A 57671-nucleotide genomic window follows, 5' to 3' on the forward strand; every position below is an offset into this window, starting at 1 on the left:
TCCAAACTTTTCAGCAGGGCGTTGGCGGCGTTCAGGTTCATCGATTCGGCAGGCTCGACCAGCACCACTTTGCGCCCGCCCATCTGCGCGGTCTGAACCACAAAGCCCACTAGCTCTCGCACCTGGTCGACCTTGATGGCTTTGTCAGCCTCTTCGGGCTCAAGCACAAAATTGTCTGGGTGTGTGCCGGCGGCCAGCAGCATGCAGGACTTGCACTGCCCGCACGCCTTGAGGTCTTGCGGCGACCGGAACAACAGCGCGGCCATGAGGTTTTCGGCCATGGCGCGTTTGCCGATACCGGCCGGGCCATGCAGCAGATACGCGTGGGCGTGTTGCGCGCGGCCGGCCAGGGTTTGCCAGAGCGCCGCTTGCCAGGGATAGACTTCAGCCACGAGCACGCTCCAGCAGTCCGGCAACAGACCGTCCAACTGCACTGCACCTCGGCCAGCGACTGCGCGGATCACCACGCGATAACGCTGCGGATTGGCATCGGCCCGTTGCAGGTACGCATGGCCACCGCATCAAAGAAGGCCCTGCCCTCTTGCTCGAAACGGTCAAGACGGGCCACGGGCGCTGGCCCGGGCCAAGCCGACTTCTACGGGCAAATCGAAGATCAGCGTCAGATCAGGGCGCAGTTCACCCTGGACAAAGCTTTCCAGCGTGGCGATGCGCTCCTGCGACAGGCCACGACCACCGCCCTGATAGGCGTAGGTCGCGTCGGTAAAGCGATCACAGAGCACCACGGCGCCACGCGCAAGGGCTGGGCGAATAACTTGCGCCAGGTGTTGAGCACGGGCGGCAAAAACCAGCAGCAGTTCGGTGTCGGCGGCCATTGGCTCGTCGCTAGGCGCCAACAGCAATTCGCGGATGCGTTCGGCCAGCGGCGTGCCGCCGGGCTCGCGACTTAACACCACGTCCAGACCCTTAGCACGCAGATGCTCGGCCAGGTATTCGCGGTTGGTGCTTTTGCCGGCGCCTTCCGGGCCTTCGAGGGTAATAAACAGGCAGTCACAGGCGTTCCCTTAATGCTTATTGCACAGCCGGCACAGGGGCCGGACTGGAGCGGTAATCGGCGCGTCGCTTGAGTTGGAACTCGCGAACGGCTTGGTTGTGGGCGTCGAGGTCGTCGGAGAATACATGGCTGCCATCACCACGGGCGACAAAATACAGGCTCTTGCCGTCAACCGGGTGCACAGCGGCGTGGATGGCTTCGCGGCCGACCATAGCGATCGGCGTTGGCGGCATACCGGGGATCACATAGGTGTTATAGGGCGTGGCTTCGCGCAAGTGTGCGCGAGTGAGTTTGCCGGTGTACCGTTCGCCGAGGCCGTAGATGACGGTGGGATCGGTCTGCAATTGCATGCCCTGTTGCAGACGCCGCACGAACACGCCGGCAATCTGCCCGCGCTCCTGCGGCACGCCGGTTTCCTTCTCGATCATCGACGCCATGATCAGCGCGTCATAGGCGTCCTTGTACTGCAGGTCGGCATCGCGTTTCTGCCACTCTTCATCCAGCACGGCTGCCAGACGGGCGAAGGCTTGCTTGAGCAGATCGATATCGCTCATGCCGCGCACGTAGCGGTAGGTGTCGGGGAAGAAACGTCCTTCAGGGAAAACGCCGGGCTGGCCGATGCGCTCCATGATCTGGGCATCGGTGAGATCGTTAATGGTTTGTTCGAGTTTGACTTGCTTGGCCAGCGCGGCGCGCACTTGGCGGAAATTCCAGCCTTCCACCAGCGTGAGGCTGTATTGCACCACGTCGCCGCGCTGCCAGAGGGTCAGCATGTCTTGCGCAGTGGCGCCGGGGTTGAGTTGGTATTCACCGCTGTGCAGCGCCTGGCCGGACAGGTTGAAGCGCCAATACAGGCGCAGCCAGAACGCGTCGTGCAGCACCCCTTCGCTTTCCAATCGATTGAGCACGCCGCCCGGAGTGGCGCCGGCCGGCACTTCCATCACATAACCGGCGGGCACATTCAACGGCTGCTTGAGCGCGCTGTTTTGCTGCCAAACGAAGAATGCCAGCAGCAGGCCGGCCAGCAGCACTCCGCCTTCCAATAGCAGCAGTAATTTACGAATCACGAATTAGCAGTCCAGTAGGTCGCGGGCAATGCTTTGCAGTTTACGGGTGAGCGGCCCAACCGGCCAGCGATGGCCTTGCAGCGCGGTGACTGGCCATACGCCATAGAGGCTGTTGCAGACGAAGACTTCGTCGGCGGCAAGCAGTTGCTCCAGGCTGAGCGCCTGAATTGACACGGCGATGGCGAGCGTTTCGGCCTGAGCCAAGAGCTCGGCACGCATCACGCCAGCGACACCAGAGCGACTAAGGTCGGGCGTGATCAGTTGGCCGTCGCGGACGATAAACAGATTGCTGAAAACGCCCTCGATAACGCGGCCGGAGACGTCCAGCATCAGGCCTTCGGCGTGTTCGCTGTCTTGCCATTCGGAACGGGCAAACACCTGCTCCAGACGATTAAGGTGTTTAAGCCCTGCCAGCAGCGGTTGTTCCGCTAGCCGGGTGGCGCAGGGAAAAAGACGCACGCCCTGCTCCGCGTTAACGGCGGCATAAGCGGGAAATGGCGAGGCCAACAGAATACGGCGAGGGGTTGCCGAGGTCGGCGCTGCATATCCACGCAGGCCGTCGCCACGGGTGAGGAGCAGCTTGGCCACGCCCTCTCCGACTTCGGTCGCGAACGCCAACAGCTCGGCGCGAACCAAGGCCAGATCGGCAGGAATGGCTAAGCGCTGACAACCCTCGGCAAGACGCGCGAGGTGACGTTCAAGCAACTGCGGTTGGCCGCCCTTGATGCCGATGGTTTCAAACAACCCATCGCCATACGCCAGGCCGCGGTCCGCGAGGGATGCGGCCTGCGCCGGGCGACCATCCACCCAGCTCTGCATTACTCGGCGAACCGGCGGAACACCAGGGAGCCGTTGGTACCGCCGAAACCGAACGAGTTGGAGACCACGATATCGATCGGCATGTTGCGCGCTTCGTTGGCCACGAAGTCGAGGTCGCAGCCTTCGTCGGGCTCTTCGAGGTTGATGGTCGGCGGCGCCACTTGGTCACGGATGGCCAGCACACTAAAAATCGCCTCAACCGCGCCGGCCGCACCGAGCAGGTGACCGGTCATGGATTTGGTCGAACTCACGGCCAGTTTGTAGGCGTGATCGCCGAACACCGACTTCACCGCCTGGGCTTCAGCCAGGTCGCCGGTCGGCGTCGAGGTGCCGTGGGCGTTGATGTATTGCACTTGGTCGGGGTTTACATTGGCATCGCGCAGGGCATTTTTGATGCAACGTGCGGCGCCGGCACCGTCTTCGGGTGGCGAAGTCATGTGGTATGCGTCGCCGCTCATGCCAAAACCGATCAGCTCGGCGTAGATGCGCGCGCCACGGGCTTTGGCGTGTTCCAACTCTTCCAGCACCAGGGCGCCGGAACCGTCGGCCAGCACGAAGCCGTCGCGGCCTTTGTCCCAGGGACGGCTGGCGCGGGTCGGGTCGTCGTTACGCGTAGACATCGCACGGGCGGCAGCGAAACCGCCGATGCCCAGACCGCAGGCGGCCATTTCGGCGCCGCCGGCAATCATCACGTCCGCTTCGCCGTAGGCGATATTGCGCGCGGCCATGCCGATGCAGTGCGTACCGGTGGTGCAGGCGGTGGCGATGGCATAGTTGGGGCCCTGCAGACCCAGGTGGATCGACAGAAAACCGGAAATCATATTGATGATCGAGCCAGGCACAAAGAACGGCGAAATGCGCCGCGGGCCTTGGTCGAACAGAGCTTTGCAGTTGTTTTCGATATTGGTCAGGCCGCCAATGCCCGAACCCATGGCTACGCCAATGCGCTCACGGTTGGCGTCGGTGACTTCCAGCCCGGCGTCACGCACAGCCTGAAAGCTGGCGGCGAGCCCGTACTGAATGAACAGGTCGATTTTGCGAGCATCTTTGGCCGAGAGGTAATCCTCGACGTTGAAGCCTTTCACCGAACCACCGATACGGGTGGTGAAGGCGGAAAGGTCCGTGTGCTCGATCAGGCCAATACCACTTTGGCCGGCCAAAATACCCTGCCAGCTGCTTGGAACATCGGTACCCAGGGGCGACAACATGCCCATACCGGTGACCACGACGCGTCTACGCGACACAGCAATCTCCTCTTATGCGTTTTATTCAGCGCCCGACAGGCGCTTAAAGAAAAACCGCACGCCTTGTGGGCAGTGCGGCTTTTCCAGGTCGGGAGTCGACGATTACGGGTTATTACGCGTGAGCGGTAACGTAATCGATAGCTTCCTGAACGGTGGTGATTTTTTCGGCTTGCTCGTCCGGGATTTCGGTTTCGAATTCCTCTTCCAGAGCCATCACCAGTTCAACGGTGTCAAGGGAGTCGGCACCCAGGTCTTCAACGAAGGAAGCGCTGTTGGTCACTTCTTCTTCTTTGACGCCCAGTTGCTCGGCAACGATTTTCTTGACGCGTTCTTCGATGGTGCTCATACCTTGTTTTCACTCCTAATGAACAAATCCAGGCAGCTGGTCTGTGTCAGTGTATAGAAAGGGTTTTGCGCATTTCAAGCTGAATGCCGTAGCCCCTCTGGATCACTCCAACGATATGTCTATAAACCAATTGCAGCTTTATAACGGATTTTAGACAGCTCGTATGACAGTTTTCCGCAGGGCCACGTCACATTCAACTCATATACATTCCGCCATTCACGGGAATAGTAGCCCCGGTAACGTAGGCTGCGCCATCGGAAGCCAGGAAAGACACCACATTGGCGATCTCTTCGGCCTGGCCCAGACGGCCAGCGAATCTGTGCCTGAAGCGCTTCACGCTGCGCTTCGGGCAGCTCGCGTGTCATATCGGTATCGATAAAACCCGGCGCTACCGAGTTAACGGTGATTGCCCGCGAACCTACTTCACGCGCCAGGGCACGGCTGAAACCTTCCAGCCCGGCCTTGGCTGCCGCGTAGTTTACCTGTCCGGCGTTGCCCATGGCGCCCACAACCGAACCGATATTGATAATTCTGCCCCAGCGCGCCTTGGTCATGCCGCGCAAAACGGCCTTGGTGACCCGGTATAGGCTGCTCAGGTTGGTGTTGATAACGTCGTGCCACTCTTCATCTTTCATGCGCAACATCAGGTTATCGCGAGTGATGCCAGCGTTGTTTACCACGACCAGCGGCGCACCGAACTGCTTCGAAATAGCGTCCAACACACTGGTTACCGACTCATCGCTGCCCACATCCAGCACAAAACCTGCGCCTTCGATGTTATTGGCTTTGAAGTACTGAGTAATGTTTTCCGCGCCGGAGGCGGAAGTGGCAGTGCCCACGACTGTGGCGCCCTGACGGCCCAATTCAAGAGCAATTGCCTGACCAATACCACGACTGGCGCCGGTGACCAGCGCGACCTTTCCTTGCAGACTCATGGAAGCTTCTCCTAATCAGGCCAGCGCCGCGCGGGTGGCGGCATAGGCGTCTGGGGTGTCGAGATTGTAGGTATTGATGCCTTTAACGCAGCGCTTGTTCAGACCGGACAACACTTTGCCTGGGCCACACTCCACCAGACTGGTCACACCCGATTCCGACAAACGCACAATGGACTCAACCCAACGAACCGGGTTGTAGAGCTGGGCGAGCAGGTCGCGCTTGAGCACCTCGAGATCGTCGACCACAGCGGCGCTGACGTTCTGTACCAGAGCGATCTGGGGCGCCTGCCAGTCAATGACGGTCACGTATTCAGCGAATTGTTCGGCCGCCGGGCGCATCAACGCGCAATGCGACGGCACGCTCACTGGCAACGGCATGGCACGTTTGGCACCACGAGCCTTGCAGGCTTCGATAGCACGCTCAACGGCTGCAGCGGAGCCGGCGATTACGACCTGGCCCGGCGCGTTGAAGTTCACCGCGCTGACCACATCGCCTTGAGCGGCTTCAGCACAAGCGGCCAATACATCGGCATCTTCCAGCCCGAGAATGGCGGCCATACCGCCCTGCCGGCCGGCACGGCTTTCTGCATCAGTTGACCACGACGCTCAACGAGCTTTACCGCATCGGCAAAGCCCAGGCTGCCCGCCGCCACAAGCGCCGAGTACTCACCCAGGCTGTGACCGGCAACAAACGCCGGGCGCGCGCCAGACTCGGCCAGCCACACACGCCACAGCGCGATGGAGGCGGCAAGAATGGCCGGCTGGGTTTTATCGGTTTGATTCAGGGATTCTTCGGGACCTGCCTGGGTCAGCGCCCAGAGGTCATAACCCAAAGCGTCAGACGCTTCAGCAAGGTATCAAGCACCAGCTTCTGCTGTGCGCCGTGCTCGGCAAGCATTCCCAGGGACTGAGAGCCTTGGCCTGGGAAAACGAATGCGAGAGATGCAGACATGTGGACGGTCCCTAATGGTCTTATCGTCGGGAGAATCACGTTCGAGCTAGTCGAGCGCAACAAACTGACAGTTGGATGACAGGCCACCGAGTGCAGTCACATCGGCGGCACCCGCATTACAGCAACAGATGTTCGAGACGACCATGCAAACGTTGCGGCAGGTCTTCGCGCACATCCATGACCGCTCGACGGATAGCGCTCTGAAAACCTTCTGCGCCCGCCGCACCATGACTTTTCACCACAATGGCCTGCAAGCCAAGAAAACTGGCGCCGTTATGCCGCGCTGGCGCCAACTCGCCCTGCAACCGCTTCAATACCGGCATGGCGAGCGAGCCAATCAAGCGCGAGCCGAGATTCTGCTTGAACAGTGCTTCCAGGCGCGCCGAAATCATCGACGCCAGGCCTTCGCTGGATTTGAGCAGGATGTTGCCCACAAACCCATCGCACACCACCACATCGGCTTCGCCACGATACAGCCCATCGCCCTCGATGAAACCGATGTAATTCAATTCACTGACCGGCTGCAGCAGGCTGGCGGCCAGCTTCACTTGCTGATTGCCCTTCACATCTTCAGTGCCGACGTTCAGCAACGCGATACGCGGACGCGCCACCCCCAGCGCTTCAGCGGCGACCGAGCCCATGACGGCGAACTGATACAGATGCTCAGCACTGCAATCGACGTTGGCGCCCAGATCCAGCAGTTGGCAATGACCACGCTGGGTGGGAATGGCCGTCATCATCGCCGGGCGGTCGATACCTGGCAGGGTTTTCAGCAAATAGCGCGATAGCGCCATCAGCGCCCCGGTATTGCCCGAGCTGACACAAGCCTGAGCGCGGCCGTCGCGCACCAGTTCCAGCGCTACACGCATCGAGGAATCGGGCTTGCTGCGCAATGCCTGAGCCGGACGGTCGTCCATGGCGATGACTTCGCTGGCCTGCTCAACGTGCAGACGCGCGCGATCGACACCGGAATGGCGTGCAATCAGTTCATTAAGTAGGGAGGTTTGGCCGACTAGGACCAGGTGCAACGAAGGGAATTCAGCCACGCAAGCAATGCAGGCTGGAACAATGCTGTGGGGACCGAAGTCCCCACCCATTGCGTCAATCGCGATGATCGGTGCGGACAAGAGTTACTCGTCAGCGCCCTTGTCGATCACTTTACGGCCACGGTATACGCCTTCTGGCGAAACGTGGTGACGCAGGTGAACTTCACCGGTGCTCTTCTCAACCGACAGAGTTGCAGCCTCGAGTGCGTCGTGCGAACGGCGCATGTCGCGAGCGGAGCGGGATTTTTTGTTCTGCTGAACAGCCATAATTAATTAACTCCTAAACGTTTGGGTCACGCTTTAACTGTGCCAATACACTGAACGGGTTGGACCGCGATACCTCGTCCTCGCTCGGTTCAGGCTCTTCAAGGCCCGCCGGTTGCTGGCAATCTTCTGGATCATGCAGAGGGACGATGGGCAAGGCGAGCAACAGCTCCTCCTCGATCAACGCCGGCAGATCCAATGGATCCTCACCCAATTCCAGCACGTCGTAGCCTTGCGGCACAGACTGGGTATTCCCACCTTCTTTCACCACAGCGTAACTACACTCGCTGTGGATAGGCAGGGCGACCAGCTCCAGACAACGCTGACAAACCATCTTGACCTCAACGTCGATCGTGCTGTGCATCACTGGCGATCTGCGTTCATCGCGTTCGAAAACAAACTTCGCACGGACGACACCGACATTGTCGGCAAGCGGGTCGCAGAGACGCTGCAAATCGGCTAGGGGCAGCTCACCTTCAAGGGTGGCACCACGATCAGCCAACTTGCGCGGATCAACATGAGGAGGAATCGGGCCATTCAACATAGGCGCAGCATTCTAGGGATGCACCCTGCCTCTGTCAAAGGGAAATTCTGCCTGGGCGCCAAGCAGCACGCTGGTTAGAATCGCCAGCGACTATAAAGGAATCAATATGTTGCCTCTACTCCTGGCTTCCAGCTCCGCCTACCGCCGCGAACTGCTGGCACGCCTGCGCTTGCCCTTCTCCTGCGCCAGCCCGGATATCGACGAAAGCCGCCTGCCCGGCGAAACAGCCGAAGCCCTCGTGCGTCGCCTGGCCGAGCAGAAAACCCGCGCCCTCGCCGAGGCTCACCCACAGCATCTGATCATCGGTTCTGACCAAGTGGCTGTGCTCGGAGAGCAAATTCTCGGCAAACCTCATGACTTCGAACGCGCCCATCGCCAGCTAAGCAACGCCAGCGGCACCAGCGTGACGTTTCTGACCGGCCTCGCCCTTCTCAACACGACGAGCGGCCACTGCCAGGTCGACTGCGTGCCGTTTACGGTGCATTTCCGCGAACTCAGCAGCGAGCGCATCACCCGCTACCTGCACGCAGAACAACCTTATGACTGCGCCGGCAGCTTCAAAGCTGAAGGCCTGGGCGTCAGCCTGTTTCGCGCCACGGAAGGCAGCGACGCTACCAGCCTGGTCGGCCTGCCGCTGATTCGCCTGGTGGATATGCTGCTGCGTGAAGGTGTGGAGATTCCGTAAATCCCCTCCTTTATATAAGCCCACAAAAAAGCCCGGCATCAGCCGGGCTTTTGACTCACGCAACACCAATCAGCGCAGGGTCGGCCCAGAAAAGCCCATCCACATCGCAGCTTGCTCAGCCACGCTGGCGCCGATCTTTTTAGCGAAGCGATCGAACGGCGACTCCTGCACGGTGTAATCCACCAGTTCTTTCTCGCCGATCACATCCCGCGCCACCGAACTGGTATTACCCAGGCCGTCGATCAAGCCCAACTGCAGCGCTTGCTCGCCGGTCCAGATCAGGCCGGAAAACAGCTCAGGGTGCTCGGCATCTTTCAGACGGTCACCACGACCTTGCTTAACCGCCGCAATAAACTGCTTGTGCGTGGTATTCAGCACGCTCTGCCAGAACTCGGTTTCTTCCGCTTTCTGCGGCTGGAACGGATCGAGGAATGCCTTGTGCTCACCCGAGGTGTACACACGGCGATCCACACCCAATTTCTCCATGGTGCCGACAAAGCCGAACGTCGCCGCCGTCACACCAATGGAACCCACCAAGCTGGCCTTGTCGGCATAGATCGCGTCGGCCGCGCTGGCGATGTAGTAAGCGCCAGAAGCACCGAGATCGGAGATCACGGCATACACCTTGATATCCGCATGCTCTCCACGCAGACGACGGATTTCGTCGTAGATATAGCCCGACTGCACCGGACTGCCGCCCGGACTGTTAATGCGCAGCACAATGCCTTTGGTATTTTTGTCTTCGAACGCCGCACGCAAGCTGCCTACCACGTTGTCGGCGTTAGCCGCTTCCTGGTCGGCGATCATGCCTTTGATTTCAATCACAGCAGTGTGCGCAGCGCCTTTCGAGGCATTCTTGGAGAAGTTGAGCACCGGCGAAAACACCGCAATGGCGCCAAACAGATAAATAAAGGTCAGCGCCTTGAAGAAAATACCCCAGCGCCGGGCCCGACGCTGTTCCTGCACGCTCGCGAGCAGGGTCTTTTCCAGCAACTTCCAGCTTTTGTCGTCATTCGACTCGTTCGACATATTCACTTGTCCCTAGCGTTGGTTGAGCCGCGCGCGATTCCAGCCAGGCGCGCAACTCGGAAAAATGTTCGACCATCAAGCGCGGGCCGCACGCTTGCAACGTCTCCAGCGATTGCGCGCCGTACCCTACCGCCACGGAATCCATGCCGGCGTTGCGCGCCATCTGCAAATCGAAGACCGAATCGCCCACCATCAAGGCACGCTCCGCAGGCACGCCGCAGAACGCGAGAATCTGCTCCAGCATCAGCGGCTCGGGCTTGCTGGCGGTTTCATCGGCGCAGCGGGTGATATCGAAGAACTCGCTCCAACCCTGATCTGCCAGTACCCGATTCAAGCCGTGACGCCCCTTGCCGGTCGCTACCGCCAACTGATAGCCCGCGGCACGAAAGGCCGCCATCGATTCGGCAACGCCAGGGAATAGCTGGGAAGGTGTGCCTTCGAGCAACAGATACTGCTCGCTGTAAGCGCGGCAATAGCGATGCGCCAGCGCGGCATCGTCCAGATCGGGATACAGCGCCACCACCACTTCCGGCAAACCCAGGCCGATAATGGCTTTGAGCTCGGTGTCGCTACGGGGCGGCAGATCGCACTCGCGCGCAGCCATGTGCAGCGCGGCGACGATACGACCAATGGAATTCACCAGCGTGCCGTCCCAGTCAAAAATCAACAGATCGTAATCAGCCCGCACTCAAACGCTCCACCGTCTTGCGCCACATATCATCCACGGGCGCTTCCACTTTCAGCACGCCACCTTCAGGCAGCGGCACATGCAGCTCGTAGGCATGCAGGAACAAACGCTTGCCGCCCAGGCCACGGATTTCAGCGGAGAAATCATCGTCGCCGTACTTGGGGTCACCGGCGATACAGTGGCCAGCGTGTTTGGCGTGCACACGAATCTGATGGGTACGACCGGTCACCGGCTTGGCTTCGACCAGCGTGGCGAATTCGCCGAAACGGCGCAGCACGCGGAACAAGGTAAGGGCTTCTTTGCCCTCTTCATTGATCTCGACCATCCGCTCGCCGGAGCGCAGATTGCTTTTCAGCAGCGGTGCGTTGACTTGCTTCTTCGCCGTCGCCCAATGGCCGCGCACCAACGCCATATAGCGCTTGTCCACACCATCCTTGCGCAATGCTTCATGCAGATGACGAAGCATGCTGCGCTTTTTCGCGATCATCAGCAGGCCGGACGTATCGCGATCCAGGCGATGCACCAATTCCAAATCTTTGCAATCCGGGCGCAGTTGGCGAAACGCTTCGATCACGCCGTAATTCAAACCGCTGCCGCCATGCACAGCGATACCCGCCGGCTTATTAATGACGATCAGAGCTTTGTCTTCGAAAACGATCGAGGCTTCCAGGCGTTCGAGCAGGCCTTGGGCCAACGGAACTTCTTCATTCGGCTCGGACAGGCGCAACGGCGGCACGCGCACGATATCGCCCGCCTGCAACTTGTACTCGGGCTTGATCCGCCCCTTGTTCACGCGAACTTCGCCTTTACGCAAAATTCGGTAAATCAAGGTCTTGGGCACACCTTTGAGACGAGTGCGGAGAAAATTGTCGATTCGTTGGCCGGCAAGTTCCGGTTCAACCTCGAGCAGCTGGACGCCGGAGGTCGGAGGAGTGGGTTCTGTCATGGCCGCGATGATAACAATTTTTATTGATTTGAAGCACTTAATCATTGCTGCTATAGTCCCGAACGCCGCCAAAAGTGGCCCGGTTGCGGATGTTTGCCCACATTGCAAGCCCCTTCCGTGTGCAACGTGATTCAGGACGTAAGGCCGTCCGACGGGATCGTTCAAAGATAGATGGCTGAAAAGGGCCACGAACATCCCGGAAATAACGCCTTGAGCCATGACGCGCTGGCTGCCCTCGGGGGAGTCAGCGGTAAATGCCAACCCGCTGCAGATTCTGCGAGCGGCACCCGACTTTCAGCGATACGTGTAGGGTGGAGATGCACAACCACGGCAGGCGTAGCTTTAGAAGACGTGTTATCTCGTCCGCTACCGCTGGTTGATTCCTCCTCCTGACCAAGTGCTTGTTTTACACACAGCAAGCAGGAGACGTCCGTCGCCACCCCAGCCCCGTTGGCTGGCGTTGTTAGACATGGAACGACTTACAACCGTTTCTGACGAGCCCTGACACCGACCGTGAGAGTCGTGTGTGCCGAACGCCGTTTCCGGCAGCCCGGAAACCGACGGTACTACATGAAAAGAATGCTGATTAACGCAACTCAACCTGAAGAGTTGCGTGTCGCACTGGTAGATGGCCAGAAACTCTACGACCTCGATATCGAATCGGGTGCTCGTGAGCAGAAAAAAGCCAACATCTACAAAGGCAAAATCACCCGCATCGAACCTAGCCTTGAAGCCGCTTTTGTTGATTTCGGCTCCGATCGCCACGGCTTCTTGCCCCTCAAAGAAATTTCCCGCGAATACTTCAAGAAAGCCCCTGAAGGCCGCGTCAACATTAAAGAAGTGTTGAGCGAAGGTCAGGAAGTTATCGTTCAGGTCGAAAAAGAAGAACGTGGTAACAAGGGCGCCGCCCTCACCACCTTCATCAGCCTGGCCGGTCGCTACCTGGTGCTGATGCCCAACAACCCTCGCGCCGGTGGCATCTCGCGCCGCATCGAAGGCGAAGAGCGTAACGAACTGCGTGAAGCACTGAACGGTCTGGTCGCCCCTAGCGACATGGGCTTGATCGTGCGCACTGCCGGCCTTGGCCGTAGCAGCGAAGAAATGCAGTGGGACCTCGATTACCTGCTACAACTGTGGAGCGCCATCAAGGAAGCTTCCCTGGACCGCGCCGCTCCTTTCCTGATCTACCAAGAAAGCAACGTCATCATCCGCGCCATCCGCGACTACCTGCGCCAGGACATCGGCGAAGTACTGGTCGACAGCGTTGAAGCCCAGGAAGAAGCCCTGAGCTTTATCCGTCAGGTGATGCCGCAGTACGCCAGCAAGATCAAGCTGTACGAAGACAGCGTGCCGCTGTTCAACCGCTTCCAGATCGAAAGCCAGATCGAAACCGCTTTCCAGCGTGAAGTGAAACTGCCGTCCGGTGGTTCCATCGTTATCGACCCGACCGAAGCCCTGGTGTCCATCGACATCAACTCGGCGCGCGCCACCAAAGGCAGCGATATCGAAGAAACCGCCCTGCAGACCAACCTCGAAGCTGCCGAAGAAATCGCTCGCCAACTGCGCCTGCGTGATATCGGCGGCCTGATCGTGATCGACTTCATCGACATGACTCCGGCCAAGAACCAGCGCGCAGTGGAAGAGAAAGTCCGCGAAAGCCTGGAAGCTGACCGCGCCCGCGTTCAAGTCGGCCGCATCTCGCGCTTCGGCCTGCTGGAAATGTCCCGTCAGCGTCTGCGCCCTTCCCTGGCTGAAGGCAGCGGCATCGTCTGCCCACGCTGCAACGGTCAAGGCATCATCCGTGATGTTGAATCGCTGTCGCTGGCCATCCTGCGTCTGATCGAAGAAGAAGCTCTGAAAGACCGCACCGCCGAAGTTCGCGCACAAGTGCCAATTCCGGTTGCCGCTTTCCTGCTCAACGAAAAGCGCAACTCGATCACCAAGATCGAACTGCGTACTCGCGCTCGCATCGTGATTCTGCCGAACGACCACCTGGAAACCCCGCACTTCGAAGTGCAGCGTATCCGTGACGACAGCCCGGAAGCTCAGACCTCGCAGTCGAGCTACGAAATGGCTGCCGTTGAAGTGGAAGAAGTGGCACAAACCGCCGCGACCCGCACCCTGGTTCGCCAGGAAGCCGCCATCAAGGCCACTCCGCAACGTACTGCGCCGACGCCGGTCGCTGCCGCTGAACAAGCTGCTCCTGCTGCCGAACCAAGCCTCTTCAAAGGTCTGGTGAAATCGCTGGTCAGCCTGTTCGCCGGCAAGGAAGAAGAAAAGCCGGTTGTTGTCGAGAAGAAAGCCACCAGCGAGCGCCCGCAGCGCAGCGACGAGCGTCGTAACGGTCGTCAGCAAAACCGCAACCGTGGTGGTCGTCGCGACAGCGAAGAACGCAAACCGCGTGAAGACCGTGGCCCACGTGAAGAACGTGCACCGCGCGAGCCGCGTGAAGAGCGCGCTCCTCGTGAAGCCCGCGAGCCGCGTGAAGATGCCGCTCCACGTGAGGAACGTGCACCGCGTGAAGAACGCGCACCACGTGCCCCGCGTGAAGAACGCAAACCTCGTGAGCCGCGTGCACCGCGTGAAGATCGCGCCCCACGTGAAGACCGCCCGCAACGCGAACTGCGTGAGCCGTTGGACGCCCAGGGTCAGGAGACTCCGAGCGAAGAACGTGCCGAGCGCAAACCACGTGAAGAGCGTCAGCCACGTGCCCCGCGTGAAGAGCGTCAACTGCGCCCAACCGAAGATGCCAACGGCAACGAAGAAGAGCTGCTGAACAACGACGAGCAGCACGACGAAGAGAATGAGAACGCCGAGGGCGGTGACCGTCCACGTCGCCGTTCCCGTGGTCAGCGTCGTCGCAGCAACCGTCGTGAGCGTCAACGCGATGCCAACGGCAACATCATCGAAGGCAGTGAAGAAGGCAGCGAAGAGTCCACCGGCAATGCCGAGGCGCCTGTTGCCAACGCCGAAGTCGCCATCGCTGCTGCTGCCACCACCGCTGTTGTCGTAAGCGAAATCGTGGCTGAAGCCCAAGCCGGTGAAACCGTTGAAGCCCAGCCTGCCAGCGAGACAGTGGCCGCGCCGGTAGCTGAGTACAACGAGCCAGCTGCCCCAGTGGTTGAAGCCGTGGTTGTCCAAGCCCCTGTTGAAGCCGTTGCTGAAACCAACTTCGCTGTCGAAACACCTGCTGCCGTAGAACCGGCTCCAGTTGTTGAAGCACCGGTTGTAGTTGAAGCCGCTCCTGCTGTTGAAGCAACGCAGGCTCCAGAAGCCGCGGTTGAAGCAGCGCCGGTTGCCGCTGAACCCGCTCCGGAGCCAGTGGTAGAAGTGGCTGAAGTAGCCGTGGTTGCCGAAGTGGTTACCGAAGCTGCACCGGTTGTTGCCAGCAATGGCCGTGCGCCGAACGACCCACGTGAAGTGCGTCGCCGCCAGCGTGAAGCCGAGCGTCTGGCCAAGGAAGCTGAAGAAGCGTCTCTGGTTGTGGTTGAGGCGGTGGCTGCCGCTGAACCCGTTGGCGTAACTGCCCACGCGATTGCCGATGTTGAGCACACCGTTGAAGCAGAACAGGCCAAGCAGGAAGAAGGGGCTGAACCCGCTCCCGTGCACGTGGCTGAGCCGGCAGTGATTGTTGAAGAAGTCAGCGTCGAAGAAATCAAGACAGAAGAAACCAGCGCCCCAGAAGTGGCCGTGTCGGAAGAAGCTGTCGAGAAAACCGAAGCTGAGAAAGAAGAAGACAAGAACGAGAGCAAGCCGCTCGTTTAAATCTTCACGCTGAACAAAAAGGGATGCCAATGGCATCCCTTTTTTGTTTTAGATGGATAACAGCAGCGATACACCTGAAAGATTCTGGATCCCCGCCTGCGCGGGGACGACGGAGGATATTCATAAGTACGCCGTCATTCCCGCGCAGGCGGCGGTCCGACGATTCGGAATCCAGAATCGCAAGACTGACAACAGTTTAGTAAACCGGCGCGCTTAATCAGCCCGCCCTGCGCTGCTCCGCCATATCCAACGCACCCGGCACCAGCGCATACGCATGCGCTTCGTTGCGCCACACCAAACCGCCCTGCCACATCCGGCGCAATGCCTGGCTCAGGCACAGCTGGGAAATCGGCACTTCGGCATCGGTTAACCGCCCGTGCATCTGCTGCAAGGTCAGGGCCTCGCCCTGCTCGCTGCATTCGCACAACACGTCGAGAATTTTCAAGCGTGGCTGGCTGCACTTGAGGCCGGCCGCACCGAGGATTCGTTTGAAACGCTGGTTGTCGTGCTGAGCGGGCAAGCCACTCAGGCGCAGCATCTGTGGTTGGTTCATACCCGCACCTCCGCATCCGAGTCCGTCGCTGACTGCACGCTCGCCAGACCCAGAGCTGCCCTGCCCTGGCCCGGTTGAATCTGTGTATTCATGTGCAACTCCTTGACCGTGGCGCTCGTTGAAAAATATGGCGCCTTACTAACAAGACGGATGAGCAGACAAAAAACCGCAAAAGAATTTGAACAGGGGGTGAATATTTTTTGCCGCCGCCCGCGCCCCGCTCACCTCGAAACATTTCCTTGCATCTGCCGGTGCGGGTTTTGTCGCAGCTATCCGTCTTGTAGGTAGAGACGTTGAAACCTGGAAAAGTTTCGCCTCGCCTTGTCGTCCGCGCTCGCTTTGGCGCTGGTTTATTTCGCTATCTAAGTCCCCTTGTTTATGTCCAAACCCACATCAAAGAAAAACCGCGCCAAAACCTGGTTCCTCGTGCACAGCTGGCTGGCCCTGCCCATCTGGTTTTTCCTGCTGATCGTGTGCGTCACCGGCACGCTGGCGGTGGTCAGTCAGGAAATTGTCTGGCTCGCCACCCCGGAAATTCGCGCCAGCCAGCCCGATGACGAGGCCCAGCCGCTGAGCTACGGCCAGGTGCTCGCGGCCATTCAGAAAGAGCGCCCAGAGTTGGCGGTGGAATGGCTCTCCAGCCCGGAAGAATCCCACTTCGCCCTGACCGCCAGCGTGAGTGAACCGGGCGGCGGCACCTACCGGCTGTATATCAATCCCTACAGCGGCGCGATTCAGGGCGTGAGCCCGACCTTCGACTTCAGCGCTTTCACCCGCGCCTTGCACGGCTGGTGGTTGGTGCCGTTTACCAATGGCTATAGCTGGGGCTGGTATTTGGTGTCGATGCTCGGCCTGCCGCTGCTGGTGTCGTTGATCACCGGGCTAGTCGTTTACAAGCGCTTCTGGAAAGGCTTCTTCACCCCGCGCCTGCGGGTTACCCAAGGTGCGCGAATTTTCTGGGGCGACTTCCATCGCCTGAGCGGCATCTGGTCGATCTGGTTTATCGCGGTGATCTCCATCACCGGCACCTGGTTTCTGATCGAGGCACTGCTTTCGGATTTTCATATCTCGATCTCCAGCGAAGGCCCGCCATCCTTTGTCGCCCGTCAGGAAGTGCCGCTAACCGCCGACGGCTTGGCGCCGCCACGTCTGGGCCTGGATCAGGTCACCGCCATCGCCGCCGAGAAAATTCCAGGGCTGGAGGTGAGTTTTATCACCCTGCCGGAAGATGCCTTCAGCCACTACGGCATCGGCGGTCGCGGCTGGTACCCGCTGATGTTCCAGACCGCCGAAATCAACCCGTATACCGGCGAAGTGGCCGGCGCCAATCTGCTCAGCGACCGCAGCACGTTGGAGTTCGTCACCGAGTCGATGCGCCCACTGCATACCGGCGATTTCGGCGGGCTGTGGATCAAGCTGATCTGGGCCTTCTTCGGTTTGGTGCTGAGCATGATGGTGCTCAGCGGCCTACTCATCTGGAGTAAACGCACCGTGCAAGCCACCGCCAATCTGGCCAAACGCGCGCAACGGGGAACACCGCAGCGTGCGACCACTATCGTCTCGGAGGGGCAGCCATGAGCAAGGCCATCGCTGCACCGCAAACCACCACCCAGCGCCTGTGGCACAAGTACCGCTTCCATTTGAATATCGCCCTGCTGGCGATTCCCCTGGGCTTTATGCCGGCGTACTTCGAGAACGCAGCGATGTTTCGCGGCACCCTGGGCCTGGGTGAGCGGGAGATCGGCGAGTACAACGTCGGCCCTTGGACGGCGCGCGTGGCCGAATGGCATGTCGGCGACCCGGAAGCCGAAGGCAAAGCCGGCAATATGAAAGAGTTTGCCGTGGCGCTGTGTGAGGCCTGTCTGCCCAAGGTGAAGGCGGCTTACCTACGGATCGGCAAACCGCGCAACCTGCGCACCGCTGGCGCGTTGCTGTCCGGCAGCCCGTACCGGTTGATGGCCGAAGTAGCGGTGCCGAGCGACACCACGGCGGCCAGCGATTTATGGCTGACCGTCGAAGGCTGGGACGGCAGCGTGCACCAGACCGCCATTCCCCTGGCCAATGCCTCGCCCTCGCTAATCACCTGGCTTGAACGCCAACCCGGAGCTCGCCCATGAACCGTGTTTTCTCCTTTGCGGTGGTCACCCTGGCCTTGGCCGCTAGCACTCCGGCAGTGGCCCACGGTTTGTACTGTCAGTGCCAGGCCATTGGTGGCGAACAAATCCGCTGCAATGGCGGGATGTCCGATGGCACAGCTCTGCCCGGCGCCACTCTGGATGTCATCGGCTACGACGAAAAAACGCTGCTGGAAGGCAAGCTAAAGAATGACTCGAGCTTCACGTTCACCCGTCCCGACGGCGAGTTTTATGTGCTGCTGGAGTTGGGGCCGGGACACACGGTGGAAATCGATCACAAGGATATTCGCGAGCCTTGAGCCTCTACGGCGGATATCCCCCCTGGGGAAATTCGCCCTACGCCACCGCTAGCCCCGCACACGCCGATTGCCAGGCTCTCTCCTTCTCACTAAGATGCAAACCTTTCTCATATACGAACTTCTCCGCGATGTCGGCAACGCCCCCTTCCTATCAGCAGCAGGTGCACGGCTTTTATGTCGAGCACCACGGTTGGGTGCGTGCCTGGCTGAGTCGCAAGCTGGGCAATAGCCATGACGCCGCCGACCTCGCCCACGATGTCTTTCTGCGCCTGCTCAGCAAGCCGCAAGCGTTTGATAGCGATGGCCACGCCCGCGCGTACCTGAGCGCGGTGTCGCGCCATGTGTGCATCGACTTCTGGCGCCGCCGCCAGGTGGAACAGGCCTGGCTCGACACCCTGGCCAGTCGCCCAGACGACTATGCCCCCTCCGAAGAACACCGCGCCATGGTGCTGGAAGCCTTGCAGCAGGTGCACGCCATGCTCCGCCGCCTGCCGGAAAAAGTCGCCGAGGCCTTTCTGCTCGCCCAGCTGCATGGCCAGAATTACAAGCAGATCGCCGAGCGCCTCGCGGTATCGGAACGCACGGTCACCAGCTATATGGCCCAGGCGATGTTCCAGTGCCTGTTGCTGGAGGCCGAGCTGGATGCAGCCCTCGTCTAAACCCGACCACACCGTGCTGCAGCAGGCCGCCAACTGGTACGCGCGCCTCAGCGTGGAAGGCGTGGACAGCGCCACCCGTGACGCCTGGCAGCACTGGCATGGCCAGGACGCCATGCACCGCCAAGCCTGGTTGTATGTGGAGCGCATCAGCGAGCGGTTTGCGCCGCTGCACGAAGACGCCGAGCTGGCCGCACAAACCCTCAGCCGCGTACGCCGCGGCACCTCGCGTCGGCATGCGTTACGCAGCATCGCGCTGTTGTGTGGCGGCGCCACGCTGGGCTGGTTGGGCTGGCGCCATAGCCCGTTGCCACAAGCCTTGATGAGCTGGCGCGCGGACTACCGCAGCGGCGTCGGCGAAGTCCGCGCGCTCACCCTCAGCGACGGCACCCGCGTCTGGCTGAACAGCGCCAGCGCCCTGAACGTAAACCTGCAACACGACCGCCGCCTGCTGCAATTGGTGGAAGGTGAAGTGCTGATCGAAACCGCCGCCGACCCACGACCAATGCTCGTGCAGAGCAAGCACGGCCAGATGCGACCGCTGGGCACGCGCTTCAGCGTGTTGCAGCAAGAGCAGCAAACCGTGCTCAGCGTGTTCGAAGGCGCTGTACAGGTGAATAACAGCACCATCGCCCACGCCGGCGAGCACGTGCATTTCGATGAGCTGCACATCAGCGCCGCAAGCCCAGCCGACAGCGCACGGCAAAGCTGGCGCGACGGCATTCTCTTGGCCACCGACATGCCGCTCTCGGCGTTTATCGAGGAGCTCGCCCGCTATCGCCATGGGCATCTGGGCGTGGCGCCGGAAGTGGCGAACCTGCGAGTGATGGGCACCTTCCCGCTGCATGACACCGAGCAAACCCTGGCCATGTTGCAGAACGTTTTACCCATTCAAATCCGCCGCCCGCTGCCCTGGTGGTTGAGCGTCGAAGCCCGTTGACGATTTTTTTGAAAATATTTCTCATCCGCGCTTCCGGTTTTTCCTTCTCATCCGAATTGGTTGGTAATGCCAACTAAGAAGACCAAGGAAATCCCGATGCTTGCTTGTTCGCTGCGCCCCTTAACCCTGGCTGTCTCCCTCGCCCTTTGCGGCACGCTGTTTACTGCGCAGGCGTATGCCGCTGCGCAAAGCGAAGTCCGTAGCTATTCGATTGCCGCCGGCCCGCTGGCCAATCAGCTCAATGAATTTGCCGCCCAGGCCGGTATTTTTCTCGCCGCCGACGGCGCGATGACCGCCAACAAAACCAGCCCAGCCCTGCAGGGCAGTTACAGCGTCGAACAGGCCCTGCACATTCTGTTGCAAGGCAGCGGCCTGGAAGCGCAGGCCACCGGTGCTAACCGCTACCAACTGCAACCGGCGCGCGACACCGGCAAGGTCGAACTGCCCGCCGTGAGCATTTCCGGCAAGGCGCCGGGCTCCACTACTGAAGGCACCGGGTCGTACACCACCGATTCGTCCAGCAGCTCGACGCGCCTGAACCTGTCACCCAAGGAAACCCCGCAGTCAGTCACCGTGCTCACCCAACAACGGCTAACTGACCAGCGTCTGATCACCGTCACCGATTCGCTGGAAGCCGCCGCCGGTATCACCGTAGTGCGCGAGAACCTCGGCGCCGATGCCGACTCCTACTGGTCGCGCGGTTTTCAGATCAATAACTTTGAAGTGGACGGCGTGCCCACCTCGGCCAAACTCGACAACTATGCGCAAAGCACCGCCATGTACGACCGGGTGGAAATCGTGCGCGGCGCCACCGGGCTGATCAGCGGCATGGGCAACCCGTCGGCCACCATCAACCTGATTCGCAAACGCCCGACCAGCGACTTCCACTACAGCCTCAGCGGTGAAGCCGGCAGTTGGGACCGTTACGGCACCGGCGTGGATGTGTCCGGCCCGCTGACCGAAACGGGCAATGTGCGCGGCCGTGTGGTGGTGGATTACAAAGACCAGCACGCCTGGTTCGACCGCTACTCCCAGGAATCCACGCTGGTGTATGGCATTAGCGAATTCGACCTGTCCGATGCCACCCTGCTGACCGCCGGTTTCAGCTGGCAGAAAATCGACTCCAACGCCCCGCCCCGCAGTGGCGTGCCGTTGTTCTACAGCAATGGGCAAAAGACCGATTTCTCCCGCTCATTCAACCCGGCGCCGAGCTGGTCCTACTACGACCGCGACCAACTCTCCTTCTTCACCTCACTCGAGCACCAGTTCGGTAACGGCTGGAGCGGCAAAGTGGAATACAGCCACGCGCGCAACGAATACGACGCCGTGGTCGATTACCTGGCCTCAGACGCGGGCATTGACCAGGCCACTGGCAGCGGCGGGTACATCATGCCGGTGAAGTGGAACGGCACGCCGGAGCAAGACAGCGTGGATGGTTACTTCACCGGGCCCTTCGAGCTGTTTGGCCAGGAGCATGAGCTGATTACCGGCCTGACCTTGTCGCGCATGGAAGAAGAGTCGCCCGACAACGGCGGCTGGTTGCGCCCCGGCAGTGGCTATGACGGCGCCATCGATGACCTCAACAACTGGAACGGCCAGGCACCGCGTCCGCAGTTCACGCGGTACGGCAGCAATGACCTGGAAGAAACCCAGTACGGCGCGTACCTGACCGCGCGCTGGCGCCTGACGGACGACTTGTCGGTGATCACCGGCGGCCGTGTGGTCGACTGGCACCGCACCAATACAGCCAAACCCGATGGCGCGGCCCGCAGCAAAACCGAGCAGACCGAAAGTGGTGTGACCATTCCCTATGCCGGCGTGGTGTACGACCTCGATGACACCTGGGCGGTCTACGCCAGCTACACGAAAATCTTCAACCCGCAGGGTTCGTGGGTACGTGACCGCGACAACGGCATGCTCGACCCGGAAGAAGGCACCAGCTATGAAACCGGCATCAAGGCCGCCTTCGACGACGGCCGCTTGAACGCCAGCCTTGCTCTGTTCAAATCAGAGCAAGACAGCCTGGCAATCTGGGACGGCGACATTCAGGCCTACTACAGCGAAGAAGGCGTGACCTCCCATGGTGCCGAGCTGGAAGTGAACGGTGAACTGGCCGATGGCTGGCAAGTAGCCGGCGGCTACACCTACAGCATCAGCGAAGATGCCGACGACAACCGCATCGTTACCCAGGTGCCGCGCCAAAGTGTCAAAACCTTCACCACCTACCGCCTGCACGGCGCACTGGAAAAACTCACCATCGGCGGCGGCCTCAACTGGCAGAGCAAGACCGGCTACGACCTGCACACCTACACACAGGACAGCTACTACCTGGCCAGCCTGATGGCGCGTTACGAGATCAGCGAAAACCTCAGCGCCTCGGTGAACGTCAACAACCTGTTTGACGAGGAGTACTACAGCTCGGCCAGCACGTATGGCACCTATGGTGCGCCGCGGAATGTGATGACTAGTTTGAAGTACAGCTACTGATCCACCGCGCCGTCCGTAGGAGCCAGCTTGCTGGCGAACCCTGCAAACTTCGATCAAGACCGAGGTTTGCAGGGTTCGCGACCAAGGTCGCTCCTACAAGATTCAGCGCGCAGCAGGTAGAATGCGCGCCGTTTCCATGGGTTCCCTAACCCCATCGATCAAAAAGGCCCTGCCATGTCCCTGATTCACCCCGACCGCCGCCGCGTCGCGCTTACGACGTTGGTGCTGTTCCACATCGTCATCATCATCGCCAGCAACTACTTGGTGCAGCTGCCCATCACCCTGTTGGGCTGGCACACCACCTGGGGCGCGTTCAGCTTCCCGTTTATTTTCCTGGCTACTGACCTCACCGTGCGCCTGCTCGGCAAGGGCCCGGCGCGCCTGGTAATTGCCCAGGTGATGGTGCCGGCGCTGCTGGTGTCATACATCGTCTCGGTGCTGTTCCAGGAAGCGAGCTTTCGTGGCGTCGGCGCGTTGCTGGAATTCAATGAGTTTGTACTGCGCATTTCCCTGGCCAGCTTTATGGCCTATGCGTTCGGGCAGATTCTCGATATCCAGGTGTTCGACCGTCTGCGGCGGCTGCGCCAGTGGTGGATTGCGCCCACCGTATCGACCATTTTCGGCAACCTGCTGGACACGTTCGTCTTCTTTGCCGTGGCCTTCTGGCACAGCAGCAACCCGTTTATGGCCGAGCACTGGGTGGAAATCGCCACCGTCGATTACGGCGTAAAGCTGACCATCAGCCTGCTGCTGTTTGTGCCGCTATACGGCGTATTGCTCAACGCCATCTTGCGCGTGCTGGCTGGTCGTCCGACCGCCTGAAAAACCCCGTTTGCAGCAATCGAGGCTGAAGTCTCTCCTACAGGAACCGTGCATTCCTAGTGGGAGAGGCTTCAGCCTCGATGCTTTCGGCCGCCTATCAATTTTGTGCACAATCCAAAATAAAATTGTTCCACATCTTGTCCACAAGTGATTATGATCGGCACATTCTGACTGAGTGGACAGTTTTTTCACGCCGTCGAGACAGAGGGCAACACGCAGCCCTCGAGCCCATGACCGAATAAAAACAATTGGCAGGCTGACTATGACAACCCACGATAGCTCCAACCGCTCGGACCTTATCTATGGTCTCGAGGACCGCCCGCATTTCACCGCCGCGCTCTTTGCCGCACTGCAACACGTACTGGCCAGCTTCGTTGGCATCATCACCCCTACCCTAATCATCGGCGGCGCCCTGGGCCTGCAGAGTGAAGTGCCGTACCTGATCAGCATGGCGCTGTTCGTTTCGGGCCTGGGTACCTTTATTCAGGCGCGCCGTTTCGGCCCCATCGGCTCCGGTTTGTTGTGCCTGCAAGGCACCAGCTTCGCGTTTATCAGCGTGATTCTCAGCGCCGGTTTTCTGGTGAAGTCGCGCGGCGGCGGCACCGACGAAATTCTCTCGACGATTTTTGGCGTGTGCTTTTTTGCCGCCTTTATCGAAGTCGCCCTCAGCCAGTTCATTGGCAAGCTGCGCAAGCTGATCACCCCGGTGGTGACCGGCACCATCATCACCCTGATGGGCCTGTCGCTGATCAAAGTGGCCGTCACTGATATGGCCGGCGGCTTCGGCGCTCCGGATCTGGGCGCCATGAGCAACCTGGGCCTGGCCTTTCTGGTGCTGGGCATCATCGTGGTGCTGAACCGTTTCGATATTCCGATTCTGCGCCTGTCCGCCATCATCATCGGCCTGTGCATCGGCTTTGTGGTGGCCTGGGCGATGGGCAAGGTGGATTTCGCCGCCATGCCAGACGTACCCGCCGTCAGCATTCCCATGCCGTTCAAGTACGGGTTCTCGTTCGACCTCTACGCGTTTATCCCGGTGGCCGTGGTGTTCCTGATTACCCCGCTGGAAGCCGCCGGAGACTTGACGGCCAACTCGATGATTTCCCAGCAACCGGTGCGTGGCCCGGTGTATATCCGCCGCATCAAGTCGGGCCTGTTGGCTGACGGTCTCAACTCGGCAATGGCCGCGCTGTTCAGCAGCATGCCGATGGTGACCTTCGCGCAGAACAACGGCGTGATTCAGCTGACCGGTGTGGCCAGCCGCTACGTGGCGTATTTCATCGCCGCGCTACTGGTGTTACTGGGCCTGTTCCCGATGGTGGGCGCAGTGCTGCAACTGATGCCCAAACCGGTATTGGGCGGCGCCACGTTGATCATGTTCGGCACCGTGGCCGTGGCGGGGATCAAGATCCTCTCCGAGGCTGGCCTGCACCGCCGCAATATGCTGATCGTGTCGATTTCCCTGGGCCTGGGGTTGGGCGTCGCCGCCGTACCGGAAGTACTGCGCGAACTGCCAAGTGCCTTGCACAACATCTTCGAGTCGCCGATCACCGTCGGCGCGTTCGCCGCCATCCTGCTAAATATCTTCTTGCCGGAGGAATACCTGGATGCCATCGAAGAAGACGAGTTCGACCCGGAAGCCTCGATCGTTGAAGTGATGCAAAACCCGAGCGATGAAGACATCGCCAACGACTTGGCACGCTCCGGCAAAGTCAGCCTGCAAAGCTGACCGCCCCTCTTCAACTTACGTATCGCGATGCGCCCGAAACTGCCAGGTTTCGGGCGCCTTGCGGTGCCAAAGCTGGAAAGCGCTGTAATAACCACAACAACAAGGAAAACCCAATGAACCTGAAGCATTTGCCGCACTGCCTCGCTCTGACTGCCGGTCTGTTTACTGGTGGCCAGGCTGCGTTGGCGGGTGACCTGCTGCAATGGCAGAACAACAGCCTGACCTACCTGTATGGCCAGGATTTCAAGGTCAACCCTGAAATCCAGCAAACCGTAACCTTCGAGCACGCCGACGGCTGGAAGTACGGCGACAACTTTCTGTTTGTCGACAAGATTTTCTACAACGGCAAAGCCGATGCTGGCGTAGGCAACAACACCTACTACGGCGAATTCAGCCCGCGCATTTCGCTGGGCAAAGTCACCGGCGAGAAGATCGCCTTCGGCCCGGTCACCGACGTGCTGTTGGCCATGACCTATGAGTTTGGCGAAGGCGATGTGGAGTCCTACCTGATCGGCCCGGGCTTCGACCTGGCCATTCCGGGCTTCGATTTCTTCCAGATCAACTTCTACAACCGTCAAACCGAAGGCAACCGCCCAGGCGACGACGTGTGGCAGATCACTCCGGCGTGGAGCTACACCATTCCGGTCGGCAGTTCCGACATCCTGATCGACGGGTTTATGGACTGGGTGGTCGACAACGACGAGAACGCCCGTGGCACGTACCACGCCAACCTGCACTTCAACCCGCAGATCAAATATGACCTGGGCAAGGCGTTGAACCTGGGCGCCAAGCAGCTGTACGTCGGTATCGAATACGACTACTGGAAAGACAAGTACGGCGTCGACAACGACAGTTTCCTCGGCGACAAGATCCTCGACGGCACCGACCAGAACACCGCCAGCTTGCTGGTAAAAGTGCATTTCTAATGCACGTCTGATCGGCACTGTGAGGTGCGAATGACCGCTGGGTAGGCGGTGTCATTCGCCCCGGGGGCGAACCGGCTTATGGACGGTTCGCCCCTTTTTTATTGCCGTTAAGGTGTTGGGCTTCGCCTTCGGCTCAACCCAACCTACACCGGCAATCTTTTCACCGTAGGTTGGGTTGAGCGCAGCGAAGCCCAACATTCACACCATCAGGCCTGCTAGCCTTGGCGCTTCGAACGACAAAGTGAGGGAAGCACTTTGAAACTGGCCGTAATCGCGCTCGTTCTGCTGCCTGCATGTGCCCAGGCCCAGGTGTACAAATGCGTTGCCGCGGATGGCAGCACCAGCTACGCCACCGTGCCCTGCCCGGAAGGCAGCGGCGAAACCACCCGCGTCATCGAACCGGTACCGCCCAGCGGGGTGCTGAATATTCCGGTGACTGAACAGCCTGCCGAAGAACAACCTGACGCCACCGATAGCAGCCAGACTCATTCGCCAGTCAGTGGGCTGACGGTGATCCCGGACAGCGAAGACCCGGCGCGCGAACAGAAGCGCACGCAAATGCACGAACAGGCCGCGCGGCACAAGCAAGAGCTTTACGACAACACACTGCAGCACCAGGAACAGCAGAATCCGAACCGCAGGATTAATCCGTAGGTTGGGTCGGCTCGAGGCGAAACCCATCAATCTCACCGGCAACGCACACCGCATGGGTTTCGCTCTGCTCTACCCATCCTACGGGACGTTCATGGGGCTATAATCGCCGCCTTGCCAAGCTGCCGGGTTACCACCGGCCCTGATACTGGAATGCCCCATGTTACGAATCACCGAATTCAAGCTGCCTATCGACCACGCCGAAGAGGCACTGCGCCCTGCCCTGGTTCAACGCCTGGGCCTTGTCGATAGCCAATTGCTCGACTTCACGCTGTTCAAGCGCAGCTACGACGCGCGGAAAAAATCCGCCGAGTTGTGCTTTATCTACACCATCGATTTCTCCGTCGCCGATGAAGCCGCGCTGCTGCAAAAATTCAGCGACGACCGTCATATCAGCATCGCCCCCGACACCGCCTACAAATTCGTTGGCCACGCCCCTGAGCAAATGGGCGAGCGCCCACTGGTGGTCGGTTTCGGCCCGTGCGGCATTTTTGCCGCCCTGCTGCTGGCGCAAATGGGCTTCAAACCCATCGTGCTGGAGCGCGGCAAGGAAGTGCGTCAGCGCACCAAAGACACCTGGGGCCTGTGGCGTAAAAGCGTGCTCAACCCGGAATCCAACGTGCAATTTGGTGAAGGCGGCGCCGGGACGTTCTCCGACGGCAAGCTGTACAGCCAGATCAAAGACCCGAAATTTCTCGGCCGCAAAGTGCTGCACGAGTTCGTCAAAGCCGGCGCGCCGGAAGAGATTCTGTACGTCAACAAACCCCATATCGGCACCTTCCGCCTCACCGGCGTGGTGGCGGATATGCGCGAGCAGATCATCGCCCTGGGCGGCGAAGTGCGCTTCGAGCAACGGGTGACCGACGTGCAGATCGCAGACGGCCAACTCACTGGCGTCACCCTGGCCAGCGGCGAACAGATCAACAGCCGCCACGTGATTCTGGCCCTCGGCCACAGCGCCCGTGACACCTTCCGCATGCTGCACAGCCGCGACGTCTTTATGGAAGCCAAGCCGTTCTCGGTGGGTTTCCGTATCGAGCACCCGCAATCGCTGATCGACCAGGCGCGCCTGGGCAAATTTGCCGGTCACCCGAAAATCGGCGCCGCCGACTACAAGCTGGTGCACCACGCCAAGAATGGCCGTTCGGTGTACAGCTTCTGCATGTGCCCGGGCGGCACCGTGGTGGCCGCCACCTCCGAGCCTGAGCGCGTGGTTACCAACGGCATGAGCCAGTATTCGCGTAACGAGCGCAATGCCAACTCGGGCATCGTGGTCGGCATCACCCCGGAAGTGGATTACCCCGGCGGCCCGCTGGCCGGCGTGGAATTGCAGGAGCGGCTGGAGTCGCACGCCTATGTGATGGGCGGGCGCAACTACAACGCGCCGGGGCAATTGGTCGGCGACTTTATCGCCGGCAAAGCGACCACGGCCCTGGGCAGTGTCGAGCCGTCGTACAAGCCCGGCATCAACCTGATGGACCTGGCCGACGCCCTGCCCGCCTTCGCCATCGAAGCCATCCGCGAGGCGCTGCCGGCGTTCGACAAGCAGATCAAAGGCTTTGCCATGCATGACGCGGTGCTCACCGGCATCGAAACCCGCACCTCGTCGCCGCTGCGCATTACCCGTGGCGATGATCTGCAAAGCCTGAACGTGCGCGGGTTGTTCCCCGCAGGTGAAGGCGCCGGGTATGCCGGCGGGATTCTCTCGGCCGGGGTGGACGGCATTCGCATCGCCGAAGCGGTGGCGCGGGATATGTTGGGCCTTAACGACGCCTGATTTCCGCCCGCGCAACACCTCAAAGCACCCGCTAAAACCGGGTGCTTTTTTTTGGCCTTAACGCCGGACTTGGTATCAAATAGCAAATGACATAATTTCCCATTTACGAAAACCTTACATTTACATACACTTCTTCGCGCCGTAGCCATCCCGACCATTTTTTGACTGTTCCCCGGAGCAGCGGGATCGGCTTGCCCGAAAAACCTCAGGGCATCCACAACAATCAGCCGAAACCGGACACAGGACCCTTCATATGCACCGTCACCACCTTTCACCACTGGCTTCGGCCATCGTTTTGAGCTTGTGGGTTGGCCAGGCGGCTTATGCCGAGGAGGTGCCGGCAACGGAAGCAGAGCCGGCTGCCAACATGGAACTCGGTGCGGCCGTGATCAATGGCCAGAGCCTGACCGGCGCGGCGACAACCGAAGACACGCAGTCCTACACCACCGGCTCGATGGCCACGGCGACCAAGCTACCGCTCACGATGCGCGAAACGCCGCAGGCAGTCACCGTTATCACCCGTCAGCGCATGGACGACCAAGCCATGACCAGCATCAACGACGTGGTGGCGGCGACGCCGGGGCTGTTCCTCGACACCTCGAGCGGACCGGGTCGGCAGAAGTACACCTCGCGCGGTTTCGACGTCGACAACCTGATGTACGACGGCATTCCGAGTGGCTATGAGGGCTACAGCGTTGGCGTGCAGCCCAACCTGGCGATGTTTGACCGGGTGGAAATCGTGCGTGGCGCTACGGGTCTGGTGACTGGCGCAGGCAACCCGTCGGCGGCGATCAATTTGATTCGCAAGCGTCCGCTGGCCGATCAGAAAGTGACACTGACCGGCGCCGCCGGCAGTTGGGACAACTACCGCGGTGAACTCGACGCCTCCAGCCCGCTGAACGACAGCGGCACCGTGCGTGGCCGGGTTGTCACGTCGTACAACGATGCCAACAGTTTTATCGACAATGCCGTAGACAGGCACAGCCTGTTCTACGCCGTCACCGAAGCCGACTTGAGCGACGACACCACCCTCACCGTCGGTATCTCCAGTCAGAAAGACAAGACCAACTACTACTGGGGCGCCGCCATGGTCGGCCTCAACGGTCATCACCTGGACTATTCCCGCTCTTACAACCCCGGCACCGATTGGGAAAACAAGCACCAGGAAGTGAACACGGTGTTTGCCGAGTTGCGCCAGAGACTGGCCAACGACTGGACCCTGCAACTCAACGCCAACTACGCCGAGCAGAATGCGCTGTTCTCCGGTTCGTACCAGTCGCGCTGGGCGGGCCCCGTGCTGCGCACGGTCTACCAGGCAACTTCCGACGAGAACCAGGGCGGCATAGACGGTTTTGTCAGCGGGCCTGTCGAAGCATTCGGCCGTACCCATGAGTTGGTCATCGGCGCCAGCGAGCGCATTTACGACAACACCAACCATGACTACTCGCCCTACGCCTTCACCTGGCCTGTGACAGGTGGCGGCAAGCCTGATTTCGTACACACCACCAATACCCGCGAAGTCAGCACCCAGGACGGCGTGTACATCACCACTCGCCTCAACCTGGCCGACCCGCTGAAGCTGATTCTTGGCGGTCGCCTGGACTGGTACGACTACGACAACCGCAACGGCGACAGCGATGGGGACGGCGTCGGCGACGGTAAAGGCGATTACAAGGTCACCCGCAACGTAACCCGCTATGCCGGCTTGATCTACGACTTCGACGAGCATCACTCGGTCTACGTCAGCTTCAGCGACATCTTTACGCCGCAGAGCGAGAACAGCACGAATGGCACACCGGTTCGTCCTATCGCCGGTAAAAACTACGAGATCGGCGTCAAAGGCGAATACCTCGAAGGGGCATTGAATGCGAGCCTGGCGCTGTTCCGCGTGGACCAGGAAAACCGTGCGGTCGAAATAATTGATCACCTCGTGGTCTGCCCAAACCTGGATACCTGCTACCAGGCCTCCGGCGAAGTCCGCAGCCAGGGCATCGACTTTGAACTGCAAGGCGCGCTAACCGAGAACTGGCAAGTCGGCGGTGGCTACACCTACGCCCGCGTGCACACCATCAAAGACGACGCCAACCCGCAGAACGTGAACAAGCAATTCGACACCGACTCACCGGCGCACTTGTTCAAGGTGACCACCAGTTACCGCTTCCAGGGCGAGCTGGAAAAACTGCGCGTGGGCGGCAACGTGTCCTGGCAGAGCCGCATGTACAACGACTTCGAGGTGGCCGATGGTTCCACCTACCGTCTTGAACAGGGCGCCTACTATGTGGCCGATCTGATGGCCGGCTACCAAGCCACAAAGAACCTCGATCTGCAGGTAAACGCCAACAACATCTTCGACCGCGAGTATTACTCGTCCATCTCCAGTTCCATTCTGTACGGCGGCGACGCGTACGGTGCTCCGCGCAACTTTATGCTGACGGCCAAGTACAGCTTCTAACCCATGCACAAGCCTTCGCCCTTCCTCACCCTGTATCTGCGCGAGCAGAACCGCCTGCTGCAGTTAATCCGCCGAATCGTCGGCGACCGCAGCGCGGCCGAGGATGTGGCGCAGGACACTTTTCTAAGGCTGTGGCACCGACAACTCGATGACGGTGACCGCAGCCTGCTGTTTCGTACGGCGCAGAACCTGGCGCTCGACCATGTGCGAGCCCGCCAGGTGCGTAGTCGCTACGCCGTGCAACTTCACGACGAAGAACAACCCGGCGCCGAACTGGACCGCCAGGCCGTCGCCCGCCAGGAGCTCGATGCGTTGGTGCAACACCTGCACAAATTGCCGCGCCGTACCCAGCAGGTGTTTTTGCTCAGTCGCGTAGACGGTTTGCCCTATGCGACCATCGCCGGCCAACTTGGCGTGTCCATCAGTACCGTGGAAAAAGACATGATTCGGGCCCTGCAACACTGCCAGCGGGATTTCAATAATGAGGATTGAGCCGTTGGTGCACGTTGTACCTGTATTGCCTCGCGAGAAACGCCCGACGTGAATACGCCTTCCGAACGCCACGCCCAGCGCGAGCGCCAGCAAACCGCCAGCGCCTGGTACGTGCGCCTGCAGAACCCGCAGTTGCCGGCCAGCGAACGCATTGCCTTTCGCCGCTGGCTCGATAGCGACCCTCGCCACCTTGAAGCCTTTCAGGCCGTCGAAACCCTGTGGCAGCAACTGCGTGAACCGGCGCAGCAGATGGCGGCCAGCGGCTGGCACCGCCCTTCCCGACACGCCGCTTATTGGCGCCAGGCGCGGCGGCCGGCGTTGGCGGCGGCCTGTTGTCTGCTGCTGGTTTTGGCGGTCGGGCTGTGGCGCGACCCCGGCGTGTTGCAACGGGCGACGGCCGATTACGCCAGCGCGCCCGGCGAGCAACGGCAGCTGACCCTGGCCGACGGTAGCCACGTGCTGCTGGACGCCGACAGCGCGCTGGACGTTACCCTGCGCGCCAATCTGCGCGATGTTCGCTTGCTGCGCGGCCGCGCCTGGTTCGATGTGCAGCACGACGCGCAGCGGCCCTTTGTCGTGCACAGCGAGCAGCTGACCACCCGTGTACTCGGCACCGCCTTTGCCGTCGACGCCAGCGGCGCTGAACCGCTGGTGACGGTGATGCGTGGCCGCGTGCAGGTGCGCGCCGAGCGTTCCGGCCAACAGGTGGAAGTGGCGCCGGAACAGCAGGTGCGCCTGCACGACAACCAGCTCAGCGCGCCCATTTCGGTCGACAGCTCCCGCGCCCTGGCCTGGCAGCGCGGCTTGCTGCTGTTCGACCGCGCGCCCCTGGGCGAGGTGCTCGACAGCCTGCAGCGCATGAGCCCGACGCGGGTGGTGCTACTGGACGACAGCCTGCGCCAGCAGCGGTTGTCCGGTGCCTTTCGCGCCAACGATCCCGACGCGTTGCTGGATGCACTCACCACCAGCTTGCAGCTCAAAACCCAGCGCGTTCCGGGCCTGGCGCTGCTGATTTATCGCTAAGCGAAAAATAATTGAAAAAACCATGAGGGAAATCCTTGGCTCGGCCGTTGTGTTCGCAGCGAACCATTCGCATTTGCCACACAGACTCCTTGGGGGGAGATAACAATGCCAAGCCGCCGTACCCTCAGCAGACCGCTCACCTTGTCCTTGCTCGCCAGCGCCCTGTTGGCGTTGAACACCGCACCCGGTTATGCGCAAAGCCCCAGCGCCAGCACTAACCAACAGGCCGCCGCCCAGCGTTTTCAGTTCGCCATCGCCGCGCAGCCGCTGCTTGACGCCCTCGGCGAATTTACCGCCGTCACCGGCATTGCCGTGGTGCGTACCACCGACGAGGAACTGACCGCCCGCGCGCCGGCCGTAACCGGCGAACTCAGTGCCGAGCAAGCGCTGCAACAATTGCTCGCCGGTAGCGGGTTGGTGTTCAGCCGCAGCTCCCCCACGACCCTGACCCTGCAACGCCCACCCCAGGGCGATTCGCTTAGCCTGCCCAGCGCCACCATCAATGGCGACGCCGAGCAATCGGCCTATGCACCGGTGACCGGCTACGTGGCCAAGGCCGCCAGCACCGCGACCAAAACCGATACGCCGATCCTGGAAACGCCGCAGTCTATCTCGGTGGTCACCCGTGACCAGATCACCGATATCCATGCGCAGAACATCCGTGACGCCCTGGGTTACACCGCCGGCGTGATCGCCACCGAGGCCGATGACCGCACCACCGACTCCTTCGTGCTGCGCGGCTTCCAGATCACCGGCAACACTTACCGCGACGGTATGCGCTACATGGGCAATATCTACGACGGTTCCCAGGAAACCTACGGCATGGAGCGCATCGAAGTGCTGCGCGGCGCGTCGTCGGTGCTGTTCGGCCAGTCCGCGCCGGGCGGCATCATCAACGTGGTCAGCAAGCTACCGACCCGCGAAGAACTGCACGAAATCAAAGTGGAAAGCGGCAGCAACGACCGCAACCAGATCGCCACCGACCATGGCGGCGCGCTGACCGACACCCTGAGCTACCGCTTCACCGCCCTGGAACGCAAAAGCGACACCACCACCGACCATGTGCCAGACGACCGAACGTTTATTGCCCCGTCCCTGACCTGGCAGCCGAACGACGACACCAGCCTGACCTTGCTGGCCACGTACCAGAAAAGCCGCACGGCTTACGTGTACGGTTTGCCCGCCGAAGGCACGATTCTGCACAACCCCAATGGCCATATTTCCCGCCATACCTTTCTCGGTGAACCGGGCTACGACAAGGCTGAGATTGAAGCCTGGGATGTGGGCTATCGCTTCGAGCACGCCTTTACCGACGACCTGAAAGTGCGGCAGAACCTGCGCTACTTCGAAGCCGAAAATAATATGCCGTCGGTGTGGATCGACACGTACATCGACCCCGAAATGACCACCGTCTTTCGCGGCGCCCAGGACCGCGTCGATAACTCGCGCAACGTCGTGGTGGATAACCAAGTGGAGTGGCGCCTGCACAGTGAGCGCTTCGAGCATGTGCTGCTGGGCGGTGTGGATTACGGCAACCGTCACTTGCGCACCGACCGTTTCGACCTCGACCTGACGCCGTTGAATGTTTTCAATCCGGTGTACGGCGGCACGTTCACTCCGCTCGGGGTGTCGCCTTACAGCTTCACCAGCAAAACGCAACAGACCGGCGTTTATCTGCAGGACCAAATCAAGTTCGATGAAAAGTGGATCGTGCTGTTGGGCGGCCGCCAGGACTGGGCCAAACAAAGCGAGGAACAGATTTACGGTACCTCCCGCACCGAGCAGAAAAGCGATGCCTTTACCAAGCGTATTGGCCTGGTCTACCTCGCCGACAACGGTCTCGCGCCTTTTTTCAGCTATAGCGAATCCTTTGAGCCGCAAAGCGGCCAGGACCGCAACTTCGGCGACTTCGACCCCACCGAGGGCGAGCAATACGAGCTGGGCATCCGTTACCAACCTGTTGGCAGCAACAGCCTGTATTCCGCCGCCATCTACCAGTTGACGCAAACCAACGTGCTGACCACCGACCCGGTGGATACCACGCAGCAAGTGCAAACCGGCGAAATCCAGTCACAAGGCGTGGAGCTGGAAGCCAAGACCGACATCGGTAGCAACGCCAGCCTCACGGCTGCGTATGCCTACACCGAAGCGGAAGTGACCAAGAGCAACACCGGCAACCAGGGCCAGAAAAACGGCGGTATGCCGCGCAATATGTTTTCGATCTGGGGCGACTACCGCTTTGGCCAGGTAGGCCCGGGCGAGCTGCGTGCCGGTGCGGGCGTGCGCTATGTCGACGAGATTCCGGGGCTATTCAACCCGGATATCGTCGCGCCGTCCTACACGCTGGTGGATGCCTTGCTCGGCTATAAGGTCGGGCCGTGGGACGTGACCCTCAACGTCACCAACCTGACCGATGAGGACTATGTGAACTACACCTACGCCGCGTTTTACGGCGCCGAGCGCACCGTTACGGCGGGTGTGGCATATCGCTGGTAACACCGTAGGGCGAATATCCGTGCAACGGATATCCGCCGTGGTTGCCAGGCGAGCGGCGAATCGGCGGATACACCTGCGGTGTATTCGCCCTACGTCGCGGTTAACCGGACGCCGGCCCCACCAACGCCGACAACCGCTTCTCCAACCCCAGCGCCTTAAACCGCTCCACCACAAAATCCACAAACACCCGGGTCTTTTGCGGCAGCAGCTTCTGCCCGGCGAAGTACAGCGTGGTGGCGCCGGTATCCACATACCACTCCGGCAGCACGCGCTGCACCGCCCCCTTCTCCAGATACGGCAACGCATGGGCCACGCTGACCAAGGCAATGCCCAGGCCGATCTGCGCCGCCGCACACGCGGCCTCCGGGTCGCTCAACGTCATGCGCGGCTGAATCTCGATCGGTGCCAGCAGGCCGTCGCGGTTGCGCAGCGTCCAGGGTCGTACCCGCCCGGTTTGCGGTGAACGAATCAGAATGCCGGCATGCAACGGCAAGTCGGCGGGCGAGCGCAGCGCCGGGGCGTTTTCCAGATAGGCCTTGGAGGCCAGCAGAATCCGGTGCGCCGGCGCCAACTCGCGCGCCACCACCCCCAGCGGCAAATCGAAACCTCCGCCCACGGCGGCATCAAAACCATCGGCAATCAGATCGACCGGGCGGTTATCGAAATGCCAGTCCGGCACCACCCGCGGGTAGCGCTGCAAGAACTCGCCCAGCAGCGGCAGCATATATTCACGCCCGAACGACAACCCCATGCTCACCTTCAAGGTGCCGGCCGGCTGGCTCTTCAGCGTGGTCAGGTTGCCCATCGCCAACTGCAAGGTGCTCAAGCCCCCCGCCGCCTCAGTCAGAAAATATTCGCCGGCCTCCGTCAGGCTCAGCTTGCGGGTACTACGCTGGAACAGCCGTACATCCAGGCTGTCTTCCAGGCGGGCGACGTTCTTGCCCACCGCCGCCGGGGTCAAGCCCAGGCGCCGGGCGGCCTGGGCAAAACTTCCCGCCTCAGCGCTACGAATAAAACACTCGATGCAGTTCAGGGTATCCATGGCGCATTCCATACCGTTTGTATCGAAAGCATATCCGTATTACCGGCTATTCACAGGGTAATTAGCTGCGGATACTAGCCCCAACACCAAACGACACATCCTTAACGCTTAACCCCTAACTTACTTTGGAGAACACCATGACTACTCAAGCAAATCTGATCGGCAAGGTTGCATTCGTACAAGGCGGTTCCCGCGGTATCGGCGCGGCCATCGTCAAACGCCTGGCCCGTGACGGCGCCGTCGTTGCCTTCACTTACAGCCAAAGCGCTCAGCAATCCGACGCCCTGGTGGCCGAAATCGTCGCCGCTGGCGGCAATGCCCTGGCCATCCGCGCTGACAGCGCCAACGAACAAGCCATTCGCGGCGCCATCAGCCAAGCGGTAGAAACCTTCGGTGGTCTGGACATTCTGGTGAACAACGCCGGCGTACTGGCCGTAGCCCCGATCGAACAACTGACCATGGAAGACATCGACCGTACCCTGTCGATCAACGTGCGCAGCGTAGTGATCGCCAGCCAGGAGGCCGCCCGCCACCTGCGTGACAACGGCCGCATCATTACCATCGGGAGCACCAACGCCGACCGCATTCCGTTCGCCGGCGGTTCGATCTACGCCTTGAGCAAATCGGCCATCGTGGGCTTTACCAAAGGCTTGTCCCGCGACCTGGGCGGCCGTGGCATCACCGTCAACAACGTGCAGCCCGGCCCGGTCGACACCGACATGAACCCGGACAGCGGCGAGTTTGCCGACACCCTGAAACAAGGCATGGCGCTGGGCCGTTACGGCAAAGTGGAAGAGATCGCGAGCTTTGTGAGCTACCTGGCAGGGCCGGAAGCCGGTTACATCACCGGTGCCAACCTGACGATTGATGGTGGGTTTGCGGCGTAAATAGCGTCACTCCCGAAATCACCGCACCTGGATCCCCGCATTCGCGGGGATGACGGAGTAAGCCAAAAAACCACCGTCATCCCCGCGTAGGCGGGGATCCAGAATTTCGGATCAACCGTTGTACTGCTGATAACACACTGTAGTGCGCCGCGACCCATTCGGCCGGCGCTGTGGGTCAGCATAAGTATGCAGTTCGCTAAAGCCGGCCTTGCGCATCATGCCGGCCGAGGCGATGTTTCTTCGTGGCGGTCGATGTAGATATCGACCAGCCCTTTCTCTCCAAGCGGGCAACGGCCTGTTCCAGCAAGGTCGAACCCAGCCCCTTCCCCGCCATGTCCCGATGCACCACCGCTTCGCAGATATACCCCTGCGCATCATCACGCCGCGCCGCCGGTTGCTGATCGGCAAACTGGCGAGTCTGGATATAGCTGACAAACCCGACAATCCGCCCGCCCTGCTCCGCCACCACCGCCTCTACCGAACCGTCGGCGATAGCATTGAGGTGCTCGCGTATGCCGTCTTCGGGCAGGTAGTTCCACGGATTAGGACCGTGTTCGAGCAGCAGCGTCGTCAGCTCGGCAATGTCTTGCGGTTGGGCGGAACGAATCGTCAGGCGGCGTCACTCATGAAGTCAGATTCCTGCAGTTGGCAAATCAGGCAGCGCCTCGCCCCGTTCGGCGCAGGCCGCTACCTGTTCGATCAGTGGTTCCAGGTCGTAACCCTGAGCCTTGAGCCATTCAGGGTTGTAGTAGCTGGTGGCATAGCGTTCACCGCCGTCGCAGAGCACCGCGACAATCGAACCGCGCTCGCCGGCCGCGACCATGCGTTGCGCCACCACCAGTGCGCCGATCAGGTTGGTGCCACTGGAGCCGCCCACATGCCGATCCAGGCGTCGCGCCAGGTAATGCATGGCGGCCAGCGACAGGGCGTCCGGCACCTTGCACATGGCATCGATCACGGCCGGCAGAAACGAGGCTTCGACCCGTGGTCGACCGATACCCTCGATACCCGAACCACAGTCCAGGCGCAGGCTCGCATCGCCGGTGCGGTAGTAGTCGAAGAACACCGAGCGCTCGGCGTCGGCACACAGAATGCGTGTGGCATGCCGGCGATAACGCACATAGCGGCCCAGGGTCGCCAATGTGCCGCCGGTGCCGGGGCTGGACACCAGCCAGCTTGGCTCGGGGAAGAGCTCGAAGCGCATCTGCTGGAAAATCGATTCGGCGATGTTGTTGTTGGCGCGCCAGTCGGTGGCGCGTTCGGCGTAGGTGAATTGGTCCATAAAATGTCCGCCGCGCTCGCTGGCCAGGCGTTCGGACTCGGCATAGATCTGCGTCGGATCTTTCACCAGATGGCACTGGCCGCCATAGAACTCGATCTGGGCGATCTTCTCTTTCGAGGTGGTCGCCGGCATCACGGCAATAAACGGCAAGCCCAGCAGGCGGGCGAAATAGGCTTCGGAAATGGCGGTGGAGCCGCTGGAAGCTTCGATCACCGGCGCTCCCTGGTTCAGCCAGCCGTTGCACAGCGCGTACAGAAACAGCGAACGCGCCAGACGATGCTTGAGGCTACCGGTGGGGTGGCTGGACTCGTCTTTGAAGTACAGCTCGACACCCGGCAGGCCCGGCAGCGTCAGGGGAATCAGGTGGGTGTCGGCGCTGCGCTGGAAGTCCGCTTCGATAATGCGGATGGCCTCGCGGGCCCAGGCTCTTCCAACCAACGGTTTTGGATCACTCATAACGCTACCTTCAATCGAGAATTCCAGCGGGGGTGGGCACGTTCGGGTTCTGTCGCCACTGACTCAGCCCCACACCAATAAAGACCAGGCCCACCGCCAACAGTTGCCAGCCGTTCAGGCGCTCGCCCAGAAACAACGCGGCCATCAGCAAGGTGAACACTGGAATAAGATTCGTAAAACCAGAGGCCTGGCTGGCCGGCAGTCGTCCGACGCCGAAGTTGTACAGGCCATAGGCACCGACGGTGACCACAATGCCCAGGTACACCACCGCGCCCCAACCTTGCCCGCTGATGTGGCCGGGCAATTCGGCGTTTAATAACGCCAGAGGCAGAAAGAACACGGAGCCGACAAAGGCCTGCAACGCCGTCAGGGCAAAGGCCGAGTACCGGCTGGACAGGTGCTTGAGCAACAAGGTGTAGCCGGTGGCGCAGAGCATCGCCAGAAACTCGAAGAAGTTACCCAGCAGCGGCGCCGGCGAATGCACGTCGGCCTCCCCCGCCACGCTTAACCAGACGGCGCCAACCACCGCCAGCAGAAAGCCGGCCAACGTCGTGCGAGTGATGCGCTCGCGAAGAGTGAGGTAGGCGCCGACGGCCACCAGGAGCGGCAACAAGGCGGTGATCATGCCGGCCTGGGAGGCGCTGGTGCGTTGCAGCGCCAGCGCTTCGAAGATGAAGTACAGGCAGGGTTCGCAGGCGGCCAGACCCAGCAGGTATTTCCAGTCGCCGGCGCGGTATTCAATACGCCCGCGCCACCGCCAGGCCAGCAGAAACACGAGGCTGCCGAGGGCCATACGGCCGAAGATCACCCACATGGGCGGTATTTCGCTGAACGCCAATTTCAAGGCGATAAATGAGCTGCCCCACAAGGCCATGGCAATTACCAGACAACTCCAGGCAACGGCCTGACCTTCACGTTGTTGCACAAACACCTCCGTTTTATTGACCTGCAGTATAGAAACCGCACCTGACGCCGCCCAGTTACAGTGGAGCAGCTATCCTCTGCGCAACTGTTTTACGGGTCGCTATCGCAGGAGTACGTCATTGGCTTTTCGTCATGTCTTAACCAGTTTTTTCCGCCTCGAAGCCGCCAGTGGTCTCTTGCTGATCACCGCTGCCGTGCTGGCACTAATCATCAATAACTCACCGCTGGCGTTTCTCTACAACGGTCTGCTGACCACCCCGGTAGCGGTGCAGGTCGGCGCGCTGGAAATCGCCAAGCCGCTGCTGCTGTGGATTAACGATGGGCTGATGGCGTTGTTCTTTCTCACCATCGGCCTGGAAGTGAAACGCGAGGTGCTGGAGGGGCATTTGTCCCACCCCTCGCAGATTGTGCTACCGGGCATGGCGGCCATCGGCGGCATGCTGGTGCCGGCACTGGTTTACTGGGCGATCAACCGAAACCACCCCGAAGCCATCGGTGGCTGGGCGATTCCCATGGCCACGGATATCGCCTTTGCCCTCGGTGTGCTGGCCCTGCTGGGCGCGCGGGTGCCGCTGACGCTCAAGCTGTTTCTGATGACCCTGGCGATCATCGATGACTTGGGGGCGATTATCGTGATTGCCCTGTTCTACTCCGCCGACCTGTCCACCCGCTCCCTGCTGATGGCGGCCACCTGCATTGTGGTGCTGATCGCGATGAACCGCGCCGGCGTGCAGAAGCTCAGCCCGTTTGTGCTGGTGGGCCTGGTGCTGTGGGTGTGTGTACTGAAAAGCGGCGTGCATGCCACGCTGGCCGGGGTAGCCCTGGCCTTCACCATTCCCCTGCGCACCCGCGATGGGGTGCCCTCCCCGGCCCGCGCGCTGGAACATGCCCTGCATCCCTGGGTGATTTACGGGATCTTGCCGTTGTTCGCCTTTGCCAATGCCGGCGTGCCATTGGCCGGGGTAGGCCTGGATAGCTTTCTACACCCGGTGCCGCTGGGGATTGCGGCCGGTTTGCTGGTGGGCAAGACCGTGGGCGTTTTCGGTCTGGCATGGCTGGCGATTGCAGTGGGCATCGCCAAGCTGCCCGAAGGCGCCAACTGGGGCCAGGTGCTGGGTGTGGCGGTGCTGTGCGGGATTGGCTTCACCATGAGCCTGTTTGTGGGCTCGCTGGCGTTTGAACCGGCGATAAGTCCGCTGGCGGGGATGGACCGGATCGGGATTTTGACCGGATCGTTTTTTGCGGCGGTGATTGGTTACGTGATCATGGCCAAAGCGAGTAAGGCTAAGCCCTAGCGTGAGCTGTGCCCCTGCGCGTGGGTGACGAAGCAGGTGGTTTGTACTACCGTCATTGCCGCGCAGGCGGGAATCCAGGTTCGGTGCTCGCTCAGCAGACAGCAATCGGCTTCAAGATTCTGGATCCCAGCCTGCGCTGGTATGACGGTGTCCATGGCTTGTAACGCCGTCATTTTGGCGTTGGGCGGAAGAACGGAATGGGTTGATCTACGGATGCAGGCGATTGAGGCCCGGCGGAATTCCGCTGCTGTCGGTATCTTTCCACGGCCCGTTGGCGTAAGTCGCCCAGCTCCAGCCGTCATTCCAACGGTAGTAGGTGCGCTCGCGGTAATACAGATTCGGCACCTGATCCAACACGTACACACCCAACTGCGTATCCCAGTAGCTGCTAACCCCAGGCGGCGGGGCGAAATGTGGGTGGGCTTTCATGCGCGTGCTCGCCGGCGCCTGGGTCGGCAGCGGCGCACTTTTGGGCTGCTGGGTGGCGCGTGGCGGGGTGTCGGGGCTGGTGCTCGGCGGCAGCGGAAATGGCTGCGGCTGGGACTGCGGCGAGATGGGTGGTGCGCTACAGCCGGCGAGCAGCACGAGCAATACCGCGGCAGCGCAACGCGCTGTGTTCACACCCATCTGAATTGTCATTGTGCCTGTCCGTCTGCCGAGTCGATGGTCAGCTGTTGCTGATCCGTGCTGCTACTGGCCAAAGGCTGACTGCGACCGATCCACTCGCCCGCCTTGGCATTGCCTGCCCGCGAGATGCGAGCTTGCAGTATGACCTGAGGGAAGTTGGAGAGTTTCAGTTGCGGCATCATCGCGTCGCTGTCGGCCAGGCTGACGTCGGCGGGCAGGTCGGCCACGGTCATGCGTTTTACCGCCAGCGGCATCGGCGGGCCGTTTGCTGCACGGGCAAATACAAACACGCTGTCGCCCGGCTGCACCTTGGCTTGCACGTCCGGCGCCAGTTGCACACGCACCTTCAATACCGCACCGGTTTCGGCGGCGGCAGGCAGTTGCTGCGCCACTTGCTGATCGGCCGGCAGGTTGCTGCGGGCCCGTTCGATACCGCCTTCGATGGCCGCGCGCGACGGATCATCGGCAGGCATCAGCGCGATCAGGCGGCCCCAGTAGGTGACGGCGTCCTGGAAGCGTTTATCTTCAAACGCGGCGATGCCGAGCAGGCCCAGGCTGGTGACTTCTTCGGGGTTACCTTTGAGCGCTTCGTCGGTGAGGGCCTGGAGGTCCGGCGACCATTTCTTGTCGTTGGCAAAGTAGCGGGCCTGAGCCAGTTGGCCGAGCAATTCGGGCTGGCGGCCGGCGATGCGGATAGCGCGTTCGAAGGCGTTGGCGCCGTCGTTCGGGCGCTCCTGGCTCATATAGGCGCGGCCCAGGTAGTACCAGGCTTCGGCGGATTCGGGCTGGGCTTTTACTGCTTGCTCCAGGCGCGCGGTCATCTCTTCGATGGTGCGCGGCGGCTGGGTTTCATCCTGGGCGAGCTCGACCTGCTCGAGCGAACCCCAATGCCAGTACATGCCCATAGCGAGCACCGGCACCAGCAAGGCGGCGGCCAGCGGCACCCACTTGCCGAGTTTGGAAGTACGGGCCAGGTCGGCGCCCTCGGTATCGGCCAGCAATTCGCGCGCGGCTTCGGCCTTGGCGGCTTGCAGTTGCTCGTCGCTCAGGGTGCCGGCTTGTTGCTGTGCGGAAAGCTCAGCCACGCGTTCCTGATACAGGGCCACGTTCAGGGCGGTGCGGTCTTCTTCGCGCTGGGCACGGCGGCCGCGCAATACGGGAATCAACAGAAATGCCAAGGCCGCCAGCAACAGCAGGCTGGCAGAGAGCCAGAATTCGATCATTGGGAAGTTTTATCCGCAGGCACAGAAGTAGGTTTTTGCTCGACGCTGAGAAGCGCATCGAGGCGCGCTTGCTCATCGCCCGACAGGGTGGTGTCCGGGCCGGCCACCGACTTGCGACGGCGCACACCGATGATCACCATCACCAGAAAACCGGTACCCAGCGCCGCCGCCGGGCCAAACCAGAGCAGCCAGGTGCGCGCGGTAACGGCCGGCTTGTAGCGCACGAACTCGCCGTAGCGGTCGACCATAAAGTCGACGATCTGCTCGTTGCTCTTGCCCTCGCCCAGCATGCGGAAAATTTCTTTACGCAGGTCGGCGGCAATCGGGGCGTTGGAGTCGGCGATGTCCTGGTTCTGGCATTTGGGGCAGCGCAGTTCCACGGTCAGTTGGCGAAAGCGATCACGCTCGGCTTCGTTGGCGAATTCGTAGGTATCGATGGCCGCCTGGGCGACCCCGACCAAGCTGAAACCCAACGCTACGGCGGCAAGCCAACGCTTCATTGCGCGGCCTCGTCGACCAGTTCCTGGTACTTGCTGGCCAACTGTTCACGCCACACTACTTCGTCGATCACGCCGACAAACTTGTGGCGGATGATGCCCTTGCTGTCGATGAGGAAGGTTTCCGGCGCGCCGTACACGCCCAGGTTCAGCCCCAGGCTGCCCTCGGCGTCGTTGATATTCAGCTGGTACGGGTTGTGGAATTCCTTCAGCCATTTCAGCGCGGCGGCGTTCTCATCTTTGTAGTTCACGCCGTAAACGCGCACGCCTTGCTGGGCCAGTTTGTTCAACACCGGGTGTTCAACGCGGCAGAAATGCACCAGGTGGCCCAGACGTTCAGCAGCGCTGGTTTGCCCAGCAGGTCGGCGCGGGTCAGGGTCTTGCCGCCGTCCACTGCCGGCAGGGAGAACTCCGGCACCGGTTTGCCAATCAGCGCCGACGGCAACTCGGACGGGTCAAGAAACAGGCCGCGGTACAAAAACACCGCGCCAACCAGAAATACCGCCAACGGCAGCAGCAAAAACGCCCGCTTCATGCCTGAACTCCACCGAGGCCCAAGGCGTCACGCACCCGGGTTTTGACTTTGACGCGGTAGCGCCGATCCAGCGCTGCCAGCAACCCCCGAAACCGGTAAGCAAACCGCCGAACCAGATCCAGCGCACAAACGGTTTGACGTGAATGCGCACGGCCCACGCGCCGTTATCCAACGGCTCGCCGAGGGCGATATAGATGTCACGGGTAAACCCGCCGTCGATACCCGCTTCGGTCATCACCGACTGCTGCACGGTGTACAGGCGTTTTTCCGGGTGGAGCACGGCCACTTCCTTGCCGTCTTCGATCACCCGCACGGTGCCACGGTCGGAGGTGAAGTTCGGGCCCTGGAAGTGTTCGGCGCCGTCAAAAATAAGTGATAGCCGCCGAGGTCCATCGACTCACCGCGCTCCATGCGCATGTCGCGCTGGGCGCTGTTCTGGCTCGACAACACCACGCCGAGCGCGCACACGACGATACCCAGGTGAGCGATCTGCATGCCCCAGTAGCTGCGGGTGAGTTTGCCTAGGCCTTTGACCAGGCCCGTGTTGCGGGTTTTATCCAGCAGGTCGCGCACGCCGGCCAGCACCACCCAGGCTGCCAGCAGGCAGACGGCAAGCACGGCCCAGTTGAAATCACCGAGCACCATGGAGGCAACGCCGCCGAGCACCACGCTGGCGATCAGCACCGGGCTGAGCATGCCCAGCAGCCATTTCACCGGGGTGTCTTTCCAGCGCACCATCACGCCGACCGCCATCACCACCATCAGCAGGCTCATCAGCGGCACGAACAGCGCGTTGAAGTAAGGCGGGCCGACCGACAGCTTGGCGCCGGTCAGGGCATCCAGTACCAGCGGGTACAGGGTGCCAAGCAGGATCATCGAGGCGGCAACTACCAACACCAGGTTGTTACCCAGCAGCAGCATTTCCCGCGACCACGGGGCAAAGCCCACCTGGCTTTTACGACCGGCGCACGCAAGGCGAACAACGTCAGCGAACCGCCGACCACCACCAACAGGAACGCCAGAATAAACACGCCGCGCTCCGGGTCGGAGGCAAACGCATGCACCGAGGTCAGCACCCCGGAACGCACCAGGAACGTACCGAGCAAACTCAGCGAAAACGCGGCGATGGCGAGCAATACGGTCCAGCTTTTGAACACGCCGCGTTTTTCCGTGACCGCCAGGGAGTGGATCAGCGCCGTGCCGACCAGCCAAGGCATAAACGAGGCGTTTTCTACCGGGTCCCAGAACCACCAGCCGCCCCAGCCGAGTTCGTAATACGCCCACCAGGAACCGAGGGTGATGCCGATGCCGAGGAAGGCCCAGGCCACGATGGTCCATGGTCGCGACCAGCGTGCCCAGGCGGCGTCAAGGCGACCACCGAGCAACGCGGCGATGGCGAAGGAGAAGGCCACGGAGAAACCGACATAACCCATGTACAGCATCGGCGGGTGCACGATCAGGCCGATGTCTTGCAGCAAGGGATTCAGGTCACGGCCGTCCACCGGGCTTTGCGGCAGCAGGCGTGCAAACGGGTTGGAGGTGATGATCAGAAACAGCAGAAAGCCGATGCTGATCATGCCCATCACGCCCAGCACGCGGGCCAGCATCACTTGCGGCAGTTGGCGGGAGAACACTGACACGGCGAAGGTCCAGCCGCCGAGAATCAGGGCCCAAAGCAGCAACGAGCCTTCGTGAGCGCCCCATACGGCGCTGAATTTGTAGTACCACGGCAAGGCGCTGTTGGAATTGTTGGCGACGTAGGCGACCGAGAAATCGTCGGTCATAAAGGCCCAGGTCAGGCAACCGAACGCCAACAGCAGAAAGCTGAACTGGCCCCAGGCCGCCGGTTGGGCCAGGCCCATCCATTGGCGGTCGCCGCGCCAGGCGCCGATCATCGGCAACGTGGCCTGCACCAGTGCCATACATAGGGCGAGAATCATCGCCAAGTGGCCGATTTCCGGAACGATCAGAGCCGCCATCATGGTTGTTTCTCCTCGGTTGCCGGGGCATAGGCCGCGCCGGCCTGGGGAGCGGACTGGCCGCTTTCTTTCAGGGCCTTGGTGACTTCTGGCGGCATGTATTTTTCATCGTGCTTGGCCAGCACTTCATCGGCGATCAGCACGCCGTCGGCATTCAGCTTGCCGAGGGCGACGATGCCCTGCCCTTCGCGGAACAGGTCCGGAAGAATGCCGCGATAGCGGATGGTGACGCTTTTGGCGAAATCGGTGACCACGAATTGCACGTCGAGCGAGTCGCCGCTGCGAACCAGCGAGCCTTTTTCCACCATGCCGCCGGCGCGGATCCGCGTGTCGTGCGGCACTTCGCCGTTGACGATTTGCGTCGGGGTGTAGAACAGGTTGATGTTCTGCTGCAGCGCGCTGAGTGCGAGGCCGACGGCAATGCCGACACCCGCAACAATGGCGAGGATGATGAGCAGGCGTTTTTTACGCAGCGGGTTCACTTCTGACTCTCCCGGCGCAAACGACGCGCCTCTTCTTGCAAATAACGACGACGCGCCAGAATCGGCATGGCGACGTTGAGTGCCAGTACCGCGAGGCTGATGCCGTAAGCGGTCCAGACATACAAACCATGGTGGCCCATGGCGAGGAAATCACTGAAGGAGGCAAAGCTCATCGCACGCCTCCTTGTTCAATCTGCTTCGCCACTTCTTCTTTCACCCAACTGGCGCGCGCTTCGCGCTTGAGCACTTCCAGGCGCATGCGCATCAGCAGCACGGCGCCGAAGAAACAGTAGAAACCCAGCACCATCAGCAACAGCGGCAGCCACATTTCCGCCGGCATGGCCGGGCGTTCGGTGATTTTGAAGGTGGCGCCCTGGTGCAGGGTGTTCCACCATTCCACCGAGTATTTGATGATCGGGATATTCACTACGCCCACCAGCGCCAGCACCGCGCAGGCCTTGGCGGCGCTGTCACGATTGCTGATGGCGTTGCCGAGCGCAATAACACCGAAGTACAGGAACAGCAGAATCAGCATCGACGTTAGTCGCGCATCCCACACCCACCACGAGCCCCAGGTGGGTTTGCCCCAGATGGCACCGGTGAGCAGCGCAACGGCGGTCATCCAGGCACCGATGGGCGCGGCGGATTGCAGGGCGACATCGGCGATTTTCATCTTCCACACCAGCCCGACCAGCCCAGCGACCGCCAGCAGCACGTAGCAGGACTGCGCCAGCATGGCCGCCGGCACGTGGATATAAATGATGCGAAAGCTGTTGCCCTGCTGGTAATCCGGCGGCGCGAACGCCAGGCCCCAGACCACACCGGTGGCAATCAGCAGCACGGCCGCCGCGCTCAGCCAGGGCAGCCAACGGCCGCTGATCTGGTAGAACCATTTGGGCGAGCCCCATTTGTGAAACCAAGTCCAATTCATCAGGGTAACCACGTATTTTTATTCGCCGACGCTAATGGCCAGGCCTGCGGCGGTCGCAAAAGGTGTCAGGGTAATGGCCAACGCAGCGAGGCTGGCCATCCACAGCAAGTAACCGACTACTGGTAGCCCCTGAAGCGAGGCTTGCAGCGCCCCGCTGCCGAGAATCAGCACCGGGATATACAGCGGCAGAATCAGCAGCGCCAACAACAGGCCGCCACGTTTGAGGCCGACGGTCAGTGCTGCACCCACGGCGCCCAACAGGCTGAGTACCGGGGTTCCCAAGAGCAAAGTCATCAAGAGAACCGGAATGCACTGGCTCGGCAAACCGAGCATCAGTGCCAGCAAGGGCGCTAGCAAGACCAGGGCCAGACCGGAAAACAGCCAGTGTGCCAGCACCTTGGCCAATACCAGAAGAGCCAAAGGGTGCGACGAAAGGACCCACTGTTCTAAAGAACCGTCTTCAAAATCACTGCGAAACAGGCCGTCCAGCGACAGCAATACCGCCAGCAGCGCCGCGACCCAGATCAGCCCCGGCGACAGGGTTTGCAGCAACTGGCTTTCCGGGCCGACGGCCAGCGGAAACAGGGCGATCACGATGGCGAAGAACACCAGCGGATTGGCCAGCTCGGCCGGGCGGCGGAACAACAAACGCGCCTCGCGAGCGACCAGCAGCGTAAAGACGTTACTCATGGTTGGCGCTGCCCCAGGTCCAATTCACGGTAACCGGCGGGGGTAAGGGCCAGGGTGTGGTGGGTAGTGAGTACCACCATGCCGCCGTTTTCGCAGTGCTGGGCCAGGTGTGCCTCCAACTGTGCGACACCTGCTTTATCCAGCGCAGTAAAGGGTTCGTCGAGAATCCACAGCGGCGGCGCGGCGAGATATAACCGCGCCAGAGCCACGCGGCGCTGCTGGCCGGCGGACAACGTATGGCACGGCACATCTTCGAAACCGCGCAGGCCAACCTGCTCCAGCGCCTGCCAGATGGCATCGCGGCTGGCCGGTTGGTGCAAGGCACACAGCCAGGTGAGGTTTTCTTCAGCGGTAAGCAGGCCCTTGATGCCGGCGGCGTGGCCGATCCACAGCAGGTTACGGGCGAGTTCGGCGCGTTGCTTGGTCAGCGGTTGGCCATTAAGCAGCACGTCGCCGGCGGTCGGCTGCATCAGCCCGGCGAGCAAACGCAGCAGGCTGGTTTTGCCGCTGCCGTTGGGGCCGCTGATTTGCAGCATTTCCCCGGCCGCCAGGCGCAGCTCCAGGCGCTCGAAGAGCATGCGCCAGTCCCGCTCGCAGGCGAGCGCCACAGCTTCGAGTAAGGGGCTATTCAAGGATAGGCGAACCTTCGGGCTAGGGGCCGGACGGAAAATCCGGGTAAGCGGGCGTTTGCCCTGCATTTGCTATCAAGTCCAGGCAAGCTTGGCCGCTATACTCAGGCAAGCCAACAGCACGGCCGACCCGGACGGGGCGGCATTATACATGTCATGCCCGCCCCTCGAAGCTGGCTTTTTCGACAGGTTGTAAACCGCCGATGAGCGAAATCAGTAGCACTCGCCCACTCCCCGCGATCACGCCGACCCCGCGCCCGAACACCTCGGTGACCGACGCGGCGGTCAAACTGCTGCAGCCGCTGGGCGACCTGCTGGCCGTAGGTGACAGCACCACGGCTGATGTCATCAGCGTCAAAGACCTCGCGCAGAACTTCCAGCAAGTGCTGCTTCGCTTGAACCTGCCCACCGGCCAGCCTGCCACCGTGCAAGCCACCACCAACCAGCCGCTGGTGCCGGGCAGCACCGTGGGCGTGACGGCCGTCTCCGATACCCGGTTGTCCGTGGTCATGCAGCTCGCCGTCGGCGGCGACCCGCTGACCAGCCTGGACGGCGATGCCATGCCGACCGGCACGGTTATTCAGGGCAAAGTGGAATCCAGTCAGGCGTTCGTGCAACAGCAAACCCAGCAAGTACTCAACAAAGTGGTGATGAGCCTGCTCAACACCTCCATGGCCGGCAGCAAGCTGGCCATCGAAACCCCGTTGAACCTTCCGGTCGGCAGCCTGCTGACGGCGCAGGTGCAGAGCAACCAGTCGCTGGCGTTTCTGCCGCTGAGCGGGCGCCTCGACCAACTTGAACTGGGCCAGCAACTCGGCAGCCAACAAGCCCGCCAAGGCTCGCTGGAAGGGTTGCTGAAATCTCTGCAAGGCTTGAGCGGCAAGGACGGCTTGCCCGAAGGCCTGCGCACCAGCATCGACAAATTGCTCGGTGCCCTGCCCGCCGGCACGCAGCTCAGCGATTCCAAGGGGCTGTCTCAGGCCCTGGAAAACAGCGGCATGTTTCTCGAAGCCAAGCTGCTCAGCGGTAATGCGGCCGGGCTGTCCCAGGATATGAAAGCCAACCTGCTGCGCCTGATCGCGCAGATTCTCCCAGCCCTGCCCACCGGCACCGCCATCAACCCGAATACCATCGGCGCCAATCTCGGCCAGGCCCTGCCGGTGTTCTTGCGCAACGCCTTAGGCGCGCTGGGGCAAACCGGCGCCAAGCAACAAGGCCTGACCTTTCCCCTGCCGACCAAACTGCAGATGGAGCTGGAAAAGGAAGGCGATCTGGAAGGCCTGCTCAAGCTCGCCGCCGCGGCCGTGTCGCGCCTGCAAACCCATCAGTTGTCGAGCCTGGCGCAAAGCCAGCTGACGCCCGAAGGCAATCTGCTGACCACCTGGCAAATGGAAATCCCCATGCGCAACCAGCAAGACCTGGTGCCGCTGCAACTTAAAATGCAGCGCGAAGATGCGCAGGAAGAAAAACAGAACGGCAAAGGCGGCAAGAAAGGTCAGCAGCAAGAACCGGTGTGGCGGGTGGAATTGGCGTTCGATATCGCCCCGCTCGGCCCGCTGCAAGTACAAGCCCAACTGGCCCGCGGCAGCCTCACCAGCCAGTTGTGGGCCGAGAAGCTGAGTACCGTGCAGTTGATCGACACAGAACTCGGCACCCTGCGCGACCGCCTGACTGCCGCCGGCCTTAACGTCGGCGAGCTGGAATGCCAACAAGGTTTCCCCCCACAAGGCCCGCGCACCTCCCTCGAACAACGCTGGATCGACGACAAAGCATGAAACGCGAAGCCCCCCGCCAGGCGATTGCCCTCACCTACGACGGAAAAAGCGCGCCGAATCTCTCCGCCAAAGGCGACGACGAACTGGCCGAAGCCATTCTGGCGATCGCCCGCGAATACGAAGTGCCAATCTACGAAAACGCCGAGCTAGTGCGGTTGTTGGCGCGCATGGAATTGGGCGACTCGATTCCCGAGGAGCTGTACAAAAGCATCGCCGAGATCATCGCGTTTGCCTGGTACTTGAAGGGCAAAGCACCGGAAGGGTTTGTGCCAGATGACGGCAGCGAGAAAGACGTAACCCCGCACACCCCGCAGCCGTTGCTCGATTAAACCGTAGGAGCCAGCTTGCTGGCGAACCCTGGAAAAGACGATCACGACCGGTGTTTGCAGGATTCGCCAGCAAGCTGGCTCCTACAAAAGAAACGCAAATCAGCGCTTGGCTTGGTGGAGTTTGCTGACCAGCTCGGCTTCAGCACGACTCAACCCGCACGATTGCGTGAGGTCATCGACACTGGCACCCAGGCCGACCAACCGCGCCGCCTGGGTAAAGGAAAGATTGCTGGGGTCGCGCTGCTCTATCTGACTGAGCTTGTCCGGAATCGGCGCCACGGTGCGGCGCAGTTCGTACAGCTCTTCGCCCATGCGGATGCTACCGGTGAGGTAGGTATCCAGGCGTTTCTTCAGTTCTTTGATGGCCTGGTCGCGCAACGCATCGCGCTGCGCCTGGTGTTCAAACTGACGGACAAACTCGCGCTGCCGGCCGGCCAGCCAGATGCAGGTGCCGCCCAGCGCAACGCAGGCCAGGGCTAGCACCAACAGCACGACGTCGAGCATGGGTTAGATGCTCTCCAGTTCGGACCATTCTTCTTCAGACATCATTTTGTCCAGCTCAACCAGAATCAGCAGTTCGCCGTTCTTGTTGCAGACGCCCTGGATAAACTTGGCCGACTCGTCGTTGCCGACGTTAGGTGCGGTTTCCACTTCCGATTGGCGCAGGTAAACCACCTCGGCCACGCTGTCGACCATGATGCCAACCACTTGCTTGTCGGCTTCGATGATCACAATACGGGTGTTGTCAGTAACCGAACCGGAGTCCAGGCCGAAGCGCTGGCGGGTATCGATCACGGTCACCACGTTGCCGCGCAGGTTGATGATGCCCAGTACGTAGCTAGGGGCACCCGGCACCGGGGCAATTTCGGTGTAGCGCAGGACTTCCTGCACTTGCATCACATTGATGCCGTAGGTTTCGTTGTCCAGACGGAACGTCACCCACTGCAGAATGGGATCTTCGGAACCTTGTGCGGAGTTTTTCTTCATATCCCTAGCCTCATCAATGCCGCTCGCGCAGCTTACGGGTAGCACCCGCCGTTTACTGTAAAGCCCCGCACTGGCGGGGCTGTTCAATCATCAATGCACGCGACCATCACTGGTCAGGCGCTTGGCGGCGCCGCTGGCGATCAGTTCGGCCAGCACGGCCACATCCACCAATGCGCACATATGTTCGATCACGGTGCCAGCCAACCATGGCCGCTGGCTGCGCTGACTGCGCCATTTGACCTCTTTGGGGTCCAGGCGAATCGAGCGGCTGACCTGGTGAACCGCCAGCCCCCATTCGTAGCCTTGCACGGAAATCACATACTGCAAGCCCTGGCGAAAATCATCGCGGTAGCGATCAGGCATCACCCAGCGCGCGGTGTCCAGCACCCGCAGGTTGCCAGCCTGGCACGGCAGGATACCGAGGAACCAGTCTGGCTGGCCAAATAATGGCGTCAGCTCCTGGCCCACCAGCGGGTAGATCGAGCCCAGGCACACTAACGGCACCGCCAGCGTCAGGCCGGCGACGTCGAACAGCAGGCACTCAAACGGTTCTTCGCCCCAGCTTGGCTGGCCGCTCAGTTGCAGCGGCGGCGGGGTCGGCGACATGTCGGCGTGGATCTGTTTTTCCACCACCGATTCGATAACTGGCGGCGCGACCACGACGGGTTTTTCCGCTACTGGTTTTTCTGCTGGCGGCGCCGGCGGCTCAACCAGCAGCGTCGGCATCAGCAGCGGCTTGGCCATTTCCAGTGTCGGCAATACCAGGGTCGGGCGTTCCAGCTTCACGGCGGCCGGTTTGGCGGCAACCGGCGGCGCCTGCAAGCGGGCATCACGCACCTGCTCTTCCAGCACCGCAGCTTCGAATTCGTCGAGGGAAATGGCGTCGGCTTCATCCAGCAGAGCCGTGGGCTGGGCCACGACAGGCGACGTTAGCGGAGTCGGGCGAACGGGCGCAGGGGCCGGTGCAGCAGCCTGCACTACCGCCAGGGCGACCGGTTCAACCGGCAGCGAGTCGGCCAATTCGGCAGCCGCTTCCTGCAGCAGGCCGTCCAGATAGGACTGCAAGGCCAGCTGCGGGCGCGAAGCGGTTGCAATAGGACGGCTCATAGACAAAACCCGAATAAATGGACTGACTCATATATCGGCAGCAGGGGCGCCCGACTTGAGCCAGCCTTGATAGCAAAAATGGCCATCGTCAGGCGACCTGCGCGGCCAGTTCGTTGCTGAGCAAATGCTTGAGCAGCGCCCGGTAGGCCAGCACGCCGCGGCTCTTGTCGTCGAACTGCGACGGCGTTTGCCCGGCGCGGCTGGCGTCACGCAACCGGGTGTCGACCGGAATGTAGGCCGGCCACAGGTGATCCGGATACGCATTGCGCAGCGTGCGCAAGGTGCTCAACGACGCCTGGGTGCGGCGGTCGAACAGAGTCGGCACGATGGTGTACGGCAGCGCCTGTTTGCGCGAGCGGTTGATCATCGCCAGGGTGCTGACCATGCGCTCCAGGCCTTTTACCGCGAGAAACTCGGTTTGCACGGGAATCGCCAACTGCTGGCTGGCGGCCAGGGCGTTCACCATCAGCACGCCGAGCAAGGGCGGGCTGTCGATAATGGCGTGGTCGAAATCGTCCCACAGTTGCGCCAGGCTTTTGGCGATCACCAGGCCCAGGCCACTCTGCCCCGGCGACTGGCGCTCGAGGGTGGCCAGCGCGGTGCTCGACGGCATCAGCGAAATGGACGGATGGCTGGTAGGCAGCAGCAACTGGCCCGGCAAGCCTAGCGGCACGCTGCCCTGGTGCTGGAACAGGTCGAAGGCGCTGTGCTCCAGCGAATCGGGGTCATGCCCGAAATAGCTCGTCATGGAGCCATGTGGATCAAGATCGACCACAACCACGCGCTTGCCGGCGTCGGCCAACAGGCCCGCCAGTGCGATGCTTGTGGTGGTCTTGCCTACCCCACCTTTTTGATTGGCTACTGCCCAGACTCTCATGTTCGTTATCCTCCCGGCGCACCAAGGGCTTACCGAGAACAAGTGCCGCCCTACGGGGTCGGCGACGGGGAATTGACAGCGCCGCCTTCCGGCGGCTGCGCTGTTGGCGACGGTGCAGGTTGTGTGCCAGCTCGCTCTAATGCCGCGTCCGGCTTGGCGTGACCACTTCCTACACCACTTACACTGCGTCGCACATCCAAGTTGCGCGACACCACCAGCACCACCCGGCGATTGCGCGCTCTTCCCTCTGCCGTCGCGTTATCCGCGAGGGGCTGAAACTCTCCATAACCAACCGCTGCCAGGCGCCCGGCGTTTACGCCATCCATGGCCATCATTCTTACAATGCTAGCTGCCCGCGCCGTAGACAGCTCCCAGTTCGTAGGAAACTGCGCGGTTTTGATCGGAAGATTATCCGTGAAACCTTCCACATGGATGGGATTCTCGTAAGGCGCCAGAATTTTGGCAACCTTTTCGATAATGGTGAACGCCTTATCGTTGGGAATGGCATCGCCGCTGGGGAACAACAGGCTGGAATTGAGCTCGATTTCAATCCACAGCTCATTGCCACGCACGGTCATTTCGTCACTCTTGATCAGGTCGCCAAACGCCGACTTCACCGCGTCGCTGATTTCCTGCAACGCTTTGCTCGGGTCGTCCACGGCCGGCGTGTCCTGGTCCAGCGGACGCTCGGGTTCGGTGGTCAGTGGGCGCTCATCGCCGACCGGAATCGGTTTGATCGCCCGGTCCGGCTGATTGAACGCGCCGACCAGGCTATCGGACAGAATCTTGTACTTGCCCTCGTTGATCGACGAAATCGAGTACATGACCACGAAGAACGCGAACAGCAAGGTGATGAAGTCCGCGTAGGACACCAGCCAACGTTCGTGATTTTCGTGCTCTTCGTGATGCCGCCGACGGGCCATATTCAGCCGAACCTTTAGTCCATGAAGCCTTGCAGCTTGAGCTCGATTGAGCGCGGATTTTCCCCTTCGGCAATGGAGAGAATTCCTTCCAGGAGCATTTCCCGGTAGCGCGACTGGCGCAACGCAATCGCTTTGAGCTTGTTGCCCACCGGCAACAGCAGCAGGTTGGCGAACGCCACGCCGTAAATGGTGGCGACAAACGCGACGGCAATGCCGCTGCCGAGCATGCTCGGGTCGGCCAGATTGCCCATCACATGAATCAGGCCCATCACCGCACCGATGATGCCGATGGTGGGCGAGTAACCGCCCATGCTGTCGAAAACTTTGGCGGCCTGAATATCGCGGCCTTCCTGGGTATACAGGTCCACTTCCAGAATGCTGCGAATGGCTTCGGGCTCAGCGCCGTCGACCAGCAGTTGCAGGCCTTTGCGCGCGTATGGGTCGGGCTCGACATCCGCCACCGCTTCCAGACCCAGCAAGCCTTCCTTGCGCGCGGTCTGGCTCCAGCCCACGACGCGGTTGATCCCCCCGGCCAGGTCGATGCGCGGCGGAAAAATAATCCAGCGCACGGTAACCAGCGAGCGCTTGAAAACAGTCATCGGGGTTTGCAGGAAGGCCGCACCCAAGGTGCCGCCGACCACGATCAGAAACGCCGGGCCATTGAGCAACGCGCCGACGTGGCCGCCTTCCAGGTAGTTGCCGCCCAGAATGGCGACCAGCGCCAAAATCACCCCGATAAGGCTGAGTACATCCATCAGACACAGGCCTCCACCAGGTGCCGACCGATGTCATCGAGGCTATAGACCGCGTCGGCCAGATTGGCTTTGACGATGGCCATGGGCATACCGTAAATCACGCAACTGGCTTCGTCCTGAGCCCACACCTGGCTGCCGCCCTGCTTGAGCAGGCGCGCACCCTCACGGCCATCAGCCCCCATGCCGGTAAGCACCACGGCGAGCACTTTGTCGCCGTAGGCCTTGGAGGCGGAACCGAAGGTGATGTCCACGCACGGGCGATAATTAAGGCGCTCATCGCCCGGCAGGATTTTCACCGTGCCACGGCCGTCGACCATCATCTGCTTGCCGCCGGGCGCCAACAGGGCCAGACCGGGACGCAACTGGTCGCCGTCTTCGGCTTCTTTCACGCTGATGCGGCACAGCTTGTCCAGGCGCTCGGCGAAGGCCTTGGTAAAAGCCGCCGGCATATGCTGAATCAGCACGATGGGCGCAGGAAAATTGGCCGGCAGTTGGGTGAGCACGCGTTGCAGTGCGACCGGGCCGCCGGTAGACGTGCCGATGGCCAGCAGTTTGTAAGCCTTGCGCTTGGGCGCGGCGCTGGACGATGGCGCGTGAGCCGGAGCCGGTGCGGCGGTTGGCCGAGGGGCTACCGGTGCCGGGCGTGCGGGGGTGCTGCTGGTGGCCGGCGCATGGGCCGGTGCGGGCGCCGCGGCGGGTGTTGCTGCCGGGGCGCTGGAGAAACTGCTGTAACGCCGGTTACTGCGGGCGATGGTATGCACCTTCTCGCACAGCAGTTGTTTGACCTTCTCGGGGTTACGCGAAATGTCTTCGAAGTTCTTCGGCAGGAAATCCACGGCGCCGGCATCCAGCGCATCGAGGGTGACGCGCGCGCCTTCGTGGGTAAGCGAGGAGAACATCAGAACCGGGGTTGGGCAACGCTGCATGATATGACGCACGGCCGTAATGCCATCCATCATCGGCATTTCGTAGTCCATGGTGATCACGTCAGGCTTGAGGGCCAGGGCTTGATCGATGGCCTCACGGCCATTGGTGGCGGTACCGACAACCTGGATATTCGGGTCGGCGGAGAGAATCTCCGAGACACGCCGGCGGAAGAAGCCGGAATCGTCCACTACCAAAACCTTAACTGCCATAACCGCTCCTTTGAACCCGCCCGAGGCCCCGTTGGGCCGTCGCGCTTGGTGCTGCGCAGGCAGGCGAAGCGCTTATTTACTCCCAGTAAATGCCACGCTCCTTGCTGCCTTCACACTTAGTCTCGAACACGCCGCAATCAGATACGGCGCGCGTAACGCTTGAGCATGCTCGGCACATCCAGAATCAGGGCAATGCGCCCGTCCCCGGTGATGGTCGCCCCGGACATACCCGGAGTGCCCTGCAGCATTTTGCCCAGCGGCTTGATTACCACCTCTTCCTGGCCCACCAGTTGATCGACCACAAAACCGATCCGCTGGGTACCCACCGACAGAATCACCACATGGCCTTCGTGCTGTTCTTCATGCTGCGCACTGCTGACCAGCCAGCGCTTGAGGTAGAACAGCGGCAGCGCCTTGTCCCGCACGATGACCACTTCCTGGCCGTCGACCACGTTGGTGCGCGACAGGTCGAGGTGGAAAATCTCGTTGACGTTCACCAGCGGGAAGGCAAAGGCCTGGTTGCCGAGCATCACCATCAGGGTCGGCATGATCGCCAGGGTCAGCGGCACCTTGATGACGATCTTGGTGCCCTGGCCCTTGGCCGAGTAGATGTTGATGATGCCGTTGAGCTGGGAAATCTTGGTTTTCACCACGTCCATGCCCACACCGCGGCCGGACACATCGGAGATCTCGGTTTTGGTCGAGAAGCCCGGGGCGAAAATCAGGTTGTAGCATTCGGCTTCGCTTAAGCGGTCGGCGGCGTCTTTGTCGAGCACGCCCTTCTCCACCGCTTTGGCGCGCAGCACGTCGGGGTCCATGCCGTTGCCGTCGTCAGAGATCGACAACAGGATATGGTCACCCTCTTGCTGCGCCGACAACACGATTTTGCCGCCGCGGCTCTTGCCAGCAGCTTCGCGTTTTTCCGGCGATTCGATGCCGTGGTCCACCGAGTTGCGCACCAAGTGGACCAACGGGTCGGCCAGCGCCTCGACCAGGTTCTTGTCGAGGTCGGTTTCTTCCCCCACCAGTTCCAGGTTGATTTCTTTTTTCAGGCTGCGAGCCAGGTCGCGAACCAGACGCGGGAAACGACCGAAGACTTTCTTGATCGGCTGCATGCGGGTTTTCATCACCGCGGTCTGCAGATCGGCCGTCACCACATCGAGGTTGGACACGGCCTTGGACATGTTCTCGTCGCCGCTATTCAAGCCCAGGCGCACCAGACGGTTACGCACCAGCACCAGCTCGCCGACCATGTTCATGATCTCGTCGAGGCGCGCGGTATCGACCCGTACGGTGGTCTCAGCTTCAGTAGCCGGGCCCGCTTTGTCAGCGGCGGCTGCAGCTGCTGCGGCTGGTGCCGGTGCAGGGGCTGCCGGCTTAGCAGCGGCGGGTTTGGCCGGTTCAGCTTTCGGCGCCGGCTTGGCGGCCGGTGCAGCGGGCTTGGCCGGGGCTGCAACAGCAGCCGGCAATGGCGCTTGTGCGGCGGGCTCGACGAACTTGCCCTGACCGTGCAACTGATCCAG

Annotated in this window: 51 protein-coding genes and 7 pseudogenes (1 of these 58 running past the window's edge); 21 read left to right on the top strand and 37 right to left on the bottom strand. The window is 61.2% G+C overall.

Annotation, left to right across the window (positions count from 1 at the left end; all coding sequences use genetic code 11):
• From AC0V2S_RS22880 to AC0V2S_RS22930, 11 genes and pseudogenes are all read right to left on the bottom strand, one after another.
• Window positions 1–392 (bottom strand): annotated as a pseudogene (locus AC0V2S_RS22880) (DNA polymerase III subunit delta'); the annotation flags it as partial.
• Window positions 385–1004 (bottom strand): annotated as a pseudogene (gene tmk, locus AC0V2S_RS22885) (dTMP kinase). The pseudogenes AC0V2S_RS22880 and tmk, both read right to left, overlap by 8 nt.
• A 25-nt stretch (window positions 1005–1029) precedes the next feature.
• Entirely contained in the window at window positions 1030–2079 is a 1050-nt protein-coding gene (gene mltG, locus AC0V2S_RS22890; RefSeq protein WP_475511714.1) for an endolytic transglycosylase MltG, read from the bottom strand.
• Between the two features lie 3 nt (window positions 2080–2082).
• Complete coding sequence (pabC, locus tag AC0V2S_RS22895; RefSeq protein WP_475511715.1) at window positions 2083–2898, bottom strand: aminodeoxychorismate lyase; 816 nt, start codon at window positions 2896–2898, stop codon at window positions 2083–2085.
• Window positions 2898–4142, bottom strand: a complete 1245-nt coding sequence (gene fabF, locus AC0V2S_RS22900) for a beta-ketoacyl-ACP synthase II (protein ID WP_475511716.1) — start codon at window positions 4140–4142, stop codon at window positions 2898–2900. Before fabF ends, pabC begins: the two co-directional genes overlap by 1 nt.
• Window positions 4143–4254: 112 nt before the next feature.
• Window positions 4255–4488, bottom strand: coding sequence for an acyl carrier protein (gene acpP, locus AC0V2S_RS22905; RefSeq protein WP_058066290.1), 234 nt, complete (start codon window positions 4486–4488; stop codon window positions 4255–4257).
• A 193-nt stretch (window positions 4489–4681) separates the two neighbouring features.
• Window positions 4682–5423, bottom strand: a pseudogene (gene fabG, locus AC0V2S_RS22910) (3-oxoacyl-ACP reductase FabG).
• Between the two features lie 15 nt (window positions 5424–5438).
• Window positions 5439–6375: pseudogene (gene fabD / locus AC0V2S_RS22915) on the bottom strand (ACP S-malonyltransferase).
• A 116-nt stretch (window positions 6376–6491) separates the two neighbouring features.
• Window positions 6492–7502 carry a phosphate acyltransferase PlsX gene (gene plsX, locus AC0V2S_RS22920; protein WP_475511717.1) on the bottom strand — a complete coding sequence of 337 codons (1011 nt, stop codon included), beginning with the start codon at window positions 7500–7502 and terminating at the stop codon, window positions 6492–6494.
• A gap of 3 nt (window positions 7503–7505) precedes the next feature.
• The gene (gene rpmF / locus AC0V2S_RS22925) at window positions 7506–7688 is read right to left on the bottom strand and encodes a 50S ribosomal protein L32 (protein WP_475511718.1); all 183 of its coding nucleotides are present in this window, start codon (window positions 7686–7688) and stop codon (window positions 7506–7508) included.
• Between the two features lie 13 nt (window positions 7689–7701).
• Entirely contained in the window at window positions 7702–8229 is a 528-nt protein-coding gene (locus AC0V2S_RS22930) for a YceD family protein (RefSeq protein ID WP_340662889.1), read from the bottom strand.
• Window positions 8230–8335: 106 nt separating this feature from the next.
• Between AC0V2S_RS22930 and AC0V2S_RS22935 the strand changes: the two genes are divergently transcribed.
• Window positions 8336–8914 (top strand): Maf family protein, encoded by a 579-nt coding sequence (locus AC0V2S_RS22935; protein ID WP_475511719.1) that lies wholly within the window; start codon window positions 8336–8338, stop codon window positions 8912–8914.
• A 69-nt stretch (window positions 8915–8983) separates the two neighbouring features.
• On the opposite strand, the gene sppA is transcribed toward AC0V2S_RS22935, so the two are convergent.
• The 3 genes from sppA to rluC are packed head-to-tail and all read right to left on the bottom strand — an operon-like array spanning window position 8984 to window position 11577.
• A complete protein-coding gene (gene sppA, locus AC0V2S_RS22940) occupies window positions 8984–9943 on the bottom strand; it encodes a signal peptide peptidase SppA (RefSeq protein ID WP_475511720.1) in 960 nt (319 codons plus the stop codon).
• Complete coding sequence (locus tag AC0V2S_RS22945; protein ID WP_475511721.1) at window positions 9924–10631, bottom strand: HAD-IA family hydrolase; 708 nt, start codon at window positions 10629–10631, stop codon at window positions 9924–9926. The genes sppA and AC0V2S_RS22945 overlap by 20 nt, the downstream gene beginning before the upstream one ends.
• On the bottom strand, window positions 10621–11577 hold the full coding sequence (gene rluC, locus AC0V2S_RS22950) for a 23S rRNA pseudouridine(955/2504/2580) synthase RluC (protein ID WP_475511781.1): 957 nt from the start codon (window positions 11575–11577) through the stop codon (window positions 10621–10623). The genes AC0V2S_RS22945 and rluC overlap by 11 nt, the downstream gene beginning before the upstream one ends.
• A 570-nt stretch (window positions 11578–12147) precedes the next feature.
• Here rluC and rne point away from each other — a divergent pair.
• Entirely contained in the window at window positions 12148–15342 is a 3195-nt protein-coding gene (gene rne, locus AC0V2S_RS22955) for a ribonuclease E (protein WP_475511722.1), read from the top strand.
• Window positions 15343–15559: 217 nt separating this feature from the next.
• Here the strand turns inward: rne and AC0V2S_RS22960 are convergent, their stop codons facing one another.
• A complete protein-coding gene (locus AC0V2S_RS22960) occupies window positions 15560–15895 on the bottom strand; it encodes a hypothetical protein (protein ID WP_475511723.1) in 336 nt (111 codons plus the stop codon).
• A 378-nt stretch (window positions 15896–16273) separates the two neighbouring features.
• Here AC0V2S_RS22960 and AC0V2S_RS22965 point away from each other — a divergent pair, with 378 nt between their 5' ends.
• The 15 genes from AC0V2S_RS22965 (at window position 16274) to AC0V2S_RS23035 (ending at window position 34780) form a co-directional block, all read left to right on the top strand.
• A complete protein-coding gene (locus AC0V2S_RS22965; RefSeq protein ID WP_475511724.1) occupies window positions 16274–17473 on the top strand; it encodes a PepSY-associated TM helix domain-containing protein in 1200 nt (399 codons plus the stop codon).
• On the top strand, window positions 17470–18012 hold the full coding sequence (locus AC0V2S_RS22970) for a thiamine pyrophosphate-binding protein (protein ID WP_475511725.1): 543 nt from the start codon (window positions 17470–17472) through the stop codon (window positions 18010–18012). Before AC0V2S_RS22965 ends, AC0V2S_RS22970 begins: the two co-directional genes overlap by 4 nt.
• Window positions 18009–18329 (top strand): hypothetical protein, encoded by a 321-nt coding sequence (locus tag AC0V2S_RS22975; RefSeq protein ID WP_475511726.1) that lies wholly within the window; start codon window positions 18009–18011, stop codon window positions 18327–18329. The genes AC0V2S_RS22970 and AC0V2S_RS22975 overlap by 4 nt, the downstream gene beginning before the upstream one ends.
• A gap of 128 nt (window positions 18330–18457) precedes the next feature.
• Window positions 18458–18988 (top strand): sigma-70 family RNA polymerase sigma factor, encoded by a 531-nt coding sequence (locus tag AC0V2S_RS22980; RefSeq protein WP_475511727.1) that lies wholly within the window; start codon window positions 18458–18460, stop codon window positions 18986–18988.
• Window positions 18972–19925, top strand: coding sequence for a FecR domain-containing protein (locus tag AC0V2S_RS22985; protein WP_475511728.1), 954 nt, complete (start codon window positions 18972–18974; stop codon window positions 19923–19925). The genes AC0V2S_RS22980 and AC0V2S_RS22985 overlap by 17 nt, the downstream gene beginning before the upstream one ends.
• Before the next feature lie 96 nt (window positions 19926–20021).
• Window positions 20022–22412, top strand: a complete 2391-nt coding sequence (locus AC0V2S_RS22990) for a TonB-dependent siderophore receptor (protein ID WP_475511729.1) — start codon at window positions 20022–20024, stop codon at window positions 22410–22412.
• A 174-nt stretch (window positions 22413–22586) separates the two neighbouring features.
• Window positions 22587–23234, top strand: a complete 648-nt coding sequence (locus tag AC0V2S_RS22995; protein WP_475511730.1) for a 7-cyano-7-deazaguanine/7-aminomethyl-7-deazaguanine transporter — start codon at window positions 22587–22589, stop codon at window positions 23232–23234.
• Between the two features lie 262 nt (window positions 23235–23496).
• On the top strand, window positions 23497–24963 hold the full coding sequence (locus AC0V2S_RS23000) for a nucleobase:cation symporter-2 family protein (RefSeq protein ID WP_475511731.1): 1467 nt from the start codon (window positions 23497–23499) through the stop codon (window positions 24961–24963).
• Between the two features lie 113 nt (window positions 24964–25076).
• Window positions 25077–25889 (top strand): outer membrane protein OmpK, encoded by an 813-nt coding sequence (locus AC0V2S_RS23005; protein ID WP_475511732.1) that lies wholly within the window; start codon window positions 25077–25079, stop codon window positions 25887–25889.
• Window positions 25890–26144: 255 nt separating this feature from the next.
• Window positions 26145–26543: a DUF4124 domain-containing protein gene (locus AC0V2S_RS23010; protein WP_475511733.1), complete on the top strand. Its 399-nt coding sequence runs from the start codon at window positions 26145–26147 to the stop codon at window positions 26541–26543.
• Window positions 26544–26700: 157 nt separating this feature from the next.
• Complete coding sequence (locus AC0V2S_RS23015) at window positions 26701–28317, top strand: NAD(P)/FAD-dependent oxidoreductase (protein WP_475511734.1); 1617 nt, start codon at window positions 26701–26703, stop codon at window positions 28315–28317.
• A 253-nt stretch (window positions 28318–28570) separates the two neighbouring features.
• Window positions 28571–30769, top strand: coding sequence for a TonB-dependent siderophore receptor (locus AC0V2S_RS23020; RefSeq protein WP_475511735.1), 2199 nt, complete (start codon window positions 28571–28573; stop codon window positions 30767–30769).
• Window positions 30770–30772: 3 nt separating this feature from the next.
• Complete coding sequence (locus tag AC0V2S_RS23025; protein ID WP_475511736.1) at window positions 30773–31261, top strand: RNA polymerase sigma factor; 489 nt, start codon at window positions 30773–30775, stop codon at window positions 31259–31261.
• A 48-nt stretch (window positions 31262–31309) separates the two neighbouring features.
• Window positions 31310–32284 (top strand): FecR family protein, encoded by a 975-nt coding sequence (locus tag AC0V2S_RS23030; RefSeq protein WP_475511737.1) that lies wholly within the window; start codon window positions 31310–31312, stop codon window positions 32282–32284.
• A 105-nt stretch (window positions 32285–32389) separates the two neighbouring features.
• Complete coding sequence (locus AC0V2S_RS23035; protein WP_475511738.1) at window positions 32390–34780, top strand: TonB-dependent siderophore receptor; 2391 nt, start codon at window positions 32390–32392, stop codon at window positions 34778–34780.
• 100 nt (window positions 34781–34880) lie between these two features.
• Here AC0V2S_RS23035 and AC0V2S_RS23040 read toward each other — a convergent pair whose 3' ends face one another.
• Entirely contained in the window at window positions 34881–35822 is a 942-nt protein-coding gene (locus tag AC0V2S_RS23040; protein ID WP_475511739.1) for a LysR family transcriptional regulator, read from the bottom strand.
• Window positions 35823–35959: 137 nt separating this feature from the next.
• Between AC0V2S_RS23040 and AC0V2S_RS23045 the strand changes: the two genes are divergently transcribed.
• A complete protein-coding gene (locus AC0V2S_RS23045; RefSeq protein ID WP_475511740.1) occupies window positions 35960–36709 on the top strand; it encodes a 3-oxoacyl-ACP reductase family protein in 750 nt (249 codons plus the stop codon).
• A 111-nt stretch (window positions 36710–36820) separates the two neighbouring features.
• Here AC0V2S_RS23045 and AC0V2S_RS23050 read toward each other — a convergent pair.
• The 3 genes and pseudogenes from AC0V2S_RS23050 to AC0V2S_RS23060 form a co-directional block, all read right to left on the bottom strand.
• Window positions 36821–37316: pseudogene (locus tag AC0V2S_RS23050) on the bottom strand (N-acetyltransferase family protein).
• A 24-nt stretch (window positions 37317–37340) separates the two neighbouring features.
• On the bottom strand, window positions 37341–38447 hold the full coding sequence (locus AC0V2S_RS23055) for a PLP-dependent cysteine synthase family protein (protein ID WP_475511741.1): 1107 nt from the start codon (window positions 38445–38447) through the stop codon (window positions 37341–37343).
• 10 nt (window positions 38448–38457) lie between these two features.
• The gene (locus AC0V2S_RS23060; RefSeq protein ID WP_475511742.1) at window positions 38458–39372 is read right to left on the bottom strand and encodes a DMT family transporter; all 915 of its coding nucleotides are present in this window, start codon (window positions 39370–39372) and stop codon (window positions 38458–38460) included.
• Window positions 39373–39490: 118 nt separating this feature from the next.
• Here AC0V2S_RS23060 and nhaA point away from each other — a divergent pair, with 118 nt between their 5' ends.
• On the top strand, window positions 39491–40666 hold the full coding sequence (gene nhaA / locus AC0V2S_RS23065; RefSeq protein WP_475511743.1) for a Na+/H+ antiporter NhaA: 1176 nt from the start codon (window positions 39491–39493) through the stop codon (window positions 40664–40666).
• Window positions 40667–40873: 207 nt separating this feature from the next.
• On the opposite strand, the gene AC0V2S_RS23070 is transcribed toward nhaA, so the two are convergent.
• From AC0V2S_RS23070 to ccmA, 10 genes and pseudogenes are all read right to left on the bottom strand, one after another.
• Entirely contained in the window at window positions 40874–41305 is a 432-nt protein-coding gene (locus AC0V2S_RS23070; protein ID WP_475511744.1) for a hypothetical protein, read from the bottom strand.
• Window positions 41302–42516: a c-type cytochrome biogenesis protein CcmI gene (gene ccmI, locus AC0V2S_RS23075; RefSeq protein WP_475511745.1), complete on the bottom strand. Its 1215-nt coding sequence runs from the start codon at window positions 42514–42516 to the stop codon at window positions 41302–41304. The genes AC0V2S_RS23070 and ccmI overlap by 4 nt, the downstream gene beginning before the upstream one ends.
• A complete protein-coding gene (locus AC0V2S_RS23080; RefSeq protein ID WP_475511746.1) occupies window positions 42513–43016 on the bottom strand; it encodes a cytochrome c-type biogenesis protein in 504 nt (167 codons plus the stop codon). The genes ccmI and AC0V2S_RS23080 overlap by 4 nt, the downstream gene beginning before the upstream one ends.
• Window positions 43013–43548, bottom strand: a pseudogene (locus tag AC0V2S_RS23085) (DsbE family thiol:disulfide interchange protein). The gene AC0V2S_RS23080 and the pseudogene AC0V2S_RS23085 overlap by 4 nt, the downstream one beginning before the upstream one ends.
• Window positions 43545–45515, bottom strand: a pseudogene (locus AC0V2S_RS23090) (heme lyase CcmF/NrfE family subunit). Before AC0V2S_RS23090 ends, AC0V2S_RS23085 begins: the two co-directional pseudogenes overlap by 4 nt.
• Before the next feature lie 11 nt (window positions 45516–45526).
• Window positions 45527–46009: a cytochrome c maturation protein CcmE gene (ccmE, locus tag AC0V2S_RS23095; RefSeq protein WP_475511747.1), complete on the bottom strand. Its 483-nt coding sequence runs from the start codon at window positions 46007–46009 to the stop codon at window positions 45527–45529.
• A complete protein-coding gene (gene ccmD, locus AC0V2S_RS23100; protein WP_475511748.1) occupies window positions 46006–46182 on the bottom strand; it encodes a heme exporter protein CcmD in 177 nt (58 codons plus the stop codon). The genes ccmE and ccmD overlap by 4 nt, the downstream gene beginning before the upstream one ends.
• Window positions 46179–46943, bottom strand: a complete 765-nt coding sequence (locus AC0V2S_RS23105) for a heme ABC transporter permease (protein ID WP_475511782.1) — start codon at window positions 46941–46943, stop codon at window positions 46179–46181. The genes ccmD and AC0V2S_RS23105 overlap by 4 nt, the downstream gene beginning before the upstream one ends.
• 15 nt (window positions 46944–46958) lie before the next feature.
• Window positions 46959–47630 carry a heme exporter protein CcmB gene (gene ccmB / locus AC0V2S_RS23110; RefSeq protein WP_340662325.1) on the bottom strand — a complete coding sequence of 224 codons (672 nt, stop codon included), beginning with the start codon at window positions 47628–47630 and terminating at the stop codon, window positions 46959–46961.
• Window positions 47627–48262, bottom strand: coding sequence for a cytochrome c biogenesis heme-transporting ATPase CcmA (ccmA, locus tag AC0V2S_RS23115; protein WP_475511749.1), 636 nt, complete (start codon window positions 48260–48262; stop codon window positions 47627–47629). Before ccmA ends, ccmB begins: the two co-directional genes overlap by 4 nt.
• A gap of 200 nt (window positions 48263–48462) precedes the next feature.
• Between ccmA and fliK the strand changes: the two genes are divergently transcribed.
• Entirely contained in the window at window positions 48463–50034 is a 1572-nt protein-coding gene (gene fliK, locus AC0V2S_RS23120) for a flagellar hook-length control protein FliK (RefSeq protein WP_475511750.1), read from the top strand.
• A complete protein-coding gene (locus tag AC0V2S_RS23125; RefSeq protein WP_475511751.1) occupies window positions 50031–50363 on the top strand; it encodes an EscU/YscU/HrcU family type III secretion system export apparatus switch protein in 333 nt (110 codons plus the stop codon). Before fliK ends, AC0V2S_RS23125 begins: the two co-directional genes overlap by 4 nt.
• 99 nt (window positions 50364–50462) lie before the next feature.
• On the opposite strand, the gene AC0V2S_RS23130 is transcribed toward AC0V2S_RS23125, so the two are convergent.
• From AC0V2S_RS23130 to AC0V2S_RS23165, 8 genes are all read right to left on the bottom strand, one after another.
• Complete coding sequence (locus AC0V2S_RS23130; RefSeq protein ID WP_475511752.1) at window positions 50463–50867, bottom strand: DUF2802 domain-containing protein; 405 nt, start codon at window positions 50865–50867, stop codon at window positions 50463–50465.
• 3 nt (window positions 50868–50870) lie between these two features.
• The gene (locus tag AC0V2S_RS23135; protein ID WP_108097019.1) at window positions 50871–51350 is read right to left on the bottom strand and encodes a chemotaxis protein CheW; all 480 of its coding nucleotides are present in this window, start codon (window positions 51348–51350) and stop codon (window positions 50871–50873) included.
• Between the two features lie 90 nt (window positions 51351–51440).
• A complete protein-coding gene (locus AC0V2S_RS23140) occupies window positions 51441–52457 on the bottom strand; it encodes a CheW domain-containing protein (protein ID WP_475511753.1) in 1017 nt (338 codons plus the stop codon).
• An 88-nt stretch (window positions 52458–52545) separates the two neighbouring features.
• Window positions 52546–53334 carry a ParA family protein gene (locus AC0V2S_RS23145; protein ID WP_475511754.1) on the bottom strand — a complete coding sequence of 263 codons (789 nt, stop codon included), beginning with the start codon at window positions 53332–53334 and terminating at the stop codon, window positions 52546–52548.
• Window positions 53335–53384: 50 nt separating this feature from the next.
• Entirely contained in the window at window positions 53385–54257 is an 873-nt protein-coding gene (gene motD / locus AC0V2S_RS23150) for a flagellar motor protein MotD (RefSeq protein ID WP_475511755.1), read from the bottom strand.
• Window positions 54258–54271: 14 nt separating this feature from the next.
• Complete coding sequence (locus AC0V2S_RS23155) at window positions 54272–55012, bottom strand: flagellar motor protein (protein WP_475511756.1); 741 nt, start codon at window positions 55010–55012, stop codon at window positions 54272–54274.
• Window positions 55012–56148, bottom strand: coding sequence for a protein-glutamate methylesterase/protein-glutamine glutaminase (locus AC0V2S_RS23160; RefSeq protein ID WP_475511757.1), 1137 nt, complete (start codon window positions 56146–56148; stop codon window positions 55012–55014). Before AC0V2S_RS23160 ends, AC0V2S_RS23155 begins: the two co-directional genes overlap by 1 nt.
• A 137-nt stretch (window positions 56149–56285) precedes the next feature.
• Window positions 56286–57671 carry the 3' portion of a chemotaxis protein CheA gene (locus AC0V2S_RS23165; protein WP_475511758.1) on the bottom strand. 888 nt of this gene lie beyond the right edge of the window, so only the last 1386 of its 2274 coding nucleotides appear in the window; its start codon lies off the right edge, out of view — the gene reads right to left on this strand; its stop codon occupies window positions 56286–56288.

It is taken from the genome of Pseudomonas sp. CC11G, from assembly GCF_056174845.1.

Bases quoted from the DNA above. Each gene is read 5' to 3' on its own strand.
- pabC (WP_475511715.1), bottom strand. From the start codon at position 2,898: ATGCAGAGCTGGGTGGATGGTCGCCCGGCGCAGGCCGCATCCCTCGCG.
- acpP (WP_058066290.1), bottom strand. From the start codon at position 4,488: ATGAGCACCATCGAAGAACGCGTCAAGAAAATCGTTGCCGAGCAACTG.
- rpmF (WP_475511718.1), bottom strand. From the start codon at position 7,688: ATGGCTGTTCAGCAGAACAAAAAATCCCGCTCCGCTCGCGACATGCGC.
- AC0V2S_RS22930 (WP_340662889.1), bottom strand. From the start codon at position 8,229: ATGTTGAATGGCCCGATTCCTCCTCATGTTGATCCGCGCAAGTTGGCT.
- AC0V2S_RS22935 (WP_475511719.1), top strand. From the start codon at position 8,336: ATGTTGCCTCTACTCCTGGCTTCCAGCTCCGCCTACCGCCGCGAACTG.
- sppA (WP_475511720.1), bottom strand. From the start codon at position 9,943: ATGTCGAACGAGTCGAATGACGACAAAAGCTGGAAGTTGCTGGAAAAG.
- rluC (WP_475511781.1), bottom strand. From the start codon at position 11,577: ATGACAGAACCCACTCCTCCGACCTCCGGCGTCCAGCTGCTCGAGGTT.
- rne (WP_475511722.1), top strand. From the start codon at position 12,148: ATGAAAAGAATGCTGATTAACGCAACTCAACCTGAAGAGTTGCGTGTC.
- AC0V2S_RS22960 (WP_475511723.1), bottom strand. From the start codon at position 15,895: ATGAACCAACCACAGATGCTGCGCCTGAGTGGCTTGCCCGCTCAGCAC.
- AC0V2S_RS22965 (WP_475511724.1), top strand. From the start codon at position 16,274: ATGTCCAAACCCACATCAAAGAAAAACCGCGCCAAAACCTGGTTCCTC.
- AC0V2S_RS22970 (WP_475511725.1), top strand. From the start codon at position 17,470: ATGAGCAAGGCCATCGCTGCACCGCAAACCACCACCCAGCGCCTGTGG.
- AC0V2S_RS22975 (WP_475511726.1), top strand. From the start codon at position 18,009: ATGAACCGTGTTTTCTCCTTTGCGGTGGTCACCCTGGCCTTGGCCGCT.
- AC0V2S_RS22980 (WP_475511727.1), top strand. From the start codon at position 18,458: ATGTCGGCAACGCCCCCTTCCTATCAGCAGCAGGTGCACGGCTTTTAT.
- AC0V2S_RS22985 (WP_475511728.1), top strand. From the start codon at position 18,972: ATGCAGCCCTCGTCTAAACCCGACCACACCGTGCTGCAGCAGGCCGCC.
- AC0V2S_RS22990 (WP_475511729.1), top strand. From the start codon at position 20,022: ATGCTTGCTTGTTCGCTGCGCCCCTTAACCCTGGCTGTCTCCCTCGCC.
- AC0V2S_RS22995 (WP_475511730.1), top strand. From the start codon at position 22,587: ATGTCCCTGATTCACCCCGACCGCCGCCGCGTCGCGCTTACGACGTTG.
- AC0V2S_RS23000 (WP_475511731.1), top strand. From the start codon at position 23,497: ATGACAACCCACGATAGCTCCAACCGCTCGGACCTTATCTATGGTCTC.
- AC0V2S_RS23005 (WP_475511732.1), top strand. From the start codon at position 25,077: ATGAACCTGAAGCATTTGCCGCACTGCCTCGCTCTGACTGCCGGTCTG.
- AC0V2S_RS23015 (WP_475511734.1), top strand. From the start codon at position 26,701: ATGTTACGAATCACCGAATTCAAGCTGCCTATCGACCACGCCGAAGAG.
- AC0V2S_RS23020 (WP_475511735.1), top strand. From the start codon at position 28,571: ATGCACCGTCACCACCTTTCACCACTGGCTTCGGCCATCGTTTTGAGC.
- AC0V2S_RS23025 (WP_475511736.1), top strand. From the start codon at position 30,773: ATGCACAAGCCTTCGCCCTTCCTCACCCTGTATCTGCGCGAGCAGAAC.
- AC0V2S_RS23035 (WP_475511738.1), top strand. From the start codon at position 32,390: ATGCCAAGCCGCCGTACCCTCAGCAGACCGCTCACCTTGTCCTTGCTC.
- AC0V2S_RS23040 (WP_475511739.1), bottom strand. From the start codon at position 35,822: ATGGATACCCTGAACTGCATCGAGTGTTTTATTCGTAGCGCTGAGGCG.
- AC0V2S_RS23045 (WP_475511740.1), top strand. From the start codon at position 35,960: ATGACTACTCAAGCAAATCTGATCGGCAAGGTTGCATTCGTACAAGGC.
- AC0V2S_RS23055 (WP_475511741.1), bottom strand. From the start codon at position 38,447: ATGAGTGATCCAAAACCGTTGGTTGGAAGAGCCTGGGCCCGCGAGGCC.
- AC0V2S_RS23070 (WP_475511744.1), bottom strand. From the start codon at position 41,305: ATGACAATTCAGATGGGTGTGAACACAGCGCGTTGCGCTGCCGCGGTA.
- ccmI (WP_475511745.1), bottom strand. From the start codon at position 42,516: ATGATCGAATTCTGGCTCTCTGCCAGCCTGCTGTTGCTGGCGGCCTTG.
- AC0V2S_RS23080 (WP_475511746.1), bottom strand. From the start codon at position 43,016: ATGAAGCGTTGGCTTGCCGCCGTAGCGTTGGGTTTCAGCTTGGTCGGG.
- ccmD (WP_475511748.1), bottom strand. From the start codon at position 46,182: ATGAGCTTTGCCTCCTTCAGTGATTTCCTCGCCATGGGCCACCATGGT.
- ccmB (WP_340662325.1), bottom strand. From the start codon at position 47,630: ATGAGTAACGTCTTTACGCTGCTGGTCGCTCGCGAGGCGCGTTTGTTG.
- fliK (WP_475511750.1), top strand. From the start codon at position 48,463: ATGAGCGAAATCAGTAGCACTCGCCCACTCCCCGCGATCACGCCGACC.
- AC0V2S_RS23125 (WP_475511751.1), top strand. From the start codon at position 50,031: ATGAAACGCGAAGCCCCCCGCCAGGCGATTGCCCTCACCTACGACGGA.
- AC0V2S_RS23130 (WP_475511752.1), bottom strand. From the start codon at position 50,867: ATGCTCGACGTCGTGCTGTTGGTGCTAGCCCTGGCCTGCGTTGCGCTG.
- AC0V2S_RS23135 (WP_108097019.1), bottom strand. From the start codon at position 51,350: ATGAAGAAAAACTCCGCACAAGGTTCCGAAGATCCCATTCTGCAGTGG.
- AC0V2S_RS23140 (WP_475511753.1), bottom strand. From the start codon at position 52,457: ATGAGCCGTCCTATTGCAACCGCTTCGCGCCCGCAGCTGGCCTTGCAG.
- AC0V2S_RS23145 (WP_475511754.1), bottom strand. From the start codon at position 53,334: ATGAGAGTCTGGGCAGTAGCCAATCAAAAAGGTGGGGTAGGCAAGACC.
- motD (WP_475511755.1), bottom strand. From the start codon at position 54,257: ATGGCCCGTCGGCGGCATCACGAAGAGCACGAAAATCACGAACGTTGG.
- AC0V2S_RS23155 (WP_475511756.1), bottom strand. From the start codon at position 55,012: ATGGATGTACTCAGCCTTATCGGGGTGATTTTGGCGCTGGTCGCCATT.
- AC0V2S_RS23160 (WP_475511757.1), bottom strand. From the start codon at position 56,148: ATGGCAGTTAAGGTTTTGGTAGTGGACGATTCCGGCTTCTTCCGCCGG.